We start from the raw sequence: 57,671 nt of genomic DNA, 5'->3' as shown, positions 1-57,671 counted from the left end.
CATGGCGAAGGAGTCCGCATGGTGGAAGTAGGACGCCCCCGGCACTTCGGTGACCGGGACCTTGCCCGCGTTGATCAGGTCCTGGTCGGCCTCATCGCCGTGCGCCTCCGGACCCATCCCCAGCATGCCGTTCTCGGTATGCAGGGTGATGTCCTGTTCGGCGGTCAGGTAGTTCGAGACGGACGTCGGCTGGCCGATGCCGAGGTTGACGAAGGAACCGGGCTGGATGTCCTGCGCGACCAGCCTGGCCAGGTCCTCGCGGCTGAGTTTCTCGCTCACTAGTGTGCCTCTCCTTCTGCGGCCTGCGGCGCAATTTCGACGACGGTGTCCACGTAGATGCCCGGCGTCACGATGACCTCGGGATCCAACTGGCCGGTCTCCACAATGCCGGAGACCTGGACGATGCTTTTCTTGGCGGCGGCGGCCATGATCGGCCCGAAGTTGCGGGCGGTCTTGCGGTAGACCAGGTTGCCCTTCTTGTCCGAGGTCAGCGCCTTGATCAGCGCCACGTCGCCGTAGATCGGAGACTCGAGCACGTAGCCCTTGCCGTCGATCACGCGGGTTTCCTTGCCCTCGGCCAGCATGGTGCCATAGCCGGTGGGCGTGAAGAAGCCGCCGATGCCTGCTCCGGCGGCACGGATGCGCTCGGCGAGGTTGCCCTGCGGCACCAGTTCCAGTTCGATTTCGCCCGCCCGGTAGGCGGTGTCGAAGTGCCAGGAGTCGGACTGGCGCGGGAACGAGCAGATGATCTTCTTGACCCGGCGTTCCTTGATCAGCAGCGCCAGGCCGGCGTCGGCCTGGCCCGCGTTGTTGTTCACCACCGTCAGGTCCGTGGCGCCGCAGTCCATCAGCGCGTCGATCAGTTCCATCGGCTGGCCGGCGTTGCCGAAGCCGCCGATCAGGACCGTGGCGCCGTCTTGGATGCCGGCCACGGCGTCCTGGGCAGTAGCAGCAAATTTTGCCATGCTGGCTTACCTCCTTAGTTCTTGGTTGAGTTGACGTTTTCCAGCACGACGGCGAGGCCCTGGCCCACGCCGATGCAGATCGCGGCCACGCCCCAGCGTTCGCCCGATTCCTGCAGGCGGCGCGCCAGCGTGCCGAGGATGCGGATGCCCGAGGCCCCCAGCGGGTGGCCGATGGCCACGGCGCCGCCCCAGGCGTTCACGATGGCGGGATCGATGTCCCAGTTGTCGATGCAGGCCAGCGACTGCGCGGCAAAGGCTTCATTGAGCTCGACGGCGGAGACATCCGACCAGCTGATGCCCGCCCGGCGGACGGCCTGGTTCGCGGCCTCGACCGGAGCGAAGCCGAAGAACTGCGGCTCCAGGGCGGAGGCGCCGCGGCCGGCAATCCGGGCCAGCGGCTCGGTTCCCAGCAGCCCGGCGGCAGCCTCGCTGCCCAACCAGGCCGCGGACGCGCCGTCGTTCAGCGGCGACGCGTTGCCCGCCGTCACCGTGCCGCCTTCGGGGCCGTCGGCAACGGGCCGGAAGACGGTCTTCAGCCCGGCCAGCACCTCGGCGGTGCTGGTGGGGCGAATGGATTCGTCGCGGGTCAGGTCGGTGCCCGGAACCTGCACCACCATCGAGTCGTATTTGCCTTCGTTCCAGGCCTCGTCGGCCAGGCGGTGCGACGCCGCGGCAAACTCGTCCTGCCGCTCGCGGCTAATCCCGTGGCGCTCGCGCAGCTGCTCGGTGGCCTCGCCGAGGGAAACGGTCCATTCCTGCGGCATCTTCTTGTTCACCAGCCGCCAGCCCAGCGTGGTGGAGGCCAGGGTCATGTTGCCCGCCGGGTAGGGCTTCTCGGTCTTCGGCAGCACCCACGGCGCGCGGCTCATCGACTCGACGCCGCCGATCAGCACCAGGTCGCCTTCGCCGGCGTTGATCTGGCGGGAGCCGATGATCGCGGCATCCAGGCTGGAACCGCACAGCCGGTTGACCGTGGTGCCAGGGATGGAGGTGGGCAGGCCGGCCAGCAGCGTGGCCATCCGCGCGACGTTGCGGTTCTCTTCGCCGGCGCCGTTGGCGTTGCCGAAGATCACCTCGTCGATGCGCTCCGGGTCCAGTCCCGGCGCGCGGGCAACTTCCGCCTTGACCACTTCCGCGGCCAGGTCGTCCGGCCGGACACCGGCCAGCGCTCCGCCGAACTTGCCGAACGGGGTGCGGACGGCGTCATACAAATATGCCTGGTTCATTCAAGGCTCCTTTGTGGCGCACTTCTGGCGTGCGCCGTGGGTTACAGCAAACGGCCCGGTCCAGCGCTGTGGCTGGACCGGACCGCTCCATAGACATGATGGGGATCCGCGCAGGAACCCTCCGCGGCGGCTTCACCGACCCCTAGAACAGGGAGCCGTGGTCATCCGCTAAACCTCGGAAGTGTTCGCTTCACGAACGCATGTACGTTATATGAACTATATCGAGGCGCTGTGATCCTCGTCAAGGCTGGCGAAGACGCCCTTGGCCACCTTGAACGCTACGTTGGCATCGGGCACGCCGCAGTAGATCGCGGACTGCAGCACCACTTCCTTGATCTCGTCCCGGGTCATGCCGTTGGTCAGCGCCGCGCGTACGTGCATGGCGAATTCCTCCCAGTGGCCCTTGGCGATCATGGCGGTGAGCGTGATGGCGCTGCGCGTGGTGCGCGGCAGCCCCTCCCGGGTCCAGATGGTCCCCCACGCGTAGCGCGTGATCAGTTCCTGGAAATCCTGCGTGAACTCATCGATCGAGCTGTTCGCGCGGTCCACGTGCGCGTTGCCCAGGACCTGCCGGCGCACGGCCATGCCGTCGTCGTAGACCTCCTGCTGGGTCTTGGCGGGGTCGAAGGTGCGGTTGTCGCTCACGGCGGGTACTCCTTGGGTAGTGTCAGTCAAGAATCGGGCCGCGCTCAGGCAGCCAGGAAGAAATCGCGCAGCAGCGCCGCGGTGTCTTCGGGCGCCTCGGCTGGCGCCTGGTGGGCGGCGGAATCGACCACTGCGGAGCTGCCCTGGCGCACGCCGTCGGCCACTGCCTTGGCGAACTCGGGCGGGCAGACCTCGTCCACTCCGCCGGCAATGGCGATCACCGGGGTGGTGATTTCGCCGAGCCGTTCGCGGACGTCGAAGCCGGCCAAGGCCTCACAGCAATGCGCGTAGGCGAAGCGGTCCGCGTTCTGCAGGGTGTGCAGCAGCCGGGTGGTGCGTTCGGAATGCTTCTCGATGAAGCCCGGTGCGAACCAGCGCTGCGCCGAGCCGACCACCATGGTGGGCGTGCCTGCATTGCGGACGGTCTCGGCACGCTCCAGCCAGCCGGTCGGCTCGCCGATTTTGGCGCCGGAGCACACCACGCCCAGCCCGGCGAAGCGTTCCGGGTAGTCCAGCCCCAGCTGCAGTGCCAGCTGGCCGGCCATCGAGACGCCGGCGAAGTAAACCTTGGCCTCGGCGTCGATGTCACCGGCCGCGGCGAGCTTGTCCAGCATGGCCACCACGCCCTTCGCGAGTTCGGCCATGGTAAACGGCTCGGTCGAGGCCGGGCTGGCACCGTGGCCGGGCAGATCCACGCCGACCACCTGGAAGTCCGCCAGATGCGGCACGGTGTCGATCCAGAGCGCCTTGGCTCCGGTGCCCAGGCCGGCGCCGGCCAGCAGCACAGGCTTGCCCTTGCCCTCGGACAGCAAGGTGGGGGTGATGTCGGGAACGCTCACGAATTGCTCCATTCTGCATAGTGGGAAGTGATCCGGTCGATCAGTTCGTTGCTCTGGCCGATGTAGCCGGACGGATCCAGCAGCTCGGCCAGCGCCGCGTCGGTCAGCACGTCAGCCGGCACCGCACCGCGCAGCAGCTGTGCCAGCGTGCCCTGGCTGGCCAGCGACTGGTTAACCAGGCTCTGGATCTTGGACTTGCCGGCGCCCGGGGAACCGCCGTCCAGCAGCGGCGCCACGGTGGCCATGATGCGTTCGCTGACCACCAGCTCGCCGGTGATCGCCAGATTGCCGCGCATCCGTTCCGGATGGACCACCAGGCCTTCGGAGAGTTCGGCCAGCTTGGCGGCTGCCCCGCCGGCCAGCCGGAGCAGCTGGCGCATTGCTTGCCACTCCACGTGCCAGGCTCCGTCCGGCCGCTCGTCGATGGCGCCGGCGGCCGCGGCCTGGATCTGGGCCAGATGCCCGGGACCGGCCAGTGCGGCGCTGCGGATCAGCACGGACAGCACCGGATTCTGCTTCTGCGGCATGGCCGAGGAACCGCCGCGGCCTTCGGCGGCCGGCTCGGAGACTTCGCCGAACTCGGGCCGGCTCAGCAGCAGCACGTCGTTGGCGACCTTCCCTGTGGCGGCCAGCACGTCGGCCAGCGCCGCGGCCAGCGCGGTGACCGGCAGCCGGTTGGTTTGCCACGGCGCTACCGGATCGGCCAGTCCCAGCCGTTCGGCGAGACGGGCCGCCAAAGCCAGCGCACCGCCGTCGTTGTTGTTCTGCGCAGCGCTGCCTGCGGCGGTGCCGGCGGCTCCATCACGTGCAGCGGCGGCCGTGGCCGCTGCGTTGGCGGGCCGGTTGGCCAACTCCGTCAGCGCGGCCATGGTGCCGGCCGCACCGCCCCATTGGAGCGGCAGTTCGCTGGCTACCTGCTCCAGCCGGACACCGGCCTGGGCCACGCCGGAGAGCCAGTTGGCGGCCTTGAGCCCGAACGTGGACGGCAGCGAATGCTGGGTCAGCGTCCGGGCCACGGTGATGGTGCCGCGGTGCTCGTCCGCCTGCCGCGCCAGAGCGGCGGCGGCGGACTTCAGATCGGTGACGATGCCGGCCAGCGTGCGGCGCGCCATCAGCATCAAGGCGCTGTCCAGGATGTCCTGGCTGGTGGCACCCTGATGGATCGCCGAAGCGGCGGCCGGGTTGTGCTTCTTGGCCTCCGTGCGCAGGTCGGCTAGCAGCGGGATGACCGGGTTGCCGCCGCCCTGGGTACGCTCGGCCAAGGCCGCGGCGTCGTAGAGATCTGCCCGCGAAGCCTGTTCGACTGCTGGAACGGCGTCCGCCGGCACCCGGCCGGCGCCGGCCAGCACGCGCGTCCATTCGAGTTCCACGTCGAGCATGGCCTGGATGAATTGGTAGTCGCTGGTTAAACGGGATGCTGCTGTCCCGGCCGAAGCCGGAGACAGCAGCCCGAAATCAGCGTGGTCCGCTGGATTCATGGATCCCTAGATTCCCGGGTAGGTCAGGAAGACAGTTTCGCCTTCGCCCTGCAGCCGGATGTCGAAGCGCAGGTCGCCGTTCGACTCGCGTTCGGCGATCAGCGTCTTCCGCCGCTCTTCGGGCAGCGAGGACAGCAGCGGGTCGTTCGCCAGCGCCTCGGTGTCCTCCGGCAGGTAGATCCGGGTGAACAGCCGGTTCAGCAGGCCGCGGGCAAAGACCACCATGGAGATGAACGGGGCCTTGCCCTGCTCGGTGGCGCCCGGGTTCACCGTCGTGAAGGTGTAGTGGCCGACGTTGTCCACGGCTACCCGGCCGAAGCCGGTGAAGGTGTGGTCGTCGCGGACCAGCGAACCGGTCTCCCGGGAGATTTCGCCGTGCTCGTCGGCCTGCCAGATCTCCAGCATGGAGTCGGGGATCGGGCTGCCGTTGCCGTCCGTCACCACGCCGTGCAGCCGGATGGATCCGGTGTGTGCGCGGTGGACCAGCTGGCTGTCCTTTTCATAAGGCAGCGCGAAGCCGTAGAACGGGCCGATGGTCTGGCCCGGGGTAGCTACCAGTTTGGTGGTGGATTCGCTCATCAGTGCTCCTCGCCTTCTTCCATCCAGGTGCGGTTGCTGCCGGAGAGGACGATGTCCCATCGGTAGCCGGTGTTCCATTCGTGGCTGGTCACCGAATGGTCGTAGGTGGCGACCAGGCGGTCGCGCGCGTCCTGGTCGGTGATCGCCTGGTAGATCGGATCCAGCGGGAACAGCGGGTCGCCCGGGAAGTACATCTGGGTGATCATCCGCTGGGTGAAGTCGGTGCCGAACAGCGAGAAGTGGATGTGCGCCGGACGCCAGGCGTTGTGGTGGTTCTTCCACGGGTACGGGGCCGGCTTGATGGTGGTGAACTTGTATTCGCCGTTGGGTCCGGTGATGCAGCGGCCCACGCCGGTGAAGTTGGGGTCGATCGGCGCCGGGTGCTGGTCGCGCTTGTGCACGTAGCGGCCGGCAGCGTTGGCCTGCCAGACTTCCACCAACTGGTTGCGCACCGGGCGCCCGTCGCCGTCCAGCACCCGGCCCTGCACAACAATCCGCTCGCCGAGTGGTTCGCCGTTGTGCTGGATGGTCAGGTCCGACTCGAGGATGTGCACGTCCCGCTCGCCGAACGCGGGGCTCCACAGCTCGATCGTCTCCGGATCCGCGTGGTGCAGGTCCTTGGTGGGATGGCGCAGCAGCGAGGAACGGTAGGGCGCAAAGTCGATGCGCGGCTGCGTTTCCTGGGCTTCTCCGGCTTCCACGCCCTTGCGGTAGGCCTCGTGGATGTCGGTGATTTCCTGGCTAATCGTCTCCTGCGAATCCGCGGTGGCGGCAGGATCCAGCAGGTGGCTGTCGCCAAATGTCTCGGCGTCGAAAGCCTCGTCCTGAGCAGTAGCGTCGCTCATCGAGAACTCCTTTCTGTTTTTCGGGTCTGGCGGTTCAGGGTTGGTGTGCCGCATTGGTTCGCGCGGCAGGCGGGTGGGTTACTTGTGCGGCCAGCCGGTGTAGGACTCGGCCAGGTACTGCTGACCGAAGCGGGACCCGGTCACCGTGGCCAGTTCGCCCAAAGCACGCTTGGTTTCGAACGGCGAGGCGTCCTTACGGGTGTGCAACATGCTGGTCATCCAGTAGGAGAAGTTCTGCGCCTTCCAGACCCGCTGCAAGGCCAGGTCCGAGTAGCCCTCCAGCAGCGCGTCGCTGCCGGTGGCGTAGAACGAATCGATGGCCTCGAACAGCACCTTGACGTCCGCGAAGGCCAGGTTCAGCCCCTTGGCGCCGGTCGGCGGCACGGTGTGTCCGGCGTCGCCGGCCAGGAACATGCGGCCGTGGGACAGCGGCTCGCGGACGAAGGACCGGAAGGCCAGCACGGTCTTGTCGAAAATCGGGCCCTGCTTGAGCTGGAAGCCGTCCGGTCCGTCCACCCGCTTCTGCAGTTCGGCCCAGATCCGGTCGTCGCTCCAGTCGTCCACGTTCTCGGCCGGATCACACTGGAAGTACATCCGCTGGACGGTCTCGCTGCGCTGGGAGATCAGCGCGAAGCCGTGCGGGGAGTTGGCATAGATCAGTTCCGGGGCGCTCTTCGGCGCCTCGGTCAAAATGCCGAACCACGCGAACGGGTACTCGATCTTGTAGTCCTGCTCCCCCTTCACCGCACGGCGGCAGAAACTGCGGGAGCCGTCGGCGCCGACCAGGATGTCGCAGTGCACCTCAAACGCGGTGCCGTCCTTGTCGGTGAAACGGAATTTCGGCGTGGTGGTCTCCAGGTCCAGCACCTCGGTGACCTCGGCCTCGTAGCGCACGTCGCCGCCGTCGCGCTTGCGGGCAGCGGCCAGGTCCACAAAGACCTCGTTCTGCGCATACAGCGTCACCGTGGCGTCCACCAGGTCTTTGAAGTCCAGCGGGTGCGACTCTCCGTTGAAGCGCAGGTCGATGCCCTCATGCTCGTCGCCGTCGGTGAGCACCCGGCCTTCCACGCCGGTGTCGGTGAGCATCTGGACCGAGCCCGCTTCCAGGATGCCGGCGCGGTGCGTGTTGCGGATGGTCTCGTGATCGCGGGATTCCACCACAAGGTTGTCAATCCCCTGCTTGGCCAGCAGGTGGCTGAGCATGAGACCGGCAGGTCCTCCGCCGACAATGCCGACCTTGGTTTTGATGATTTGCGCCTGCGCCATAAGTAAGTCTCCTGAAGCAATGGTGGTCACGTCTTGATCCAGTGTGACCCGGACGACAAGTCGAATGCGCCCGTGTTCTCATTCATTGAGAATTACGACGGCGGTGTCCCGTCTCGGTGCCGGGGTGCCGCTTCGGTCCCGCTCCCGCCCCCGTGCCGCACGACCACTCCAATCCGCGTCATTCATTCAGCCCGCTAGGGCAGCGCCACGCCCATCGCCCGGGAGATGCCACGCGCCGCCGTCATCAGCGCCGGGACCACTGCGTTGAAGTTTTCGAAGCCAAGCGGCACCACAACGCCGAGGGCTGCCACCGGCCAGCCGGCCGGGCCCGTTACCGGGACGGCCACGCCGGTGGTGTCCGCATCGATGCGCCCGTCGAACGCGGCATAACCGCGCTTGCGGATGTCGGCCAAGTGCCGGCGCAAGTCGAAGGAGACCGTGTCCGCCGAGGTGACGGCTTCCGGGTGGCGGGAGAGGTAGGACTCCTGGACATGGTTCGGCGAATTGGCCAGCAGCACCATTCCCATCGAGGTCCGGTGAACCGGCATGCGGCCGGCAATCTGCGCCTGATTGACCACCGAGCCGCGGCTGGACAACCGCTCGATGACCAGGACCTCGTCATCGCGCAGCACCGCCAGCTGGGTGTGCTGGCGGACCACAGACTGGATGTCCTCCATGAACGGCATCGCGGCCTGCCGGAGGTCCACGGCGGGCGAACTCCGGTTGGCCAGTTCCCACAGCCGAAGCCCCAACCGGATCTCCCCGGGTCCATCCTTGGTCAGCAGCCCGTGCCGCGAGAGCTCGTCCACCAACCGGTAGGTGGTTGCCAACGGCACATCCGCGCGGCGGGATAACGTGGCAACGTTCATGGCCGGCTTGTCCGGCTCGAACGCAGACAGGATGCGCACCAGCCGGTCCAGCATCGAGTCTCCGGACGGGGAATTGGCCATGCTCCTAGGTTCTCACGCCGGAAGGGACCGTAAGCAGGCCGGCCGGGCCTGTCGGTTGCCCAGAATCCTGATCCGGTGGAGAGAAACGGGCATAAACGGGCCGCCAATATCCCGTCTTCTCTCCAACGGAATGTATACAGCCCAGCAGTGCGATTTCCGAGCCGGCTCGACGGCAGCCCCAGAGCCGGAGGCCGGACCTGCTATACCGGTCAGGTCGTTCCCGACCGGCCGGAGGCCGGACCGTCGATATCTGACCGGCGCTCCCTGACCGGCGACGCCGTACCCGCCGTGCCGGTCGAACCGTGCCGGACAAACCGTTCCGGACAGGTCGCTCCGGACAGGCCCTGCCCGGCGGTTCTGGCGGCCCGCCGTCGAGTGTGAAGAGCCCACGCAGCTTAAACGACGAACCGCCTCCCGCTGCCCCGGTATCGGGGAGCAGGAGGCGGTTCAGCGCTTCGGCTCGGGCGCGGAGCGCCCAACTCGTTAGCGGTAGTCGTTGCCCAGGTCGTAGTCATCCAGCGGGATGGCATGGAACTCGGGCGTCATCGAACCGTCGCCGCCGGCGTAGTCGAAGTCGCCGAAGGCGCTGGGGCCGGTGAAGAGGTTGGCCTTGGCTTCCTCCGTCGGCTCCACCGACACCTGGGTGTAGCGGTCCAGGCCGGTACCGGCCGGGATCAGCTTACCGATGATGACGTTCTCCTTCAGGCCGAGCAGCGGGTCGGACTTGCCTTCCATAGCCGCCTGCGTCAGAACGCGGGTGGTCTCTTGGAAGGACGCGGCCGACAGCCACGACTCGGTGGCGAGCGATGCCTTGGTAATGCCCATCATCTCGTCACGGCCGTTGGCAGGCTGCTTGCCCTCGGAAACCGCCTTGCGGTTCTCCGCCTGGAAGCGGCTGCGTTCGGCGAGCTCGCCCGGCAGCAAGTCGGTTTCGCCCGACTCGATGACGGTAATGCGGCGCAGCATCTGCCGAACGATGACTTCCACGTGCTTGTCGTGGATGCCAACGCCCTGGCTGCGGTACACGCTCTGGACCTCGTCCACCAGGAACTTCTGGGCCTGGCGCGGGCCGAGGATACGCAGCACCTGCTTCGGGTCCTTCGCACCGGTGACCAGTTGCTGGCCGACCTCCACGTGCTGGCCGTCTTCAACCAGCAGTCGGGCACGGCGCAGTACCGGGTAGGCGATCTCTTCCGAGCCGTCATCGGGGGTGACGATGACGCGCATCTGGCGCTCGCCGTCCTCGATGGACACGCGTCCGGCCACTTCGGCCATCGGCGCGACGCCCTTCGGCGTACGGGCCTCGAAGAGCTCCTGGATACGGGGCAGACCCTGGGTGATGTCTTCCGCGGAGGCAACACCACCGGTGTGGAAGGTACGCATGGTCAGCTGCGTGCCGGGCTCACCGATGGACTGTGCGGCGATGATGCCGACGGCCTCGCCGATGTCCACGGTCTTGCCGGTGGCCAGCGAACGGCCGTAGCAGAACGCACAGGTACCGACGGCGGACTCACAGGTGAGCACGGAGCGCACCTTGATCTCGGTGATGCCGGCGTCGATCAGTTCCTGGATCAGCACATCGCCGACGTCGGAGCCTGCCGCGGCCACCACGGTGCCCTCGGAGTTCACCACATCGGTGGCCAGCGTCCGGGCGTAAGCGGAGTTCTCCACTTCTTCGTGCCGGCGCAGTTCACCGTTGTGGTCGGGCTCGGCGATGACCGTGTTCAGGCCGCGCTCGGTACCGCAATCCAGTTCGCGGACAATCACGTCCTGCGAGACGTCCACCAGACGACGGGTCAGGTAACCCGAGTTGGCGGTACGCAGCGCGGTATCGGCCAGACCCTTACGGGCACCGTGCGTAGCGATGAAGTACTCCAGCACCGACAGGCCCTCACGGTAGGAGGACTTGATCGGGCGGGGGATGATCTCGCCCTTCGGGTTGGCCACCAGACCACGGATACCGGCGATCTGGCGGACCTGCAGCCAGTTACCACGGGCACCGGAGGACACCATGCGGTTGATGGTGTTTTCCTTGGTCAGGTTCTTCCGCATCGCGTCGGCAACCTCGTTGGTTGCCTTGTTCCAGATGTCGATCAGTTCCTGGCGCCGTTCGTCGTCGGCAATCAGGCCCTTGCTGTACTGGGACTCGACGCGTGCTGCCTGGGTCTCGTAGCCCTCCATGATGGAGGCCTTCTCGGCCGGGGCGGCGATGTCGGAGATCGCGACGGTCACACCGGAGCGGGTCGCCCAGTAGAAACCGGCGTCCTTGAGGTTGTCCAGCGTTGCCGCGGTGACGACCTTCGGGTAGCGCTCGGCCAGATCGTTCACGATCGCCGAGAGCTGGCCCTTGTCCGCCACACGCTCAACCCAGGGGTAATCCTCGGGCAGGGTGTTGTTGAAGACGACCTGGCCGAGCGAGGTTTCGATCAGCGCTTCCTGGCCTTCTTCCCAACCTTCCGGTGCCGGCTGGTCCGCGCTCGGCACGAAGCCGGGCACGCGGATCTTGACCACGGAGTTCAGGTGCAGTTCGCCGGCGTCGTGGGCCATGATGGCTTCGGCCGGGCTGCCGAAGACACGGCCTTCGCCTGCTGCCCCTTCGCGCTTGGTGGTCAGGTGGTGCAGACCGATGATCATGTCCTGCGAAGGCAGGGTCACCGGACGGCCGTCCGACGGCTTCAGGATGTTGTTCGAGGAGAGCATCAGGATGCGCGCCTCGGCCTGGGCCTCGGGGCTCAGCGGCAGGTGCACAGCCATCTGGTCGCCGTCGAAGTCGGCGTTGAAAGCGGCACAGACCAGCGGGTGCAGCTGCAGCGCCTTGCCTTCAACCAGCTGCGGCTCGAACGCCTGGATGCCCAGGCGGTGCAGGGTTGGTGCGCGGTTGAGCAGCACCGGGTGTTCGGTGATGATCTCTTCCAGCACGTCCCAGACCTGCGGACGGAAACGCTCGACCATACGCTTGGCGCTCTTGATGTTCTGCGCGTGGTTGAGGTCAACCAGGCGCTTCATCACGAACGGCTTGAAGAGCTCCAGCGCCATCTGCTTGGGCAGGCCACACTGGTGCAGCTTCAGCTGCGGACCGACCACAATCACGGAACGGCCGGAGTAGTCAACGCGCTTACCCAGCAGGTTCTGGCGGAACCGGCCCTGCTTGCCCTTGAGCATGTCGGAGAGCGACTTCAGCGGACGGTTGCCCGGCCCGGTGACCGGACGACCGCGGCGGCCGTTGTCGAACAGCGAGTCCACAGCTTCCTGCAGCATGCGCTTTTCGTTGTTGACGATGATCTCCGGCGCGCCCAGATCCAGCAGGCGCTTCAGGCGGTTGTTGCGGTTGATCACGCGGCGGTACAGGTCGTTCAGGTCGGAGGTCGCGAAGCGGCCACCGTCCAGCTGCACCATCGGGCGAAGCTCCGGCGGGATCACCGGAACGGCGTCCAGCACCATGCCCAGCGGCGAGTTGGTGGTGGTCAGGAAAGCGTTGACCACCTTGAGCCGCTTCAGGGCGCGGGTCTTGCGCTGGCCCTTGCCGTTCTTGATGATGTCGCGCAGGGACTCGGCCTCGGCAGCCATGTCGAAGTTCTCGAGGCGGTTCTTGATCGCCTCGGCACCCATGGCGCCTTCGAAGTACAGGCCGTAGCGGTCGCGCAGTTCGCGGTAAAGGCCTTCGTCACCTTCAAGGTCGGCGACCTTGAGGTTCTTGAAGCGGTCCCACACCATGTCCAGGCGCTCGATCTCGGCGTCGGCGCGCTTGCGCACGTTGGCCATCTGGCGGTCGGCGGAGTCGCGGGCCTTCTTCTTCTCGGCGGCCTTTGCTCCTTCGCCTTCCAGGCGGGCCAGTTCGTCCTCGAGGTCCTTGGCGATGGCCGCGATGTCCGAATCGCGGGTATCGCCCAGCTGCTTCTTCTCCAGGTCGTGTTCGGCCTGCAGGTTCGGCAGTTCCTCATGGCGGCGCTCGTCGTCCACGCTGGTGATCATGTAGGCGGCGAAGTAGATGACCTTTTCCAGGTCCTTCGGCGCCAGGTCGAGCAGGTAGCCCAGACGGGACGGGACACCCTTGAAGTACCAGATGTGCGTGACCGGGGCGGCCAGCTCGATGTGGCCCATCCGCTCGCGGCGGACCTTGGCCCGAGTGACCTCGACGCCACAGCGCTCACAGATGATGCCCTTGAAGCGCACGCGCTTGTACTTACCGCAGTAGCATTCCCAGTCGCGGGACGGGCCGAAGATCTTCTCGCAGAAGAGGCCGTCCTTCTCAGGCTTCAGGGTGCGGTAGTTGATAGTTTCCGGCTTCTTGACCTCGCCGTAGCTCCAGTCGCGGATGTCGTCCGCGGTGGCAAGGCCGATGCGCATGAGGCCGAAGGAGGATTCGCTGGACATATGGTCCCTGTTCTCTCTTGTTCTCTAAATCTGAAAGTCTGTCGGGTTACGGAAAGAGGATGAGCGGCTGGCCGGCCGAAGGGCGCTGGGCACCTTCTGCCGGCCGGCCGGCCCGGCTAGACCTCTTCGACGGAACTCGGCTCGGCCCGCGAAAGGTCGATGCCCAGCTCTTCCGCGGCCCGGAAGACTTCTTCATCCGAGTCACGCATTTCGATCGCGGTGCCGTCGGTGGAGAGAACCTCCACGTTCAGGCAGAGCGACTGCATTTCCTTGATCAACACCTTGAAGGATTCGGGAACGCCCGGCTCCGGGATGTTCTCGCCCTTGACGATCGCCTCGTAGACCTTGACGCGGCCGTGGATGTCGTCGGACTTGATGGTGAGCAGTTCCTGCAGGGTGTACGCGGCGCCGTAGGCCTCCAGGGCCCACACTTCCATTTCACCGAAGCGCTGGCCACCGAACTGCGCCTTACCGCCCAGCGGCTGCTGGGTGATCATCGAGTACGGGCCGGTGGAGCGCGCATGGATCTTGTCGTCCACCAGGTGGTGCAGCTTCAGGATGTACATGTAGCCCACGGACACCGGATCCGGGAACGGCTGGCCGGAGCGGCCGTCGAACAGACGCGCCTTGCCGGACGAACCGATCAGGCGGTCGCCGTCGCGGGTCGGGGTGGTCGAATCCAGCAGCCCGGTGATCTCGAACTCGCTGGCGCCGTCGAACACCGGGGTCGCCACCGTGGTGGGACCGGTCTGGCGCGGCAGGTTCGGCAGGTTCTTGGCCCAGTCCGGATTGCCTTCGATGTTCCAGCCCTGCTTGGCGGCCCAGCCGAGGTGGATCTCCAGAACCTGGCCCACGTTCATGCGGCCGGGAACACCCAGCGGGTTCAGCACAACGTCAACCGGGGTGCCGTCTTCCAGGAACGGCATATCCTCGATCGGCAGGATCTTGGAGATGACGCCCTTGTTGCCGTGGCGGCCGGCGAGCTTGTCGCCGTCGGTGATCTTACGCTTCTGCGCCACGTACACGCGCACCAGCTGGTTTACGCCCGGGGGCAGCTCGTCGTCGTTGTCGCGGTCGAAGATCCGCACGCCGATCACGGTGCCGGACTCGCCGTGCGGAACCTTCAGGGAGGTGTCGCGCACTTCGCGGGACTTCTCACCGAAGATCGCGCGCAGCAGGCGCTCTTCCGGAGTCAGCTCGGTCTCGCCCTTCGGGGTCACGCGACCCACCAGGATGTCGCCGGCGTCGACCTCGGCACCGATATGGATGATGCCGCGCTCGTCCAGCTGCGAGAGCACTTCCTCGGACACGTTCGGGATGTCGCGGGTGATTTCCTCGGCACCGAGCTTGGTGTCGCGGGCATCAACCTCATGCTCCTCGATGTGGATGGAGGTCAGCACGTCGTCGGAGACCACACGCTGCGAGAGGATGATCGCATCCTCGTAGTTGTGGCCTTCCCAGGACATGAACGCCACCAGCAGGTTCTTGCCCAGTGCCAGTTCACCCTGATCGGTGGACGGACCGTCGGCAATGATGCTGCGGGTTTCCAGCCGCTGGCCCTCGGAGACGAGGACGCGCTGGTTGTAAGCGTTGCCCTGGTTGGAGCGGGCGAACTTCATGATCGGGTACCGGGTCTCGGTGCCGTCGTCGTTCAGCGCGGTGACCAGGTCGGCGGAAACCTCGGTGACCACGCCCGGCTTGGCGGCAACCACGGAGTCGCCGGCGTCAACAGCCGCGTAGCGCTCCATGCCGGTGCCCACCAGCGGGGCTTCCGAACGCAGCAGCGGCACAGCCTGGCGCTGCATGTTGGCGCCCATCAGCGCGCGGTTCGCGTCGTCGTGCTCGAGGAACGGAATCAGGGCCGTTGCGACCGACACCATCTGGCGCGGGGAAACGTCCATGTAGTCGACTTCGTCGCCCGGCACCAAAACCGGCTCGCCGCCGCCGCCGCGCTCACGGCAGAGGACCAGGTCCTCTTCGAAGTGCAGGTCCTCGCTGAGCGGCGCGTTCGCCTGGGCGATGACGCACTCGATCTCGTCGTCCGCGGTCAGGTAGTCCACCTGGTCGGTGACCTGCCCGTTGACGACCTTGCGGTACGGCGTCTCGATGAAACCGAACGCGTTGATGCGGCCGTAGGAAGCCAGCGAGCCGATCAGGCCGATGTTCGGACCTTCAGGCGTCTCGATCGGGCACATGCGGCCGTAGTGCGAGGGGTGCACGTCACGGACTTCCATGCCGGCACGGTCACGGGACAGACCGCCCGGGCCCAGTGCGGACAGACGGCGCTTGTGCGTCAGGCCGGCCAGCGGGTTGTTCTGGTCCATGAACTGGGAGAGCTGCGAGGTACCGAAGAACTCCTTGATCGCAGCCACCACGGGGCGGATGTTGATCAGGGTCTGCGGGGTGATGGCCTCCACGTCCTGGGTGGTCATGCGTTCGCGGACCACGCGCTCCATGCGGGAGAGGCCGGTGCGGACCTGGTTCTCGATCAGCTCGCCGACCGCGCGGATGCGGCGGTTGCCGAAGTGGTCGATGTCGTCGACCTCGACGCGGAGGTCGTGGTCGGCGCCGTCGCGCTTGCCCGGGATGGTGGCTTCGCCGGCGTGCAGGGCCACCAGGAACTTGATCATGGCGACGATGTCGTCGTTGTTCAGGACCGAGGCGTCCGGATCGGTCAGCGGCTTGTCGATGCCCAGCTTGCGGTTGATCTTGTAGCGGCCAACCTTGGCCAGATCGTAGCGCTTCGGGTTGAAGTACAGGTTGTCCAGCAGGGACTGGGCGGCCTCGACTGTGGGCGGCTCGCCCGGACGCAGCTTGCGGTAGATGTCCAGGAGGGCTTCCTCCTGGGTCTGGGTGGCGTCCTTCTCCAGCGTGGCGCGGATCGAGTCGTACTCGCCGAAGCTCTCCAGGATCTGGCCCTCGGTCCAGCCCAATGCCTTCAGCAGCACGGTCACGGACTGCTTGCGCTTGCGGTCGAGGCGTACGCCGACCTGGTCGCGCTTGTCGATTTCCAGCTCGAACCAGGCGCCGCGGGACGGGATGATCTTCGCGGTGAAGATGTCCTTGTCGCTGGTCTTGTCGGCGGTCTTCTCGAAGTAGGCGCCCGGCGAGCGGACCAGCTGGGAGACGACGACGCGCTCGGTGCCGTTGATGACGAAGGTGCCCTTGTCGGTCATCAGCGGGAAGTCGCCCATGAACACGGTCTGCTGCTTGATTTCGCCCGTGTTGTTGTTCATGAACTCGGCCTTGACGTACAGCGGCGCGGAGTACGTGGCGTCGCGGTCCTTGCACTCGGCCATGGTGTACTTCGGATCGGCGAACTCCGGCTCGGAGAAGCTCAGGGACATGGTGCCCTGGAAGTCCTCGATCGGGGAGATCTCTTCGAAGATGTCAGAGAGGCCGGAGGTGGTGGCCAGGCCCTGGCGGCCTTCTTCCTGAGCCTTGGCTACGCGCGCCTTCCAGCGTTCGTTGCCGACCAGCCAGTCGAAGCTGTCGGTCTGAAGGGCGAGCAGATTGGGAACGTCAAGAGGTTCGTGAATCTTGGCGAATGAGAGCCGCCGGGTTGCGCCGTCGTTCGACGAGGCGTCCAGCAGGCTGTTAGCGGTATCGGTATTAGAGGTGCTCGAGGCGACCAAGAGGGATCCTTCCACAGACCTTCAGGCTTGTCCTGCGCTTCCGCACTGCCGGCACCCCTGGTGAGGTCCGGACACAACCTGGATCCGCTATATGATCCTTGCCCGCCGCACGATCTGCAGTTAAACACAGATAGGGCGTGGCGAAGCCCACCGCTATATGAAGGCCAAAGGTTTTGAGGGAAGACGCAAATACTAAGTGTACGGGACTGCCTCGCGGATTGTCCAGCACGGAGGCAGGGCCAGTTGCCCGCTCCCCCGTCGTCGGGATCGGAGCGGCACGCGTTGTGCGAAACGCTGTGCGGAGCGTAGTGCTGACCGCAGCATGCCGCGGTGCAAACGCAGTGCGAAAGGCGTCTTCGCGGTTGTCTTCCCCGGGACAACGCCACCAGCATATACCCCGTTGCCAACATTTCCGGGTCTCGGCTTCTGGCGAGTTCCGCGGCACGGGTAATCTGTGAAGCAGATCATACCCATCGCAGCAGCCGCCGGCCGCAGTTTGTCAGCGTGGACGGCGGCGCAGAAAGAGTCAGGTACACCATGGCCCAGAACATCAGCAGTCGCGACGACGTCGTCATCCTGGCCGGCGCGCGCACGCCCAACGGACGGCTGAACGGCCAGCTCGCGGCCTTCAGCGCCGTCGAGCTCGGGGGCAAGGCCATCGCTGCCGCACTGGAGCGCGGCGGCGTGGCCGCAGAACAGGTGGACGCGGTCATCATGGGGCACGTCATCCAGGCCGGCGCCGGCCAGAATCCTGCCCGCCAGGCTTCCATCGCCGCGGGACTGGGCTGGAACGTGCCCACCGTGACGATCAACAAGGTGTGCCTCTCCGGGCTGGCTGCTATTACCGACGCCGCCCGGCTGATCCGCTCCGGCGAGGCGCGCGTGGTGGTGGCCGGCGGGCAGGAGTCCATGACCAATGGCCCGCACCTGCTCCCGGGTTCCCGCCAGGGCTGGACGTACGGCAGCATGACTGCCCTCGACGCCACCGCTCACGACGGCCTCACTGATGCCTTCGATCACGAGTCCATGGGTGTCTCCACCGAGCGGCGGAACAGCGAACTGGGCATCGGCCGCGAAGCGCAGGACGAAGTGGCTGCTGCATCCCACCAGCGGGCCGCGGCCGCTGCGGAGAGCGGCGTCTTCGACGACGAGATCGTTGCGGTCAAAGTGCCACAGCGCAAGGGCGCCGATCTGGTGGTGGACCGCGACGAGGGCGTCCGTCCGCAGACCACGGTGGAGGGCCTGGCGCCATTGCGGCCCGCCTTTGCCAAGGACGGCACCATCACGGCCGGAAACTCGTCCCCGCTGTCCGACGGCGCCGCTGCGGTAGTGGTGACCACCCGAGGTTTCGCCGAGGACCAAGGGCTGGACTGGCTGGCCGTCGTCGGCCGGGCCGGGCAGGTTGCCGGACCGGACACCTCGTTGCAGTCCCAGCCCTCCAACGCCATCTCGCAGGCCCTGCAACGGGCCGGCTGGACCACCGCGGAGTTGGACTTCATCGAAATCAACGAAGCCTTCGGCGCCGTGGCCGTGCAGTCGCTTCAGGATTTGGACTACCCGCTGGAAAAGTGCAATATCCACGGCGGCGCCATTGCCCTGGGCCATCCGATCGGCGCTTCCGGCGCCAGGCTGGCACTGACCGCCGCCCTTGAACTGCACCGGCGCGGGACCGGCAAGGCTGCGGTCTCCCTGTGCGGCGGCGGCGGCCAGGGCGAAGCGCTGCTGCTGTACCGCGACTAGGACCGCGGGCCAAGTTTCGGGCGGGTACGGGGGTTCCGGCCGGGCGGCGAGGGAATACCGGCCGGACGCAGGGACTTGAACCGGACATGAGCAATGAATCCGGTGCCCCTGCCCTGCCTGCCGGCCTGCAACGTTTCCTGGCCGGCGTCGAAGAGCACTCGCTCCAGGTGGAAGTGGCCGAGCGCTCCGGCGCCCGGAGCCTGGCCGAGGCGGCGGAGCTGCTGGGCATCGCCGAAGCTGACATTGTCAAGACCCTGGTGGTCAAGCACAAGGACGGCTCCTTCCTGTTCGCCTTGATCCCCGGGGACCGCCAGATCTCCTGGCCCAAGCTCCGCTCGCTGCTGGGCGTCAACAAACTCTCATTGCCGCACGCCGACGTTGCCTTCGAGGCGACCGGCTACCGGCGCGGCACCATCACCCCGCTGGGCAGCAGCACGGCCTGGCCCGTCTTCGCCGACCAGTCCATCCGCGGCCGGCGGATTTCGCTGGGTGCCGGCGAGCATGGCTACTCCGCCTTTGTCGACGCCGATGCGCTCACCTCAGCGCTTGGCGCCACGGTCGCGGATATCTCCGACCCGGCCTGACACGGCCCCCGGCATCCGCCGTGAGGTGGCCCTGCGGTCGGTGGGCACCGCTACCGGTGGTCACCGCCGTCGGTGCGGGACTACGCTGACCGCGGCACCGCCGTCGTCCTTTCCTTAAACACAAAGCCCCGCCGCCCAATAAGGGCAGCGGGGCTTTGCAGAAGCTGAAGAAGCTTACTTGAGGGTGACGGTAGCGCCGGCAGCCTCGAGAACTTCCTTGGCCTTCTCGGCAGCTTCCTTGGTGGCGCCTTCGAGGACGGCCTTCGGAGCGCTGTCAACCAGGTCCTTGGCTTCCTTGAGGCCCAGGGAGGTCAGGCCGCGGACTTCCTTGATCACTGCGATCTTCTTGTCGCCTGCAGATTCGAGCACGACGTCGAATTCGGTCTGCTCTTCAGCAGCGGCTTCGCCTGCGCCGCCACCGGCGGGGCCTGCAACAGCAACAGCTGCAGCGGTGACCTCGAAGGTCTCCTCGAACAGCTTGACGAACTCGGAGAGCTCGATGATGGTCAGTTCCTTGAAAGCTTCAATGAGCTCTTCGTTGGTGAGCTTCGCCATGGTTTGGCGTCCTTCCTGATAAGTGATGCGGCTGGTGTGTCCGCACCAAGAGTTGGGTTAGTGAAGAGTCTTACTGCTCTTCGGCAGCAGCCTCGGCCGGGGCCTCGGTTGCTTCGGCAGCGGGAGCTTCAGCTTCGGCAGCTTCGGCCGGAGCTTCGGCAGCGGCGCCACCGTTCTCCTCCTGCTTGATGCGCAGCGCATCGAGAGTGCGGGCCAGTGCGGACATCGGAGCCTTGAGGACTCCGGCGACGCGGGCCAGCTGGAACTCGCGGGACTCGAGAGCTGCCAGTGCAGCAACGGCGGTTGCATCCAGGGCCTTGCCCTCGAAGAAGCCGGTCTTGATGACGAGCTGCGGGTTGGACTTTGCGAAATCCGTCAGGGACTTGGCGGCTGCAACGGCGTCACCCTTGATGAAGGCAATAGCAGTGGGTCCGGCAAGCTGGCCTTCGAACGCGTCGATGCCGGCTTCCTTGGCTGCAATGCCAGTCAGGGTGTTCTTTACGACCGAGAACTTGGTGTCCTGGCCCAGAGAAACACGCAGCTCCTTGAGCTGTGCAACGGTAAGCCCGCGGTATTCGGTTAGGACTGCAGCGCTGGATTCCTTGAAATCAGTGGTGATTTCTTCAACGGCTGCCACCTTGTTTGGCGTTGCCATAACCCTCCTTCCGGGGAATAGTGCCGGTGGTTCGGGTCGCGTGCATAAAAAACGCCCCATGCAGATGCACGGGGCTTCGGTCCCTCACCGGCAGGCCGGTTGCGGGGCAACGCTTCGTTCACCTGCGCAGGCCGTCCCGGGCACGGGACTTTCGGTTGAAAACGTGGAGGATTTCAACGACCGACGGTCTTTGGTTCTTCAAGGTTACGGGATGCTGCCGCCGGACTCCAAATCGGCGCCGCGCGCAGGCGAGAGAGCGGCTCGCCTGAATTCCGCTGCATGGTCCTGCTCCATGTTCTGCTCCGCGACCACTGCCGGCAGTTCACACGACGGCGGCCTGCTGCCCTTCGGTGGGCTGCTGTCCCCCGGCGGATGCCGCTGGTTGGGCCTCCGCACCGCCGTCCAGGTCATCCTGGATCTGGCCCACATGGTCCTCCATGGCCTCGCGGGCGCCTTGCTGGTCTCCGCTTTCGACGGCAGCGAGGACCTTGCGGTGCATGGCGAGCGTGCGGCCGCGCACGCTCGCGGCGACAAAGGCCTCGCGCCGCGCGTCGGCCAGCACCCGGCCCATCGGCACGAAGACGGCAGCAAAGAGCGTGTTGCCGGACATCTTGAGAATCAGCGCGTGGAACAAGCGGTCGGCTTCGACGAAGGCCTCCGCATCGCCCGCCGCATCCGCTGACGCCATCGAGTCCAGTTCCCCGCGCAGAAGCTCCAGATCCGCATCGGTGCGGCGAGCCGCGGCCAGCGCCGCGGCCCCCGACTCGACCAAGCGCCGCGCCTCCAGCAATTGCTTCGACGCAACGGAGTTCCCCGTGCTGTGCGCGGCGGCCCGGACGATCGCCTCGACGGAGGTCCACTGGTCCGGCGGAGTGATGAAGGTACCGCGGCCCCGCTGCACGCTGATCACCTTGATGGTCCGCAGCATGGTGAGGGCTTCCCGGACGGTCAACCGGCTGACCTGGTATTCGGCGGCGATGTCCGCTTCAGCCGGCAGCGCGTCTCCCGGTGCCAGACGGCCGGCGACAATGTCCTCCAACAGCTTCTCCGCCACTGTGTCCACCAGTGTCTTGTGTTCCATGCGCCCGCTCCTGTCACTCCCGGCGCGGATGCCGGTGCGCAATGATCTTAACCGTGTGTTGAGGTTACTGAGAGGTAGCATTACGGCCGCGCGCCACAGGCGCTTTGTGACGTCACAGAACGCCGGAATCGGTTCCGGACGGGGCGGCGGTTCCGGGCGCAGTGGCTGCTCCGGGCCATGGCCCAATCCATGCGGAAAGGCCCGTTCGGGCGGGGAGTCAGCTCCCGCGGTTCGCCGAAGTTTCAGCCGGCTCCCGACCCGGCGGGTTCCTCCGCGGGCTTGCGGCGCCCCTTCATGAATGTGGTGGTGTAGGCGAATGCGACCAGCGCCGTGGCGGCCAGCAGCAGGAGTCCGATGGCGTAGCTCTTGTCTTCGGCATTGTAGGTAGCGCCCATGACCAGCGGCGGGAAGTATCCGCCCAGCCCGCCCGCCGCGCTGACGATTCCGGTCACCGACCCGACCCGCTCGGGCGGCGCGCTGATTCCCACCCAGGCGAACACGCCGCCGGTACCTAAGCCGAGTGCGGCAGCCATAGCCAGGAAGGTCAGGCCAGCCGGAATTTCAGCCCCTGGCCGCATATTTACCACAAAGGCGAGGACCACCACGGCGCCCAGCGAGAAGAGCACCACCGGCTTGGGGCCGATCTTGTCCGCAAGGATGCCGCCAACCGGCCTGAGCAGCACTGCGGCCAAGGCGAAGCCCGCGGTCCGGGTGCCGGCCCCGGTGGGATCCATCTCGTACACATCCTTCAGGTAGGTCGGCAGATAATTGCTGAAGGAGACGAACCCGCCGAACACCACGGCGTAGAGGAAGCACATTTCCCAGGTGATCCGTAATTTGGCCGCGGCCTTCAACTTTGGAATTACCGGGTTTCGGTTGGCTTCCCAGCTGGGAGCTTCCTCCATGGTGAACCAGATGACGACGGCTACCGCAACCAGCAGTGCGGCCACCAACAGATGGGTGGGGAAATAGCCGATCCATGCCACCAGCCGTGGCGTGAGGAAAGCGGACAGTGCGGTGCCGCCCATGCCGGCGCCGAAGACGCCGGTGGCAAAACCGCGGCGCGACTTCGGATACCACGGGCTCACGAACGGGATGCCGACGGCAAAGACAGTGCCGGCCACGCCGAGGAAGAAGGCGAAAACCACCAGCAGCGGATAGGACTGGAGGGAGCCGGCCAGCGCCACCAACAGCACGGACGGAACGGTGCTGAGCAGCACCACGGTGAACATGATCCGGCCGCCGAAACGGTCGGTGAGGGACCCGACGACGATCCGGGCCAGCGATCCGACGAAGACCGGCATGGCCACCACGATTGAGGTCTGCGACGTGGTCAGGTCCATCTGCTGGGTATAGGCCGCGCTCAGCGGCGCGATGATGGTCCACGCCCAGAACGCCGTCAGCGAAGCCGCCGTGGCCAGCACCAGGTTCTTGGTTGCGCCCTTGCTCACTGTCTCCACGATGTCCCTTCCGTAGTGCCTGCCGGTGCCGTCGCAACCTTGCCGGATTTACCGCCGGTCCCTGTCCCTGGTGCCGACCGGCTGCCATCCCGGCTGGCGGCCGCGGGCGCCGGGGGCGGTGCGGACGTCGCGGCTGCGGTAGACGATGTACGGCCGGAACAGGTAGTGGAACGGAGCCGTGAAGGCGTGCACCAGCCGGGTGAAAGGCCAGATGGCGAACAACAGCATGCCCACCAGCGTGTGCAGGTGGAAGGAGAACGGAGCAGCTGCCATGGACCCGATGTCCGGCTGGAAGATAAACAGCGAGCGGAACCACGGGGAAACCGTCTCCCGGTAGTTATGCCCGTGTCCGCCCAGGAAGACACTGGCCAGCGTGGTCCAAAGGCCGAACACGATCGCGGCCACCAGCACCACGTACATGGTTTTGTCGTTCTTGGTGGTGGCCATGAAGACCGGACCGGTGGTCCGGCGTCGGACAATCAGCAAGATGATGCCGCCCAGGGTGCAGATGCCGGCTATGCCGCCGACGAACAGCGCGTTGAAGTGGTAGAAGTCCTGGTTCATGCCGACGGCTTCGGTCCAGCTCTTCGGGATGACCAAGCCGAAGAAGTGGCCGGCGATGACGGCCAGGATGCCGAAGTGGAACACCGGCGAAGCGATCCGCAGCAGCTTGGATTCATACAGCTGGGAGGACCGCGTGGTCCAGCCGAACTGGTCGTATTTGTAGCGCCAGATGCTGCCGCCCACCAGAATCGCGACCATAACATAGGGCAGCACGCCCCAGAGCACGATGTCGGTCATTGTTCTCCTCCTGCGAGTGGGAGCAGCCGGGGGTCGTAGGGGTCCAGTCCCACAGTCTCGGCAGGCGGTCCGTAGCCAGCCATTTTCATGATCTGCTGGCGGTCGGCGGGTGATTTGCCCGGCAGGGAGTCGCAGACCGCCTGCAACACGGCGGCGTGCGGAAGGTTGTCGTCCACCAGGGCCAACCGCAGCATTTCCAGGCTGGGCCGGTAGTCGCTCAGCACCTTGCGGCCGACGTCCAGATCCACGGTGGCAGCGAACTCAAGCACCATGGGCAGGTAGTCGGGAAGTTCACCGTGCAGGTCCACCAGCATGCCGCTGTCCCGGTAGACCCGCTTGAAACCGGCCAGGACCTCGCCGCGGCGCCGCGTGTCGCCGTCGGTCCAGTAGGACAGGTGAAGCGCATGCCGGCGGCTGAGATCGAACTCCTGGACGTAGCGGGCCTGCGACTCCTCTAGTGGCATGGTGGTGAGCGCCTGCAGCACGTCGCGGAAAGGGCGGTCCAGCCCGGGAAACTCGGCGACCGCCCGGCGGATCAGTGGAATCCGGCCCATCAGCTCCTGGTCCGGGTAGGACAGGCACCAGGACGCCGCCAGATAGGTGACCCGGTTTCGCCGCGTCATGGCCGGCTCTCCAACGGGTTGCCGCTCGGTCCGGCCTGGTCGCTCGGCCCACCGGCGTCCGGGCCGGGTCCGGCGGCGCCGCCTTCATGGGCGGGCGAATCCGGAGACATCTGCGGGGTGTCCTGCTCGGGGAACATCCCGCGCGGCACGCCGCGGCCGTCCCAGTTGAGCAGATTGACCCGGCCACGCAGTTCCCCGGGTTCGGCATGGCCGGCGGTGGTCTGGCGTTGCTTCAGCGCGTAGAAGTTCTCCACCGCTACCGGCGTAGGCCGTCCGCTGGCTTCACCGAAGGCTTCCGATGCGTACATACCGGGACCGTCTTCGAAATCCAGCGAGCAGCCGATCTCCTCCAAGTTGTGCGCCTGTTCGACGTGCGCTTTGGGAATGACATAGCGCTCGTTGTACTTCGCAATCGCCATCAGCCGGTACATTTCGTACATCCGCTCGCCATTCATGCCCACCGAGCCGGCGATCGACTCTTCCGCGTCGTTGCCCAGGCTGATGCCGCGCATGTAGGCGCGCATGGCCGCCAGCTTGCGCAGCACGCCGGTGACGATCTCCGTGTCGCCGGCGGTGAACAGTTCGGCCAGATACTCGACCGGGACGCGAAGCGCTTCGATGGCCCCGAACAAGTTGTCCGCGTCCTCGGCGTCGTGGCCCTGGTCGCTGAGCAGGTCAACCACCGGCGAGAGCGGCGGCACGTACCAGACCATCGGCATGGTCCGGTATTCCGGGTGCAGCGGCAGCGCCACTTTGTAGACCTTCGCCAGGTGATAGACCGGCGAGCGCCGGGCGGCGTCCAGCCAGTCTTCGGGGATGCCTTCGGCACGGGCGGCGGCGATGACCTCCGGGTCGTTCGGGTCCAGCATCAGGTCCAGCTGGGCCTGGTAGAGATCCCTCTCGTCCGGGACCGACGCTGCCTCGGTGACCGCATCGGCGTCGTACAGGAAAATCCCGAGGTAGCGCAGCCGGCCCACGCAGGTCTCCGAACACACCGTGGGGATGCCTACTTCGATGCGCGGGTAGCAGAACGTGCACTTCTCGGCCTTGCCGGACTTGTGGTTGAAGTACATCTTCTTGTACGGGCAGCCCGTGATGCACTGGCGCCAGCCGCGGCACCGGTCCTGGTCCACCAGCACGATCCCGTCTTCTTCGCGCTTGTAGATGGCCCCGGACGGGCAGGAGGCCATGCAGGAGGGGTTCAGACAGTGCTCGCAGATCCGCGGCAGGTAGAACATGAAAGTCTGTTCGAACTCGAATTTGATCTTGTCTTCGGAGTCCCTGCGGATCTTCTCCACGATCGGGTCCAGGTGGCCTAGCTGCGAAGTACCGCCCAGGTTGTCGTCCCAGTTCGCGGACCATTCGATCTTGGTGTCCTCGCCGGTGATCAGGGACTTGGGCCGGGCCACCGGGAAGTCGTCGCCGAGCGGCGCTTCGGTCAGCGTCTCGTAGTCGTAGGTCCATGGTTCGTAGTAGTCGTTGAGCTCGGGTTGGACGGGACTGGCGAAGATGCCCAGCAGTTTCTTGACCCGGCCGCCGGCCTTGAGCTTCAGGCGGCCGCGGCGGTTCAGCTCCCAGCCGCCGCGCCACCGGTCCTGGTCCTCATAGCGCCGCGGATAACCCTGCCCCGGCCGGGTCTCCACATTGTTGAACCAGACGTATTCGGTGCCGGCGCGGTTGGTCCAGGCTTGTTTGCAGGTGACGGAGCAGGTGTGGCAGCCGATGCACTTGTCCAGGTTCATCACCATACCGACTTGAGCCATGACTTTCATCAGTACCTGACCTCCTGCGAACGCTTGCGAATGGTGCTGACCATGTCCCGCTGGTTTCCGGTGGGGCCCAGGTAGTTGAAGGCGTAGGCCAGTTGGGCGTACCCGCCGATCAAATGCGTGGGCTTGACCAGCAGCCGGGTCACCGAGTTGTGGATGCCGCCGCGCCGGCCGGTGGCTTCGGATTTTGGTACGTCGATAATGCGCTCCTGGGCATGGTGGACGTAGACCACGCCTTCCGGCATCCGGTGGCTGACGATCGCCCGGCAGACAAACATGCCGTTCGCATTCACGCACTCGACCCAGTCGTTGTCCAGCACCCCGATGGACGCGGCGTCCTCCTGGCTGATCCAGCAGACCGGGCCACCGCGGGAGAGCGAGAGCATGAACAGGTTGTCCTGGTATTCGGAATGGATGGACCACTTGTTGTGCGGGGTCAGGTAGCGGACCGTGATCTCCTTAGAGCCGTCCCGGCCAAGCTTCGGCTCGCCGAAAAGCCGGTGCATATCCAGCGGCGGGCGGTAGATGGGCAGCGCCTCGCCGAGGTCGCGCATCCAGTCATGGTCCAGGAAGAAATGCATCCGGCCGGTCAAGGTGTGGAACGGTTTGAGCCGTTCGATGTTGGTGGTGAAGGGTGCGTAGCGCCGACCGCCGGTCTCCGAGCCCGACCACTCGGGCGAGGTGATCACCGGCACCGGTGCAGCCTGGGTGTCGGCGAACGTGATGTGCTTTTCTTCCGACCCCAGGGCCAGGTCCACCAGGTCCCGGCCGGTCTGTTTCTCCAGCTCCCGGAAGCCGTGCACCGCCAGTTCGCCGTTGGTGGTGCCGGAGAAGGTCAGGATCGCCTCGGCGAGCTTGGCGTCCGTCTCGATGGCCGGGCGTCCGTCCGCGGCGCCGCCGAGCATCACGCCATTCTTCTGGGCCAGCCAGTCCAAGGCGTGATCGAGTTTGTACGTGATGTTCTTGACCGTGAAGCCGAGCTGGTCCGCCAGCGGTCCGACGGCGGCAAGCTTGTCTGCGATGGCCGTGTAGTCGCGTTCGACGACGGCGAAGTTCGGCATGGTCTTGCCCGGCACCGGTTCCGTGGTTCCGTCCCGCCAGTCCCGGACCACGCCGCCGGGCTGGGCGATCTGCCCCTTGGTGTCGTGCTGCAGCGGCACGCTGACCAGGTCCTTGCGCACGCCCAGATGCGTTGCGGCCTGGCGTGAGAACTCCTGGGCCAGCAGGTGGAACATCTCGAAGTCCGATTTGGTCTCCCACGGGGGGTCAATGGCCGGCGTGAACGCGTGCACAAAGGGATGCATGTCGGTGGAGGACAAGTCGTGCTTTTCGTACCAGGTGGCGGCCGGGAACACCACGTCGGAGAGCAGCGTGGTGGAGGTCATCCGGAAGTCCGCCGAACACAGCAGATCCAGCTTGCCCTCCGGTGTCTCCTCGTGCCATCTGACCTCCTTCGGGCGGGTCATGCCGGCCTCGGCCTCGTTGCCCAGCACGTTGTGGTGGGTGCCCAGCAGGTTCTTCAGGAAGTATTCGTTGCCCTTGGCCGAGGACCCCATCAGGTTGGAGCGCCAAAGCATCAGCGTCCGTGGCCAGTTCTCCGGCGCATCCACATCTTCGACGGCGGGTGTCAGCGCGCCGTCGGCCAGCCGGGCGGCGACGTACCCGGCGGCGTCGTCCGCCTGGCCCGCGGCGACGGCGGCTTCGGCTTCCTCCGCCACCGCCAGCGGGTTCCGGTCAAACTGCGGATAGAACGGCATCCAACCCAGCCGCGCGGACTGCGAGATGGTGTCCGCGGTGTGCATGCCGGCCAGGTTCCCCTCGGCCAGCGGCGAACTCAACGATCCGGCGGAGTAGCCGTCATTGCGCCACTGGCCGGTGTGCATGTACCAGTAGGAGGTTCCCGTCATCGTCCGCGGCGGGCGGGACCAGTCCAGCGCGTTGGCCAGCGATACCCAGCCGGTGATGGGCCGGGTCTTCTCCTGACCCACGTAGTGTGCCCAGCCTCCGCCGTTGCGGCCCATCGATCCCGTCAGCAGCAGCAGCGAGAGAATCGACCGGTAGGTGGCGTCACCGTGGAACCACTGGCAGATGCCGGCCCCCATGATGATCATCGAGCGGCCCTTGGATTGTTCCCCGTTGCGGGCAAACTCGCGGGCAATCTTGATGCACTTCTTCGCCGGAACCGAGGTGATCGCTTCCTGCCACGCGGGAGTGTAAGGCGTGGATCCGTCGTCGTAATCCCCCGCCCATTCGCCGGGCAGGCCGTCCCGGCCCACTCCATACTGCGCCAGCATCAGGTCATAGACCGTGGTCACGAGCTTGTCCCCCACCTGCCGGACCGGCACGCCGCGGCGCAGCACGGATCCCGACCCGTCCGGGGCCTCAAAGCAGGGCAGCAGAACTTCCCGGGCTTCGGTGCCCGGAGCGTACAGGCTCAGCTGCGGACGGACGCCGGCCAGATCCAGGTTCCATTTGCCCGCATCGGTCTTGTTGTAGCGGAAGCCCATGGAGCCGTTCGGCACTACCGGTTCACCGCTGACCTCATCGAGCAGCACGGTCTTCCACTCGGCGTCCTCGGCCGAGGCTTCCTCCGCCAGGTCGGCCGCGGTGAGGAACTTTCCGGGCACCAGCGACGATCCGTCCGGCGAGGGAGTCAGCGTGATCAGGAACGGCAGGTCGGTGTACTGCTTGACGTAGTCGGTGAAGAACGGGACCTCGCGCTGCACGAAAAACTCCTTCAGCACCACATGTCCCATGGCCATGGCCAGCGCCGCATCGGTGCCGGCCTGCGCAGGCAGCCAGTCATCGGCGAACTTGGTGTTGTCCGCGTAGTCCGGGCTCACGGTGACCACCTTGGTGCCCCGGTAGCGGACCTCCGCCATCCAGTGCGCGTCCGGCGTGCGGGTCACGGGAACGTTGGAGCCCCACATCATCAGGTAGGTGGAATCCCACCAGTCCCCGGATTCGGGCACATCCGTCTGGTCGCCGAAGACCTGCGGGCTGGCCACCGGGAGATCCGCGTACCAGTCGTAGAAACTGGTCATCACCCCGCCGATCAGCTGGATGAAACGGGTGCCGACGCAATGGCTGACCATGGACATGGCCGGGATCGGCGAGAACCCGGCCACCCGGTCCGGGCCGTAGGTCTTGATGGTGTGGATGTGTGCCGCGGCCGCGATTTCCACCGCCTCGGCCCAACTGGTGCGCACCAGCCCGCCCTTGCCGCGGGCCTGCTGGTAGCGGTGCCGGCGCTCGGGGTCGGACTGGATGTCTGCCCAGGCCAGCACGGGGTCCTTCAGCCGCTCCTTGGCTTCCCGGTACATCTGGACCAGCACACCGCGCACGTACGGGTAGCGCACGCGCGTGGGCGAATAGGTGTACCAAGAAAAAGCAGCCCCGCGGGGGCAACCGCGGGGCTCGTATTCGGGACGGTCTGGGCCGACCGATGGGTAGTCGGTCTGCTGCGCCTCCCAGGTGATGATGCCGTCCTTGACATACACCTTCCAAGAGCAGGAGCCGGTGCAGTTCACGCCGTGCGTGGACCTGACCACCTTGTCATGGCTCCAGCGGTCGCGGTAGAAAACGTCGCCCGCGCGGCCGCCTTGGCGGAAGACGGCCCGGCCGTCGTCGGATTCTTCCCAGCGGGTGAAGAATTTGCCCACGGCCAGCATCGCGTCGGATGCGCTGCCGTCTGTACCTGGTTTGATCGGTCCGGCTGCCATGTGGCCCACCCTAGGGAAAGGATGTGACTAAGACCAGCCTTTTCGGTACACCCCGGATAATTCCGCTGGCTTTCGATGGGCCCCTATGGCCGGGAGGCGTGCAGCTTCTTTTGCCAGGCGGCCTCGTAGCCGGCCGGAGTGAAGCCAAGGGCAATGTTGATGTCCAGCATGTTGCTGTTCTCCGCCGCGTTCCAGGTGTACAGCCGGCGGCCCGGCGGCCAGGACTCCGCGAGGCGCTGCAGGTTGCGGGCCTTCATCCACAGGCCCAGCCGGTGGCCGCGGTGGGCCCGCAGCACCAGGGTGTCCTCCTGGTAAACGACCTCGGGTTGCTCCGGAAACCACTCGAGCACGGTATGCCCCACCAGCTCGCCGGTGGGGACGTGCCGGACTGCAACCACCAGGCTTCGACCGTTCATGCGCTGAAGGTTCGCTTCCTTGTGGCGCACCCGGGCCGCGTCCCAGGCCTCCTCCTCGAAGTCGAGCTCTCCGAGCGGAACGTCGGTGCTCATCCGCTGGCGGAGGGCAGCATAGCCATCCAGGTAATCCGGCGGGCAGTTGTCGGCCCATTCCACCAGCCGGTAGCTGCCGCCGGCTGTCGCCGCGGCGGTCGCTAACTGGTCGGCCAGGCCGACGGGGTCGGCGGGTATCGGCATGCGACTGCACCGCTCCACCTGCTCCAACCGGAAGCCGCTGGCCTCGGCGAACCGTACGGCAGGTGACGCCGTGGGCAGCGAACCGATGCCCGTTTCGGCCTGGACCATATCCGGGCCCTCCAGCTCGAAACCGGCAGGGTGCTCGCTCCAGGCCTGCAGCGTGGTCCGCCCCCGGCTGCCGGCGAACGCCTCGGCTTCGGCCAAGAGCCGCCGGCCGATCCCCCGGCGTCGGTACTCCGGGTGGACCGCCACAAATACATAGCCGTTCTGTTCGTTGTCTTGCAGCGACAGTTCCAACACGCCACGGCCCACGTGCCGGTCGCCGTCCTTGGCAGCCCAGAGGTAGGTGACCGTGTAGTCGTTGCCGCGGGAACCCTCCAGCCTAGCCGCCGGGCTGACCCAGAAATCGTTATTCCCCCAAATCAGGCAGGTGACCAGATTGGCCAGCTCCACGGATGCGGTGAAGTCCGCACCGGCTGAACCAACTAGTGTCTCCGGGATCGGCAGCGGCACGATCGTGATCGACGTGGTGGGCATGCCTGCTCCTTCGGCCTCTCGCAAGTGATTGAGTCTTACCAATCACCTTACGGCATGGCCTGTGGCCGACACCAGAGCCGGTGCTCCCGCCGCCGGCCCGGCCTACCCGCACCACACGGCGGGCGGCGCACCCGGAACAGGATGGAAGGGACGGGCGGTCCGGCGTAGGCTGACCAAACACAGGACCGGCCCGGGGCCGGGTGCAGGCCTGCGCCAGAACACCACAGCGGACACAAGGATCGGAGACAGCCATGGCCAGCAACAGCGCCAGCGGCATAGTCGTCGTCGGAGTCGATGGCTCCGACGCTTCCCTCGCGGCCCTGCGTGAGGCCCAACGCCTGGCCGAACCGCTCGGCGCCGACGTTGAAGCCATCGCCGTCTGGGAGTTTCCGCAGATGTACGACGGCTACACGGTCATGGGAATTGACGGGTTCAAAGAGCGGGCCGGGCAGATCCTGCAGGACTCCGTCAACAAGGCTCTGGGCCCGGACAACAACGTCCGGACACGTCTGGTGCGGGGAGCCGCCCGGCAGGCCTTGATCGAGGCCAGCAAAGGTGCCCGGATGCTGGTGGTCGGGCGCCGCGGGCACGGGCGTTTCGGCGGCTTGCTGGTCGGCTCCGTCAGCTCGGCTTGTGTGGCACACGCACATTGCCCGGTCGTGGTCGTACACACTCCGGAAGCCGACAAGACCACCTAAAACTCCGCCGGTGCCAGTAGCTAAACGGCCAATCGCCTCAACGGCCAAATTAAAGGGCAATGGCCGCAGCATGATGCTGCGGCCATTGCCGGCGGACGCCGTTGCCCGGCGCACGTGAAGTCCTGACTAGGCCTCCACGGCCACCTTGGTCACGTTCGGGTCCACGGAGATGCCGGGGCCGAAGGTGGTGGCGACCGTTGCCTTGGAGATGTAGCGGCCCTTGGAAGCGGACGGCTTCAGGCGCAGCACCTCTTCCAGGGCGGCGGCGTAGTTCTCCACCAGCTTGTTGGCGTCGAAGGACACCTTGCCGATGATGAAGTGGAGGTTGGCGTGCTTGTCGACGCGGAAGTCGATCTTGCCGCCCTTGATGTCGTTGACAGCCTTGGCCACGTCCGGGGTCACCGTACCGGTCTTCGGGTTCGGCATCAGGTTACGCGGACCCAGGACCTTGCCCAGGCGGCCGACCTTGCCCATCAGTTCCGGCGTCGCCACGGCGGCGTCGAAGTCGGTCCAGCCGCCCTGGATCTTCTCGATCAGGTCGTCCGAGCCAACGAAGTCGGCGCCGGCGGCGATTGCGGCCTCAGCCTTGTCGCCGGTGGCGAAGACCAGCACGCGGGCGGTCTTGCCGGTGCCGTGCGGCAGGTTGACCGTGCCGCGGACCATCTGGTCGGCCTTACGCGGGTCAACGCTGAGGCGGAAAGCCACCTCGACGGTCGCGTCGAACTTGGAGGGGTTGGTCTCCTTGGCCAGGGTGATTGCCTCGACCGGGGCGTAAAGCTTGTCCGCCTCGATCTTGGCTACAGCTGCCTCATATGCTTTGCTGCGCTTTGCCATCTGCTTTTTCTCCTTGTGCAGTTGTGGTCTGCGGACCGCGCTCGGCCCTGCCACAACGACGGCGGTGTTCCCACCTTTGGCGAGCTATCTCGCCGTCGTTTTTTTGAATTGTCTTGGTGGGGCCGAAACAGGACGTTTGCCTTGGACGACCACCGGTTTGAGGGTGCTTAGCCCTCGACAGTGCTCCATTGTCGAGCAGCTGCGGTGCTTGCTTCCGGCGAGTGCCTCGTTCCTCGGCCCTCACCGTACGCGAGCTCCTCGCTACTCGACCTCGATGCCCATGGAGCGGGCGGTGCCGGCGATGATCTTGGCAGCAGCCTTGATGTCGTTGGCGTTGAGGTCGTCCATCTTGGTGGTGGCGATCTCGTCGACCTGCGCCTGGGTCAGCTTGGCAACCTTGTTGGTGTGCGGGGTAGCCGAACCCTTCTGCACGCCTGCGGCCTTCTTGATCAGCTCGGCTGCCGGCGGGGTCTTGGTGATGAAGGTGAAGGAGCGGTCTTCGTAGACCGTGATTTCAACCGGGATCACGTTTCCGCGCTGGGATTCCGTGGCGGCGTTGTACGCCTTGCAGAATTCCATGATGTTGACACCGTGCTGACCAAGCGCCGGACCGATCGGCGGTGCCGGGTTGGCGGCGCCTGCCTGGATCTGCAGCTTGATGAGGCCGGTGACCTTTTTCTTGGGGGCCATATCGGGTCCTTCTCTCACATTACGTACCGCGGCACAGGAGCGTGCCTGCGGTGGTTGGCCGCCATGGCGTGGCGGCCGCCCGTGCGGATCCGGACAAAGCGGGTCCGTATCCGCACGAAGTCTTGGGTTACTGGATCTTGGTGACCTGGCTGAACGAGAGCGTCACCGGGGTTTCGCGCTCGAAGATGGTCACCAGCACCACCAGCTGCTGGGATTCCGGCTTGATCTCGGAGATCGTCGCCGGCAGGGTCTCGAACGGCCCGTCGTTGACGGTCACCGACTCGCCGACCTCGAAGTTGACGGTGATCGGCGTGCTCGAGGCTGCGGCCTTGCCCGCTGCCTTGCCACCGGCCTCCGGCTTGGCGCCGGTAATGGTGTGCTCCAGCATGGAAGCAACTTCCTTGAGGCTCAGCGGCACGGGGTTGTGGGCGTTGCCCACGAAGCCGGTCACGCCCGGAGTGTGGCGGACCGCGCCCCAGGAGGCGTCGGTCAGGTCCATCCGGACCAGCACGTAGCCGGGGATGCGCACACGCTTGACCAGCTTGCGCGTGGTGTTCTTGATCTCCACGACCTCTTCCATGGGGACCTGGATTTCGTAGATGAAATCCTCCATGTTCAGGGTCTGGATACGGGTCTCCAGGTTGACCTTCACGCGGTTTTCGTAGCCGGCGTAGGAGTGGATGACGTACCAGTCGCCTGGCTGGCGGCGCAGCTTGGCGCGGAAGGCTTCCAGCGCTTCCTCTTCGGTCTGCTCGACCTCTTCCGCGGCCTCATCGGCTGCGGCGGCTTCGGTCATGCCTGCCTCGGCGGCGGCTTCGGCCGCCTCGTCGAGAACCGGGGCGTCTTCGGCGGCCTGGTCAAGCTCGCTGGCCAGATCGGTACCGGCAGTCTCTTCGGCTTCAACGCCGGAAGCCGACACCTCGTCGGTGCCGGTCTCGGTAACCTGCTCGTCTGCTTCCAGCTCCACGTTCTCTTCGGAGTTCTGGGCTTCGAGTTCCTGGTCGGACACTTGGCTTCCTGCTTTCTTCTTCAGCTCACTTGGCTCGCGCCGGCTTTCCGCCGTCGTCGTCGTCCATCCGTACGGCTGCCGCATACACGGGCGTTACTGTTCGGGTATGCCGTCTCCGAAGACGAAGAACGCGGCCTGGCCGAAAACCAGATCCAGCAGCGTAACGAGCAGCATCATGATGGCCACGAAAGCGATCACCACCAGCGTGTAGTTCACCAGTTCCCTGCGGGTCGGCGTGACGACCTTTTTGAGTTCTGCGATGGTCTGGCGGACAAACAAAATGATCCGGGCGAAGAAACCGCGCTTGTCGGTCTTTCGTCCGGTGGGGCGTCCCTTGGGACTATTGGCAGCCGTATCGGTCAACCTGGCCTCACTCATTCTGTCCGGTGTCCGGCCCCGGTCGGCCTCGGCCGGCCTGAACCACTGCTTCGTGCTGGGATGCTGAACTGCTGCAGTCTTATCTGCGACGGTTCTGCGCAGGGCAGACAGGACTCGAACCTGCAACCTGCGGTTTTGGAGACCGCTGCGCTACCAATTGCGCCACTACCCTATGGAGCCGAATAGCGCCTGACGCTCCCGCCGGGCGGGCATGGAACATCATGGCGTTTTCAACACCGGAGATCTAGTTTACGCCAGCGATGCGCCGACGTCGAACCGGACCCCGTTTTGCCACCTCGATGAGGCGACTGATCCATTATGCAACATTTCAGCCTGCCCATTGACCACCGGCGGCTCGCCGGCCGCCGCGCCGGGCGTGCAGCCGGCCGCGGCGCCTCCTCGGACAGGACATGGCCGACGGCCTGCACCTAGACTATGGAACAGTCCTACACGCTACTGAAGACGGGAATCCCATGCCTGCCAACGCCCGCGTCTCCCGGCGCATCGCGTCCATCGCCGAATCCGCCACCCTCGCCGTCGATGCCAAGGCCAAGGCGCTGAAGGCTGCCGGACGACCGGTGATCGGTTTCGGCGCGGGCGAACCGGATTTCCCCACTCCGGAGTACATCGTCGAGGCCGCCATCGAAGCCGCGCGGCAGCCGCGTTTCCACCGCTACTCCCCCGCCGGCGGGCTGCCGGAACTGAAGCAGGCCATCGCGGAGAAGACGCTGCGTGACTCCGGCTTCCAGGTGGATCCGTCCCAGGTACTGGTGACCAACGGCGGCAAGCAGGCCGTCTACGAATCGTTCGCCACCTTGCTGGATCCGGGCGACGAGGTCCTGGTCCCCACCCCGTTCTGGACCACGTACCCGGAGGCCATCCGGCTGGCAGGCGGCGTCCCGGTGGAGGTTTTCGCCGGACCGGAGCAGGGCTACCTGGTGACGATCGACCAACTTGAGGCCGTCCTGACCGACAACACCAAGGTGCTGCTGTTCGTCTCCCCGTCCAACCCGACCGGCGCGGTCTACTCGCCGGAGCAGGTGGCCGAGATCGGCCGCTGGGCCGCCGCCAAGGGCTTGTGGGTGATCACCGACGAGATCTACGAACACCTCACCTACGACGGGATGCCGTTCACGTCCATCGCTACCGCGGCGCCGGAGCTGGGCGACAAGGTGGTCATCCTCAACGGCGTCGCCAAGACCTACGCGATGACCGGCTGGCGCGTGGGCTGGATGATCGGTCCGAACGACGTGGTCAAGGCCGCCACCAACATGCAGTCGCACGCCACCTCCAACGTGGCCAACGTGTCCCAGATGGCCGCGCTGGCTGCAGTCTCCGGGCCGCTGACCGCGGTGGACGAAATGAAGGTCGCCTTCGACCGGCGCCGCAAGGCCATGGTGGACGCCCTGAACGCCATCGACGGCGTGGAATGCCCGACGCCGAAGGGGGCGTTCTACGCCTACGCCGACGTCCGCGGCTTGCTGGGCAAGGAATTCCCGACGGCGGACGGCACCATCCGTCCGGCGACCTCCGCCGAGCTGGCCGCCCTGATCCTCGATCAGGTCGAGGTGGCCGTCGTCCCCGGTGAGGCTTTTGGACCGTCCGGCTTCGTGCGGCTGTCTTACGCCCTCGGCGACGACGACCTGGCTACCGGTGTCGGCCGCCTGCAGGAGTTCCTAGGCAAAGCCAAGTAAGCCGGCTCGAGGCCCCGGGCCTTCGGGCCCGGGGCCTCGAGCTGCGATGCTTCGCTAGCCCGCCCGAGCGGCTGCCACAGCATTGCCGGCGAAGTACCGGTCAACATGCCGCAAGACGGACTCTGGATCATCGAGAATATCCCGGGCAGGCAGTACTGGCAGGTCCCGGCCGAGGAATGTCAGCTCGTTCCAGCGGCGCCGGTCCTCGATGACGGACGCCTCGTCGGAGTGATGGGCCTTGCCGTCGATTTCCAGCAGCAAGCGGTCCTCGACTTCCAGATCGATCCTGCCCACCCCTTCGATCCGTCGCTGACAGACCACCTTGTAACCCGACGAACGCAGCGCCTGGCGAGCGAGCGTTTCAGGCGCTGACATGGATGCAGGATTGATGGCAGCAATGACCTCGTCGGCCCGCTTGCTCCCCCGTCCACGGCTGAGCCGAAACACCTCCTCCACCGTCAAAGCCTTGAACGACGGCAGACTCCACGACGACCAGCGCTTCTCTGAGTGGGAGGCAATTCAGGACCTGCCGGAGGCAGACGTCCATCGGAACGACTGTGCCGTGTGAATCACGCGTTCGATACACCCTTGCCAAAGCGCGGCCTGGCAACGCTGCGCGGAGCACTCACAGGGAGGCCGCGGTGAGGCCGATGCACCCACAAGCCGTGCAACGCCCCCGCACTGAAACACCCGACGGAGGCACCCATCGCCTTGGCTTGTGCATATTCAGCGACAACATCTGGAACAGCGTAAAGACCAAATCTGATCCGATGAATGGTCCCCGCGTGAACGGCTTCCTTCATACATCGGGCCCTGACACCTGAGTCCCGCAGCCGACACCAACGTGCAATTCTGCCTTGCTGGCGCAGAGCCATCACCGAGTCCATGACACTAGCCTGCTGAGCGTTCCGGCGCCCCGGTGGCTAAAGGATCCGGCGGTCGACGGCCCAGCGGGTCAACTCGTGCCGGGAGGAGAGCTGCAGCTTACGCAGCACGGACGAGACGTGGGTTTCGACCGTCTTGATGGAGATGAACAGCTCCTTGGCCACTTCCTTGTACTGGTAGCCGCGGGCGATCAGCCGCATGACCTCCAGCTCACGGGCGGAGAGCTTGTCCAGTTCGTCGTCGACGTTGGCAACTGCTGCCGTGCCGAAGGCGTCCAGCACGAACCCGGCCAGTCGCGGCGAGAAGGCGGCGTCGCCGCCGGCCACGCGCTGAACGGCGTCGGAAATTTCCGCCCCGGATACGGTCTTGGTGACATAGCCGCGGGCGCCGGCCCGGATGACAGTGACCACGTCTTCGGCGGAGTCGGAAACGCTCAGGGCCAGGAACTTGGTCTCGCCCAGCAAGGCTGCGCAGCCGGCAACTACCTCGGCACCGCCGCCGCCCCGGCCGCCGGGCAGGTGCACGTCCAGCAGCACCACGGAGGGCCGCTGCTCATGGATGGCCGCAATCGCCTGCTCCACGGTCGCCGCCTCGGCGACCACCTCGATCCGCTCGTCCAGATCGGCCTTCAAGCCGGAGCGGAAGATGGCGTGGTCGTCCACAACGACCACGCGGATAGGTTCGGTCACGATGCGGTTCCTTCCTGAGGGTGTTCCAAGCTGAGGTGGACTTCGGTGCCGCTGCCGGTATTGCGGATCCGGGCCTGCCCGCCGTGGCGTTCCATCCGGCCGATCAGCGATTCGCGCACGCCCATCCGGTCCGGCGGCACAGACGCCAGTTCGAACCCGGGACCGCGGTCGCGGACGAAGACTTCGCTGCGACCGGGTGTGCACTCAACATAGACCGAGATGCCACCCCCTGCATGTTTAGCCGCGTTCTGCACCGCTTCCCGGGTGGCATGCACCAGCACCTCGTGCCGGTCGGTCATCTCCGCATCACCAACGGCCACCACATCCACCGGGTGCCCGTACGCGTCTTCGATCTCCGCGGCCACCGCCTTCACCCGGTCCACCAAGTTGCCTTCTTCCTGCCGCTTGTCCCGGTACAGCCACTCCCGCAGTTCGCGTTCCTGCGCGCGGGCCAGTCGGGTGACGTCCTGTTCCGACCCCGCGCGGTTCTGGATCAGCGCGAGCGTCTGCAGCACCGAATCATGCAGGTGCGCGGCGATTTCGGCGCGTTCGGTCTCGCGGATGCGGCCGGAGCGCTCGGTCTCCAGATCGCGCCAATACTTCAGCACCCACGGTGCCAAGACCAGCAGGACGCCGGCCAGGACGGCCAGGGAGGCAAACAAGGTGGGCCACATCGCCTCCCACGTGATCGACCCGGAGACCATGGTGACGATGCCGGCCACTACCAGCACAAGCCCGGCCAGCAACCGCACGGCGCCCTGCGCACCGGTGGCACCGGCGCGGTCCATCAGTCCGCTGCGCCGGGAATCGTCCAACTGCATCCAGGCGATCGCTGCGCCGGCCGCAATGGCGAGGACGGGCAGCCAGGTGCCCCACGGAAGGTTGATGCCGGCGATCTGTGCGACGACGGCACCGCCCGCCAGCACCAGGGCCGCGCCGATCAGGATTTCCTTGCCGCCGCGCTGCAGCAGTCGGCGTGTGCCGGTGCCTGCGGCGATCGGTGCAGGGGTCCCGGGCTGAGGGAGCGGCTGGTTGACGGGACGGCGGACTGGCGGGGCAGCCGGGCCGTTGCCGTCCGGGTTGGCCGGTGCGCCGAAGCCCCGGGCGAAGTTCTCCGCGATGTCGCGTGGGTTGAAGGCGCGCTCGGCGGCCAGGGCTTCATCGGCGGCGGTCGGCACCAGCAGCCAGAGCCAGATGTACAGCAGCACCCCGGCGCCGCCGGCGAGCGCCAGAGCCACCATGCCCACCCGGACGATTCCGACCGAGACGTTCAGATGCCGGGCCAGGCCCGCGCACACGCCCGCAATGATGCGGTCCTCGGTCGACCGGATGAGTGGTTCTCGCATGGGTTAATCCAAGCATGCGCCGCAGCCCCCGACCTACCATCAGGCGCGAATTCAGGGGAACCCCGGCCGGGCGGTCAGGGAAGGGTCAGGGTGGCACCCCATAGAGGAAGGTGCGGCCAGTTGGAATGATCTAACTATGACCTCACACGCACCGACCCCGTCCGAGAATGACGGCACTGACAATGACGGCACTGACCGCACCGACGAACCGGACCAGCAGCCGGCCGTTCCCGAACCCGCTTCCGGGCCCGCCCCGGCATCCGCATCCGGCGAGCCTGAGATCGTCGAAGCAACTGCCGCAGAACCGGCGACTGTGGAAGCAGACGCTGCCGAGCCCGACTCCGAGCCCGACTCTGCGCCGGCTGCGGCTACCCACGCCGACGACGCTGCACGCTACGACGAGGCTGAGCCCGTCGAGGCAGCACAGCCCGACGACGCTTCCCGCGCCGACCGTGGAACCAATCCCACCGAGCCCCTTGCCTCGGCAACCTACCCGACCACGCCGATCGGATCCGGCTTCTCCGGTGGACCGGCAGGATCGGGCCACACCGGCGGACCAGGGTTTGACGGCGGCAACGGCGGCTTTCCGCCGCCTCCGCCGTCGGGCGCTTCCGGAGCTTTCCCTCCCCCGCCGCCCGGAACGCCGGTGCCGCCGCCGAGCAACCCGTTTTTCAGCTGGTTTCGCAACCTCGGCATCACCCGCGGGCAGGACCGCTGGATCGGCGGCGTTGCCTCCGGCATCGGGCACCGGATCGGGCTGGACCCGATCCTGGTCCGCGGGCTGTTCATCCTGCTGGCCGTCTTCGGTGGCCTCGGCGGGCTGCTCTACGGCATTGCCTGGGCGCTGCTGCCCGAGCCGGACGGCCGTATCCATGCCGAAGAAGCAGGCCGCAGCAGCTGGACTGCCGGCATGACCGGCGCAGTGATCTTAACCGTTTTGGGGGTGTTCAGCCGGCCCTTCGGCTGGTTCTCCAACGATTGGGGCTGGGGCTTCGGCGGTTTCGTCTGGGCGGCCATCTGGATAGGCGCCGTGGCGTTCTTTGTCTACTGGCTCGCCACGCGCAACAAGGACGGTGCTCCCGCCGGAACACCGCAGCACGGCGCCGCGGGCTTCCCGACCGCACCCACTGCCTCCGGGCCCGGCACCGCCGCGTTTACCAACTCCGCCGACCCGGCCTCCACCGATCCGGCCCCGGGCAGTCACTCCGGCCTGAGCCACTCCCCCGGCTCCGGCTACAACACAACCTCCAGCTACGGTTCGACGTCGGCTGCCGGGACCGGATTCGGCCACGGCACCCCCGGCAGTTTCCAGGGGACACCGCGTCCGATGTATCCGCAGCCGCGACCGTACCCGCAGCCCGCACCGGTTCCGGCCAAGATTGGCCCCCGCGGCCCCTCGGGCGCAGCCATCGCACTGACCCTGGGCGCCGCCATGCTGGCCGCCGGCGCAGTGCTGGGACTGAACGCACTGGAATTCGTTGAGCTGGGCCTGAACGTAGTACCTGTCGCGATTGCCTCCGCGCTGATCGTGATCGGCATCGGCGTCGTCGTTACGGGCGCCCTGGGCCGCACCTCCGGAATCCTCGGATTCCTGGCCGCCGTAGGACTCGTGCTGTCGCTGGTCTTTTCCGCCGGAATGCAGTGGACCGCAAACAACTTTGCCATTGCCTCCAACCGCACCTGGACCTCCGCCTCCGCCCCGGCGGAGGGCGACGGCTACAGCGTGGTGGCCGGCAACGGGACCGTGGACCTGCGCAGCGTGTCCGGTTCCCGCGTCGGCGGCCCCGCCGTCGTCCCGGTCAACGCCGTCGCCGCGTCCGTCACCGTCATCATTCCCGACGACGTGCCGGTCAAGGTTGAAACACAGATGGCACTGGGCAACGTCGAATACGCCACCCCCGAGGACAGCGGGCGGCAGTCCGGCGTCTGGCAGCCGGGAACCTACATCATCAACGACGACGGCGGCGCGCCGGAGATCGTCCTCTCCATCAGGGGCGTGGTCAGCAGCGTCGATATCCTGACCGTTAGCGAACTGGAGCAGACCCGATGAGTACTGAACTTAGTCACGACAATGATCGCCGGCCCCGCGTGGGCACCATCATCTGGGGACTGATCGCCGTGGTCGTCGGCCTGCTGGTGGTCGCCGGAACGTGGTGGAACATCAGCTTCAACTGGGCCTATGTCTTGATCGCCCTGCTGATCGGTTCTGGCATCGCCCTGGTGGTCGCCGGGGTGCTGAGCGCCACCCGCAACCGCGGCCGGTAGCCCAGGGCGACCCGCGATATCGCCGGGCCGCCGGTTCCGGCTTCCGGCTTCCGGCTTCCGGGCAGCATTTGGACCCAGACAGCCGAACCCCCAGTGACAACAACTCCCGAACACGAAAGCATGGTTCAATGGAAACTTTTTACCGAGCACTCCGCTCCAGCCCTGTCCGCCGCGGTCCCGACCGCTGGGTAGCCGGCATCTGCGGTGGCATTGCGGCAAAGTTCGGCTGGGACGTGACGTGGGTGCGAATCGCCACCCTGCTGATCTTCCTGTTCCCCGGCATCGGCATCGGCACCTACTTGGTGCTGTGGCTCCTGCTGCCGAAATACGATGGCAGCATCGCGCTGGAGAACCTGCTCCGCAAGTTCTGATCCGCGCTGCCAGCGACAGCCACGTACCGGAGCCTCCGCAGAAGCAGGGGCTCCGGTACGTTATGCCGCCGGGAACAGACGGCTTGTACTGAGGACTCCGACACCCGGCTGGCCGACGCCGGCGACGCCCCGCCCATCGGCCCGCCGGCATCCTGCCGACCGACCCCGCCGGCAGCCAACCGACTCACCCCGGCGACGCCCCGCCGTCGTCCTTGTGACTGTGGCAGGGTTCCTACGTACAATCGAGGCGGGCTCAATGGGGTGCTCGCACTGACCGGCCAGGCACCGAGAAGGAGTACCCATGAGGATTGGCATCATGACCAGCGGCGGGGATTGCCCCGGCCTGAACGCGGTGATCCGCGGCATCGTGCTCAAAGGCATCACCGTGCACGGGCACGAGTTCGTGGGCTTCCGCGACGGGTGGCGGGGCGTGGTCGAGGGCGACATCATGGAATTGCCGCGGCACCAGGTGCGGGGTATTTCCAAGCAGGGCGGCACCATCCTGGGCACCTCCCGCACGAACCCGTACGAGGGCCCGAACGGCGGCCCGGATAACATCCAGCGGACTTTGGACAAGCTCGGCATCGACGCGGTCATCGTGATCGGTGGCGAGGGCACCCTGGCCGGAGCACACCGGCTCACCCTGGCCGGCCTGAAGATCGTGGGCGTGCCCAAGACCATCGACAACGATCTGGAAGCCACCGACTACACCTTCGGTTTCGACACCGCCGTGCAGATCGCCACCGAGGCCATCGACCGGTTGCGCACCACCGGCGAATCGCACCACCGCTGTATGATCGCCGAGGTCATGGGCCGGAACGTCGGCTGGATCGCGCTGCACGCGGGTATGGCCTCCGGCGCACATGCCATCTTGATCCCGGAGCAGCGCGTCACTATGGACCAGGTCTCCGAGTGGGTGCTGCACGCGCAGAAACGCGGCCGCGCGCCCTTGGTGGTGGTGGCAGAAGGCTGGGTTCCGGACGGCGAGCTGGGCCCGCACGCCGAGCGCGGGCTGGACCGGTTCGGCCGGCCTCGGTTGGGCGGCATCGGCGAACGGCTGGCGCCGGAACTGGAGGCGCGAACCGGCATCGAAACCCGGGCCACCACGCTGGGACACATCCAGCGCGGCGGAGTTCCCTCCGGCTACGACCGCGTGCTGGCCACCCGGCTGGGAATGGCGGTAGTGGATTCGGTCGTGGAGGAACGCTGGGGCACCATGGTGGCGCTGCAGGGCACGGACATCGCGCATGTTGGATTCGAGTCCGCTTTGAACAATTTAAAAACGGTCCCGCAGCACCGATACGACGAGGCAAGGGTTCTCTTCGGCTGAGCCTTCAGTAATCTGGCCGGTATGCGATTGGACGCAGGAACCTCCGACATTGTGCTGCTGGCGTGGGCGCGGTTGCTGGGATTTGCCGACAATGCCTTCGCCTCCGGTGGAGGCCGGCTGACCAAGATCAACAACGACGCCGGTGCGCTCACCTTCGTGCGCCTGTTCGATAGATCCGCGCTGGTCGGGCCGGAATGGGCGGTGGAGGCGGCAGCCCAGTACCCGGACGACGAATTGGCGGAGCACCAGACGCTGATGCAGGTGAGCCGGGAGCGCGGCGGCCACGGACTGGGCAGAGCGGTGCTGTCCTACGCCGACGATCTGCCCGTGGTGCAGCCCGAACGGGAGGTTACCGTTTCCACCGCGGGCAGCGACGTCGCCCGTCTGGAGGGTATGTGCCCGCCGGATGACATCCATGAAGTGGGGCTGGCCGGCATGGACAAGTCCTTTGTGCTGCTTGACGGCAGCACGCCGATGGCCGGCGCCGGCTACAAGGAGTGGCAGCAGATCCTGGCCAACGTGGGGGTGCTTACCGCACCCAGCTACCGGCGCCGCGGTGCCGGTGCGCTGATCGCGGCCATCGCCGGCCACGAGGCGCTCTCCTCCGGGCTCATCCCGCAGTGGCGCTCACACGAATCCAACGAGGCCTCGCGGGCGCTGGCCGCGAGCCTGGGTTTCTGGGACGCCGGGACCCAGACGTCGGTGATCCTGCCGAAGGACTAGGCGGCCGAGGGACCAGCCCTGCCGAAACTACCGGCCGAAACTACAGGGGGAGCTTCCTGCCCAAACTACAGGGGGAGCTTCCTGCCCAAACTTCAGGGGGAGCTTCCTGCCCAAACTTCCGCGCGAACGTCTCAGCGCGGCGCGCGCAGGAACCCGGTCTGCCGGCCGACCACCTGGCCGGCGTCGGTGGTGACAATGACTTCCTGGGCGGCGTCATAGCTCTCGTCGCCGTCCACCACCGTCAGCTGGGCCTGCGGATCGGCCGAGCGCTTGACCACGGCCAGGGCGATCGGACCCATTTCGTAGTGCTGCGCCGCGGAGGTAATGGCTCCCACGCGCTTGTCGCCGAGCAGCACGTCGCTGCCCGGGGCAGGCAGCGTGTGCTGCGAGCCGTCCAGCTGCAGGAACACCAGCCGGCGCGGCGGATGGCCCAGGTTGTGCACGCGGGCGATGGTTTCCTGGCCCTTGTAGCAACCTTTGGCCAAGTGCACGGCGGTACGGAGCAGGTCCAGCTCGTGCGGAATGGTCTTCTCGTCCGTCTCCGCGCCGAACCGCGGGCGCCAGGCCGCGATCCGCAGCGCCTCGGCCGCCCAGACGCCTGCCAGCTGCAGACCGGAGACGGTGGATTCGAGTTCGGCGGCCGGCAGCAGATATTCGTACCATGTCCGTTCCAGGCCTGGATGCTGCGGTTCCTCGATCCCGGTGTAGGCATAGCCGCCGGCGCCGATCTGCGGCCACGGGTCCCGCCAGACGGTCCTGCCATCGAACGCGGGCACCGGCTTGACCGAACCGACCACGGACCAATCCGCGGAAACATCCGCGATGTTCACCCGCAGCATGAACTTCATCGATTCCAGCCATGCGGCCAGCGGCGCTGCCTCGAAGGATTCGACGATCAGCCAGGTGCGTTCGCCGTCGTCCACAATCCGGGCGTCGTACTCGATCCGGCCCTGCACCGTCAGCAGCAGCGCCTCGCTGGATTGGCCGGGCTGCAGGTTCAGCAGCAGCTGCGACGAAAGGGTATTGAGCCAGCTCAGCCGGTCTTCACCGGCCACCGTCACCACGCCGCGGTGGGACAGGTCCACCACTGCTTCACCGCGGGCCAGCGCACGCTGTTCACGCAGCGGATCGGAGTAGTGGGCGGCAACGCCGGCGTCGGACCCGGAGGCTTCGACGGCGCCGGGCTGCAGAAGCAGTGGGCTGCGGTAGGTCATATTGGGGTCAACTCCTGACGGCGGTGCCGAATTCCCGGGGAGGCCGCCCCGCGGGCGCGCCGGTCCTACACCCGCAGGCCCGGCGGGCCGTCCCGGCTGGTTTACGGGCGCTTGGTGAGGATTGCCGAGGCGTGCGGGGCCAGATCCTTGCCCTTGGCTGCGGCCACGTCCCAGCGCCAGTACAGGTCATTGTTGACCAGGCCGAAAATCCGGGTGGCCGCACTGTAATCCTTGGACTGTGACCCGCGCATCACCATGTCGGTGCTCAGCTGCACCCGCGGGCCCTTGATCTGGCCGTAGTAGAGCTCCGAGATACCGCCGGGGTGAACGATGGTGGCAGTGATGTCGAACCCGCCGTCGGCGTTGCGCAACTCTTCGACCTCGTCCGCCGACTTCAACGCCGGCACAATGTCCGCCGGGACCAGGCCCGGACCGACGTCGGCGTCGTTCAGTTTACGGTCGAGAGCCCAGAAGCCGGTTTCCACCGTCAACGGCCGCAACCGATTGCCGTCCTCGTCGGTGAGCCAGCTTTCGGCGGTGTACTGCAGGTAGGGCAAGCCGTTCTGCGTGAACGTGACCTTCTGGACGAAGTGCTCGTCCTCATCCTCGCCCGCACCCAGCCGGCCAGCACCTTCCCAGCTGCCGAGCAGCCATGACAGCGGCACCAGCTCCGGGGTCAGTTCCGTGGGGAGTTCAATCGGCATGATGAAGAGAGGGGCCGCTTACTTCTGGCCCTTGAACAGGCGGACAACCACCAGCGAGGCGACGGCCGCGATGGACAGGCCGGCGAGGACCAGCAGGGAAAGGAAGGCGATTTCAAGACCGAGATACGACATGGCTCCATAGTAACGGCCCGAACGGAAGGATGCCTGCTTGCTACGTAACCACCCGCTGTGACCTCGATCAACAACCGGGCGAGCATCCCGGCGCCGGGCACGGCACCCTCCCGCGCCTCGCTTGGGCCAACGCAGGAACCGGGTCAGCACAGCAGCCGGATCAGCGCAACAGCCGGGTCAGCACAGCAGCCGGATCAGCGCAACAGCATCCGTTCCAGGAAGTAGACCATCGAGCCGGAGGCCATGACCGGTGCCGCGCCCGCAGCGAGCATGGCCGGCAGCCGGGTGGGGCCGCCGCCGGCCAGGATCAGCCGCCGGAAGCAGACCAGGATGATGCCGACGACGGCTCCCACGACCGCGGCGGGGAACATCGGCACGTTGGAGAACAGCGGGGCGGCCAGCGTCCCGGCCAACGTGGCCAGCACCACGCCCAGCGGCGCCACAATGCGGTCCGGCCAGGGCAGCAGGCAGGCGGCGATGGCCACCAGCATGCTGATGCCCGTCACCAGCATCATGCCCGTGTTGGCGGTATTGGCCGAGAGCCGTTCGGCCGCCACCCAGCCGGCGCCCAGCGAGGTCAGCACCAGGCCGGCGCTGGCGCCGAAGGTGGACTCGAGCCGGTGCGGCTGCCCGGTGCCGCGGAGCAACTGGATCAGGAACACGGCCATCACGCCGAGCGCGATCACCACCGCCATCCACAGCAGCGGCATGCCGGCGGGCGCCACGCCGGCGAGCACCGCCGTCGCAATTCCCGCCAGGGAGATGACCACGGCCAGGGTCTTTTTGGCCGGCACCTCCAGCAGTACCGGCCATCCGACGCCGACCACCACAGCGGCAACGCACACCACGGCAGTCAGCGCGGGAAGGGACAGGTAGGAGGCACCGACGACGGCGCACAGTACGGCGGCCGCGGCTACGGCGACGATCCACGTTTTCACGCTAGTCATACTGCCCTATGACGCAGGGCCGGTGCGAGAAGCCGCGGCGGCGCAGGCTGCGGGCGTTATACTTGTGCCACCGTCCGGCAGGATCCGCCTGCATAGTGAGGACCTTCCGGGCCCAGCCCGATGATGTGCGCCGCAAACCCCTTGGAGGAACCATGCCGCACATTCTGCTGTTGACCAACAGCCCCGGCTCGTCGATTGGCGTGCTGCCGGCCCTTGAACTGCTGAACCATAAGGTCCACATCCTGCCGGCCGAACCCACGGCGCTGCTGGAAACCGACCCGGCCGACGTGGTCATGGTCGATGCCCGCAAGGATCTGGTCGGTGCGCGCTCGCTCACCCAACTGCTGAAGGCCACCGGGCTGAGCGCACCGCTGGTGCTGGTCCTGACCGAGGGCGGCATGGCCGCCGTTAGCGCCAACTGGCTGGCCGATGACGTGGTCCTGGATACCGCCGGCCCGGCCGAGGTGGAGGCGCGGCTGCGGCTGGTGATCGCCCGGGCGCATGCCGGCGATGCGGAAACCAGCACGGAGATCCACGCCTCCGGGGTGGTGATCGACGAGGCCAGCTACACGGCGCGCGTGGGCGGGCAGCCGCTGAACCTGACCTACAAGGAATTCGAACTGCTCAAGTACCTGGCCCAGCATCCCGGCCGGGTCTTCACCCGAGACCAGCTGCTGCACGAAGTCTGGGGCTACGACTACTACGGCGGAACCCGCACGGTGGACGTGCACGTGCGGCGGCTGCGGGCCAAGATGGGCTCCGACCACGAACAATTGATCGGCACCGTCCGCAACGTCGGCTACCGCTTCACCTTGGTCCGCGCCTCCGAAGAGGAACCCGCCGACGTCACCGGCTGACCGGGCCTCCGCGGACCCGCAATGCACGCGTCGGGCCTAATTGGCGGCGGTTCCGTCGGGCGGCGGGCTGCCCCACCCCGCCGTCGTTGCCTGCTCGGATAGTCTGTGCTCATGACTGCATCGGATTCCGACCTGTGGCCCGTGCTGACCATCAAGGGCGCCCCTGACACCGAGACCCTCGCGGACATCAAGGCGCTCGCCGCCGCCGCCGAAGAATCCGACGGAAACCCGCCGCTCTCCGAGCAGACCTGGGTAAACCTGCGCTCCGGAGACTCCGCGGACCTGCTGGTGCTGGCCACCTACGCCGGCGAAGAGCGCTCCGATCCCGCCACCGCGAGCGCGCTGGCCGGCGTCGCCGTCGTCAGCCTGGCCACTGCCGCCGGCGCCGACAGCGTGCTGGAGCTGGTGGTGCACCCGTCCTACCGCGGCGAAGGTGTGGGCCTGCGGCTGGCCGAAGCCGTGCAGCAGCACGCCGAACTGCCCGAGCTGAAGGCCTGGTCGCACGGCGGCCACGAGGCAGCGGGACGGCTGGCCGCCCGCTTCGGCTTCGCGCCCGTGCGCGAACTCTGGCGGATGCGGCTGACCCACCCCGCGGGGATGCCCGACGCCGAACTGCCGGCCGACGTCGTCATCCGCACCTTCGTGCCCGGCCAGGACGAAGAAGCATGGCTGGCCGCGAACGCCGCCGCCTTTGCCGACCATCCTGAACAAGGCGCCATGACCCTGTCCGATTTGCGGGCCCGCATGGCCGAGGACTGGTTCGACCCGGCAGGGTTCCTGCTCGCCGAGCGCCGGGTCGGCGGCGGGCTGCTCGGTTTCCACTGGACCAAAATCCATCCGCGGGCCGGCAGCCACCCGTCCATCGGCGAAGTCTACGTGGTCGGAGTGACGCCGCAGGCGCAGGGCACCGGGCTGGGCAAGGCCCTGACCATTGCCGGCATCAAGCACCTGCAGGACGCCGGCGAACACGCGATCATGCTCTACGTAGACGCGGACAACGAGCCCGCCGTGGGGCTGTACCGCAAGCTCGGCTTTACCCGCTGGGATGCGGACGTGATGTATGCAGTCCAGGCTCAGGCTGACCGGCAAGAGTCGGTAACCTTATAGCTAACCGGCGCCTCGTTGAGAGGACAGTCCCGGCCCGCCGACAGCAGGAGAGAGCATGGTCACCGAACCTGAAGCCGCAGCCATTCCGCGCTTAGGGTCCTCCGAGATGGTTCCTGCCCGCGCCACCCAGGACCGCATCGACATTCCGGAATTCGCCCCCTCGCTGGCACCCGACGGGGACTTCACCCTGGAACGGTTCCTGGACCGTGAGATCAGCTGGCTGGATTTCAACGCGCGGGTCCTGGAGCTGGCCGAGGACGAGGACCTCTACCTGCTGGAACGGCTGAACTTCCTGTCCATCTTCGCCTCCAACCTGGACGAGTTCTTCATGGTCCGGGTGGCCGGCCTGAAGCGCCGGATCGCCACCGGACTGGCCGTGCCGTCCGCCGCCGGCCTCTCGCCCAGCGAGCAACTGGAACAGATCAAGGTCGCCGCGCACAAGCTGCAGCACCGCCATGCCCGGATCTTCGCCGAGCAGATCCGTCCGGCCTTGGCGTATGAGCACATCCACATTGTGCGCTGGGACGAGCTGGACGAGGCGGCCCGCACCGAGCTGTCCGTGATGTTCCGGGAGCGGGTCTTCCCGATCCTGACCCCGCTGGCGGTGGACCCGGCCCACCCCTTCCCCTACATCTCCGGGCTCTCGCTGAACCTGGCCGTGATTGTGCGCAACCCGGTGAGCGAGAAGGAACTCTTCGCCCGGCTCAAGGTCCCCGACCAGCTCTCCAGGCTGATCTCCGTGGACGGCCCCCGGGCCGGCTCGGTCCCCGGCCGCACCGCGCGGTTCATCCCGCTGGAAGACGTCATCGCCCAGCACCTGGACCTGCTCTTCCAGGGCATGGAGGTGCTGGAACACCACACCTTCCGGGTCACCCGCAACGAGGACCTGGAAGTCGAAGAGGACGACGCCGAGAACCTGCTGCAGGCGCTGGAAAAGGAACTGCTGCGCCGCCGCTTCGGCCCGCCCGTCCGGCTTGAAGTGGCCACGGACATCAACCCGAGCGTGCGCGAACTGCTGGTGCGCGAACTCGGCGTCGAGGAGTCCGAAGTGTACGCGCTCCCCGCGCCGCTGGACCTCCGCGGCCTGGAAGCCATCTACCGGATCGACCGGCCGGATATGAAGTACCCCAAGCAGTTGGCGCACACCAGCCGCTTCCTGAACGAGAGCGAAACGTCCAAGGCCGCGAATGTGTTCGCTGCCATGCGCCGGCGCGACATCTTGCTGCACCATCCCTACGACTCGTTCTCCACCTCGGTGCAGGCCTTCCTGGAGCAGGCCGCGGCAGACCCGAAGGTACAGGCGATCAAGCAGACGCTGTACCGGACCTCGGGCGATTCTCCGATCGTGGATGCGCTGATCGACGCCGCCGAAGCGGGCAAACAGGTGCTGGCCCTGGTGGAGATCAAGGCCCGGTTCGACGAGCAGGCCAACATCGACTGGGCCCGGAAGCTGGAGCAAGCCGGCGTCCACGTGGTCTACGGCATCGTGGGCCTGAAGACGCACTGCAAGCTCTCACTGGTGGTGCGCCAGGAAGGCGACGGCCTGCGCCGCTACTGCCACATCGGCACCGGCAACTACCACCCGCGCACGGCCCGCTACTACGAGGATCTGGGTCTGCTGACGGCCAATTACCAGGTCGGCGAGGACCTCTCCAAGCTGTTCAACCAGCTCTCCGGCTACGCCCCGAAGTCCACCTTCAAGCGTCTGCTGGTGGCACCGCGCTCGGTGCGTTCGGGCCTGATCGACCGGATCGAAAAGGAAATCGCCAACAGCAAGGCCGGGCTGGCCGCCCGCGTGGTGATCAAGGTGAACTCCATGGTGGACGAGGCCATCATCGACTCGCTCTACCGCGCCTCGCAGGCCGGCGTAAAGGTGGACGTCATCGTCCGCGGCATTTGCGCCGTCCGCCCGGGAGTGCCGGGGCTCAGCGAGAACATCCGCGTCCGCTCCATCCTGGGCCGGTTCCTGGAGCACTCCCGTGTGTTCGGCTTCGCCAACGGCGGCGACCCGGTGGTCTACATCGGCTCCGCCGACATGATGCACCGCAACCTGGACCGGCGCGTTGAGGCCCTGGTGCAGTTGAACTCGCGCGAGGACATCAACGACCTGCTGGCCGTCTTGGACCGGTACATGGACCCGGGCACCGCCAGCTGGCACCTGGACAGCGACGGCGCCTGGACCAGGCATCACAAGGACGACGACGGCAACCCGCTCTCGGATATCCAGTCCTGGCTGCTCGCCTCCCGGTCCCGCCAGCGCACCCTCAGCCGCCGCTGATGACGCAGAACAAAACCGACGACGCCGGTGCTCCCCCGGGCGTCAAAGTCACCGCTGCTGGGGCCCTGTGCTGGCGCGTCCGCCAGGGCCGCCTCGAGGTACTGCTGATCCATCGGCCGCGTTACGACGACTGGTCCTGGCCTAAGGGCAAGCTGGACAGCGGCGAAACCACGCCCGAGTGTGCCGTGCGCGAGGTCGACGAGGAAATAGGCGTGCAGATCCGGCTGGGCATTCCGCTGCCCACCATCTACTACAAGGTGAATCCCGGGCTCAAGCAGGTGCTGTACTGGGCCGCCAAACTGGACAAACAAGAACCGGTTCCGGACGGCAACGAGGTGGACCGCGTGCTCTGGTGCCCGCCGGCCAAGGCCCGCGAACTGCTGACCAACCCTTCCGATGTCGAACCGCTGGATGCCTTGGAGGCCGCGCACCGGCGGGACGAACTCGATACCTATCCGTTCGTCGTCGTCCGCCATGCCAAGGCAAAACCGCGGTCCGCGTGGTCCCAGGCCGAGGGCGAGCGCCCGCTGGTGGCCACCGGGCGGCGGCAGGCGCTGGCGGTCTGCCGGATGCTCTCCGCGTGGAAACCCAAGCGGATTGTCTCCAGCCCGTGGCTGCGCTGCGTGCAGACCGTCACCCCGTACGCCATGCACACGCAGACCAAACTGCGGACCGTGGACGCCATCACCGAACACAACAACGAGCGCAACCCGAAGAAGGCCCGGGCCGCGCTGTTCCAGATGCTGGAGAAGGGCAAGCCCACCGCCGTCTGCACCCACCGGCCCGTGCTGCCCAACCTGTTCAAGGTGCTGGCAGCCCGGATGGACCCCCTGCTCGCCGCGAAACTGCCCACCGAGGACCCCTACCTGCGGCCCGGGGCCGTGCTGGTCTGCCACATCTCCAAGAAGAAGCACGGCAAAATCGTGGCGATGGAGATCCTCGACGCTTACGACGACTGACGGCTGACGACTGACCGGCTACCGGCGACGGCCCAACAAGCCCTCGCCGGGCCGTGGCCCCGGAGCCCACACTCTTGACCCCTGCCGTTATGTATCAAATACTTGATCCATTGATACAGGGCGAGGGGGCTCGTGGATTTACTGACCAGCACCATCACCGGCCTGCTGTTCGGTGCCGCCATCATTTACGTCGTGCTGCGGATCATCGCCGGCAGGGTGGGAAATAGTGCAGCCACCCTCGCGGCGCCCGGTTCAGTCGTGAACTCCGGCCCATCGGATGTGGCCGGGCGGGATGCAGCCCGGATGCATGCGTTCTGGACGGCCCTCATCGCGTTCTTCGCCAGCGGGCTGTCCGCGGCCTCCAAGGTCGGCGACGTTCCGGCCGCCTACTACGCCGGACATACACCAGCGCCTTCTTGGCTGGCGGACCTGCTGACCGTTCTGGTGCCGCTGGTCAGCTTGGCCGGAATCTACATCATCGGCCAATACACCTGGCCCAAGCCCCGCGGCAGGGTCCGCCGCGCCGACGTCACCATCCGCCGCCTCCGCGACTACCTCCCGACGGCGCTGCTCTCGGTCATGACCGGGGCGGCGGTGCTGGCCGTGGCCGCGGCGACGTCCGTCTGGGAGCTTCCGGGCATCGAGGGTTTCAGCGGCACCCAGTCCTTCGACGGTGTTGAAGTCACCGGGGAACACAACGGCCGCCAGCCCGGCAGCTACTTCGCCCCGATCCTGCTGATCGGCATCCTGACGCTCGCGGCCGGCGTTGCCACGGCGACGGCGATCATCGTACGACGGCGCTCCGTGGACTCACTCAACCGCGAGGACAACGACGTCCTGCGGCGCATCCTGATCAACCGCCTGTTCCGCACGGCCACCTTGCTCTTCGCCGCGCTCGGCACCATGGCAGTCAACTTCGCCAACCAGCAGGTGCCCACCTTCATCCTCGACGGACCGATACCGGACACCGGATGGGAACCCGCACAGCAGCTGGCAGGCTGGCTCACCATCACCCTGATGATCGCCATGGCCCTGTGGCGACCTCCGCTGCTGGCCCCCGACGGCAGTCCGGGCCGTCCGGTCATCTACCGCGGCAGCTATGCCGCGGGGCAGGAGATCACGGAGTCCATGCATACTGCCGCGATGGTCTTCACCGCACTCGCGCTGGTTGCTGTGGGCGGGTGGGCCAGTTTCGCTGTACAGTCGGCCACCGGCCCCGACAACGGGAACCCCGTGTTCCCTGCTTCGTCCCAACTCTTGCTGCCGCTGGCGTTTGCCGTTCCGGTGGCCGTGTTTTCGGCCGTTGTTGCAACGGGAGAGGTTCGGCTTTGGCGCGGCCACACCAGATCGTCCGACGCTTCCGGCTCGCTCGGACATGCCCGGCCGATGCCCGCGGCCCAGCTGGTCCCGCGCCCGCTCCTGGCCGCCGTTGCAGGCGGCGCGGTGCTGCTGGGCGCCGCCATCGGCTTCAATGCTGCCGCACCGGGCCGGCAGCCCGACCTGCTGGCAGCCTTCACCGTGGCCGGTGCTTTCCTGCTGTTGCTCTGCGCAGCCGCCATCCTGTTGGTGCACCGCCGCCCCCGGCTGTTCGAGGCAACCCCGGAGGCCGACAACCTGCTCCGCCGCGCTTCCGGCTTCCGCGTTGCGCGGATGACCGCCGCCGGTCTTTTCGCCCTGACCGCCCAACTGCTCAACGCACATCCCGCTGGCTGGGGCTGGTTCCTGGACGACACCGTCGCCTGGAACGTGTACCGGCTTTCCCCTAGTGCGCATACGGCGCTCCGCATCACCACGGCAGTGCTCTATCTGGCCGCCATCGTGCTGGCGCTACTCCCCGGAGCAGCGCGACCGCGCCGCTCGGTGGCCGGCCATATCGGCCACCCCGTGACGCGCCACTCCGACCACACCGTCAGCGGCCCTTCCGGCCCCGGCCCGGACCATGACCAGTCCGCGGTCCGCAAAGACCGCACGCCATGAGCACCCAAATCAGGGTTGACCTAGCGGCGCCGACTCCCCCGTATGAACAAATCCGCAGCCAGGTCGCGTCGCTGATTGCGGTCGGCACCCTGGCGGCCGGACAACGTCTGCCCCCGGTGCGCAGCCTGGCGGCAGACTTGGGAGTTGCCGCGGGGACCGTGGCCCGGGCGTACAAAGAGCTTGAGGCCGCGGGCCTGCTGGTCAGCCGCCGGCGCCACGGCACCACAGTGGCCGATGCGGCAGCCGCCACGCACCAAACCGCAGCCGGCTCCGCCGAGGTGGGCATCGCCGTCGTACAGTTGGTGCGCGCGGCCCGGGACGCGGGACTGGACGATGAAACGGTCCTGAACCTGGTCCGAGGCCAACTGCGGCGCCCGCTCGGGAACGCGCCGGACGGGCTGTGAGCCTGCGCTCCGCCGGCAGTTGCCACGGCACCCCTCAACTACACTGGACGCTGTGAACGCGATTCCCACCCCGTATGAAGACCTGCTGCGCGACGTCATGGCCAACGGCACGGCCAAATCGGACCGCACCGGCACCGGAACCCGCAGCGTCTTCGGCCGCCAGATCCGCTACGACCTGGCCCAGGGCTTCCCGCTGATCACCACCAAACGCGTGCATTTCAAGTCCGTGGCGCTGGAGCTGTTGTGGTTCCTGCGCGGCGACTCGAACGCGAAGTGGCTGCAGGAACGCGGCGTCAAGATCTGGAATGAATGGGCCGATGCCGACGGCGAGCTCGGTCCGGTCTACGGGGTCCAGTGGCGCTCCTGGCCCACGCCCGACGGCGGGCACATCGACCAGATCGCCAACCTGGTGGAAGAGTTGAAGAACAATCCGGACTCGCGCCGGCACATCGTCTCGGCGTGGAACGTGGCGGAGATCAAGAACATGGCGCTACCGCCGTGCCACGCGTTCTTCCAGTTCTATGTGGCGGACGGCAAGCTCTCCTGCCAGCTGTACCAGCGCAGCGCGGACATGTTCCTGGGCGTGCCGTTCAACATCGCCTCCTACGCACTGCTCACCCTGATGCTGGCGCAGCAGGTGGGTCTGGAGCCGGGCGAATTCATCTGGACCGGCGGCGACGTTCACGTCTACGACGACCACGTGGAGCAAGTCCGCGAGCAGCTTTCGCGCGATCCCTACCCATACCCCACGCTCAACATCCTGCGGAAGCCGGAGAGCATTTTCGACTACTCGCTGGAGGACTTCGAAGTGGCCAACTACCAGCACCATCCGGCCATCAAGGCCCCGGTGGCCGTATGAGCGCCGACTACAACGCAGGCCCCGCCGACGGCGCACCTAGCGCCAGCTCCGCAGGCCCCGCCGGCGGCCCGGGCCCCTACCCGGATAGCGTCGCCGAGTCCGTGACTGCCGCCGCGGCCGCCACCGAGGGCGGGCAGCCGCTGTCGGCACCGGTGGTCGGCATGATCTGGGCCCAGACCACCAACGGCGTGATCGGCCGCGACGGCGGCATGCCCTGGCATCTGCCCGAAGACCTGGCGCACTTCAAACGGACCACGCTCAACCATCCCGTGATCATGGGCCGCAAGACCTGGGAGTCCTTCCCGGACAAGTACCGGCCGCTGCCCGGGCGCACCAACATTGTGATCAGCCGCAGGCCGGAGATGCGCGACCAGTTGGTGGCCGCGGGCGCTGTGGTCGTCGAATCCGTGGAGGACGCGATGGCCGAGGCCGCAGCCAGTCCCGGCGGCGACGAAATCTGGATCCTTGGCGGCGGCGAGATTTTCAACCTGACCACCCAGCATTCCAATGCGGCCTCGGTCACCGTCATCGACATGGAGACCGACGGCGACACCTACGCCCCGCAACTGGGCCCGGATTGGAAGCTCGACGGCGTCTCCCCCGCCGAGGGCTGGAGCACCGCCGCCAACGGCACCCGCTACCGCATCTCGCTCTGGGTCCGCGGGGAGGACAGCCGGGCGCAGTAGCCCGGGCCTGGACCTACTTCAGTCACCGTCACGGGAGCTTTAAGCGCGGCTGCCAGATGCACCGACGCCGGGCGACGGCACCGGGCGGCGGCACCGGGCGGCGGCACCGGGCGACGGCACCCTAGCCGAGCACCGTCGTCGTACGCCTACCCCTGGATGAGCCCGCAGAGGCACGTAACTCACGGCAGCCAAATTGACCCTGCCCGTAAACTAGATGGCATGACTTCACCCGCAGCCACTTCCTCTGTCCAGTCCGTCGGCCTGATCGGTTGGCGCGGCATGGTCGGTTCCGTCCTGATGCAGCGCATGCAGGATGAAGGCGACTTCGACCTGATCAACCCGGTCTTTTTCTCCACGTCGAACGCCGGCGGCGACGCCCCGGCCCTCGCCGGTGCCGCCGCGGGCGACGCAGGCAAACTGCAGGACGCGTACGACGTCGAGACGCTCGCCAAGCTGCCGATCATCGTCACCGCGCAGGGCGGGGACTACACCTCCGAGGTCTACCCCAAGTTGCGCGATGCCGGCTGGGACGGCCTCTGGATCGACGCCGCGTCCACGCTGCGGATGCAGGACAGCTCCATCATCGTGCTGGACCCGGTGAACCGGGACGTAATCGACGCTGGTCTGGCACGCGGCGTCAAGGAATTCATCGGCGGCAACTGCACCGTGTCCTGCATGCTGATGGGCCTGGGCGGGCTGTTCAAGAACGGTCTGGTCGAGTGGGGAACCTCCATGACCTACCAGGCAGCCTCCGGCGGGGGTGCCCGGCACATGCGCGAACTGCTGAACCAGTTCGGTTCGCTCAACACCGCAGTTTCCGCCGAGCTGGCGGATCCCGCCTCTGCCATCCTGGAAATCGACCGCAAGGTCCTGGCCCAGCAGCGCAATCCCGAGCTGGATTCCTCCCAGTTCGGCGTGCCGCTGGCCGGTTCCGTAATCCCGTGGATCGACAAGGACCTGGGCAACGGACAGTCCAAGGAAGAGTGGAAAGCGCCGGCCGAGACGAACAAGATCCTGGGGCTCAGCGATGACCAGCGCATCCCGTTCGACGGTCTGTGCGTGCGCATCGGCGCCATGCGGTCCCACTCGCAGGCGCTGACCTTGAAACTCACCGAAGACCTTCCGGTGGCCGAAATCGAGCGGATCATCGACGCCGACAACGAGTGGTCCCGCGTGGTTCCGAACACCAAGGAAGCCACCATGGAGCACCTCACCCCCGTGGCAGCCAGCGGCACGCTGGAGATCCCGGTGGGCCGGATCCGCAAGCTGGAAATGGGCCCCGAGTACATCAGCGCCTTCACCGTCGGAGACCAGCTCCTGTGGGGCGCTGCCGAGCCGCTGCGCCGCATGCTGCGCATCGCCACCGGCAACCTCTAGGACTGCCAGCCCCGTAAGGCAGCCGGCGTTGCTGGTGGTCTGACGCTCATGGAGCCCGTCCCTTCGGGGGGCGGGCTCCTGCCGTTGAATCCGCCGCCCGCCGTGCACTCTTTCCCACGAGCGACGGCGCTCCACCGTTAGCGCCGCCTGCTCCTCCCGTCGCCCCTTGCCTCAACCCTCGGCTGCGGCCGTGCCTAATCCCTCTCTTGTCCTCCACCAGCTGCTCCCCCGTGTCCGCAACCCGTCCCGTCCTCCACCGGCCTCCCCCGTGTCCCG

General features: G+C 66.7%; 50 protein-coding genes and 1 tRNA gene (1 of these 51 cut by a window edge). 19 read left to right on the top strand and 32 right to left on the bottom strand.

Annotated elements, in window-relative coordinates; translation table 11 throughout:
* The 12 genes from AB0N75_RS01810 to rpoB form a co-directional block, all read right to left on the bottom strand.
* Positions 1–279 carry the beginning of a 3-oxoacid CoA-transferase subunit B gene (locus AB0N75_RS01810; protein ID WP_364644235.1) on the bottom strand. It extends 366 nt beyond the left edge of the window, so the window shows 279 of its 645 coding nt (coding positions 1–279); its start codon is at positions 277–279; its stop codon lies off the left edge, out of view.
* Positions 279–965 (bottom strand): 3-oxoacid CoA-transferase subunit A, encoded by a 687-nt coding sequence (locus AB0N75_RS01805; protein WP_364644232.1) that lies wholly within the window; start codon positions 963–965, stop codon positions 279–281. The genes AB0N75_RS01810 and AB0N75_RS01805 overlap by 1 nt, the downstream gene beginning before the upstream one ends.
* A 14-nt stretch (positions 966–979) precedes the next feature.
* Positions 980–2,191 carry a thiolase family protein gene (locus tag AB0N75_RS01800; protein WP_364644229.1) on the bottom strand — a complete coding sequence of 404 codons (1,212 nt, stop codon included), beginning with the start codon at positions 2,189–2,191 and terminating at the stop codon, positions 980–982.
* 216 nt (positions 2,192–2,407) lie between these two features.
* Positions 2,408–2,836 carry a 4-carboxymuconolactone decarboxylase gene (gene pcaC / locus AB0N75_RS01795; RefSeq protein ID WP_277883599.1) on the bottom strand — a complete coding sequence of 143 codons (429 nt, stop codon included), beginning with the start codon at positions 2,834–2,836 and terminating at the stop codon, positions 2,408–2,410.
* A 44-nt stretch (positions 2,837–2,880) separates the two neighbouring features.
* Complete coding sequence (locus AB0N75_RS01790; protein ID WP_364644226.1) at positions 2,881–3,675, bottom strand: alpha/beta fold hydrolase; 795 nt, start codon at positions 3,673–3,675, stop codon at positions 2,881–2,883.
* A complete protein-coding gene (locus AB0N75_RS01785; protein WP_364644223.1) occupies positions 3,672–5,153 on the bottom strand; it encodes a lyase family protein in 1,482 nt (493 codons plus the stop codon). Before AB0N75_RS01785 ends, AB0N75_RS01790 begins: the two co-directional genes overlap by 4 nt.
* Positions 5,154–5,159: 6 nt before the next feature.
* Positions 5,160–5,732 (bottom strand): protocatechuate 3,4-dioxygenase subunit alpha, encoded by a 573-nt coding sequence (pcaG, locus tag AB0N75_RS01780; protein ID WP_364644220.1) that lies wholly within the window; start codon positions 5,730–5,732, stop codon positions 5,160–5,162.
* Positions 5,732–6,577 carry a protocatechuate 3,4-dioxygenase subunit beta gene (gene pcaH / locus AB0N75_RS01775; protein WP_364644217.1) on the bottom strand — a complete coding sequence of 282 codons (846 nt, stop codon included), beginning with the start codon at positions 6,575–6,577 and terminating at the stop codon, positions 5,732–5,734. Before pcaH ends, pcaG begins: the two co-directional genes overlap by 1 nt.
* A 78-nt stretch (positions 6,578–6,655) precedes the next feature.
* The gene (locus AB0N75_RS01770; RefSeq protein ID WP_364644214.1) at positions 6,656–7,843 is read right to left on the bottom strand and encodes a 4-hydroxybenzoate 3-monooxygenase; all 1,188 of its coding nucleotides are present in this window, start codon (positions 7,841–7,843) and stop codon (positions 6,656–6,658) included.
* 194 nt (positions 7,844–8,037) lie between these two features.
* Positions 8,038–8,793: an IclR family transcriptional regulator gene (locus AB0N75_RS01765; RefSeq protein WP_364644211.1), complete on the bottom strand. Its 756-nt coding sequence runs from the start codon at positions 8,791–8,793 to the stop codon at positions 8,038–8,040.
* 483 nt (positions 8,794–9,276) lie between these two features.
* Positions 9,277–13,167, bottom strand: coding sequence for a DNA-directed RNA polymerase subunit beta' (locus AB0N75_RS01760; RefSeq protein ID WP_364644208.1), 3,891 nt, complete (start codon positions 13,165–13,167; stop codon positions 9,277–9,279).
* Positions 13,168–13,283: 116 nt separating this feature from the next.
* Positions 13,284–16,802 carry a DNA-directed RNA polymerase subunit beta gene (rpoB, locus tag AB0N75_RS01755; protein ID WP_364644205.1) on the bottom strand — a complete coding sequence of 1,173 codons (3,519 nt, stop codon included), beginning with the start codon at positions 16,800–16,802 and terminating at the stop codon, positions 13,284–13,286.
* Positions 16,803–17,339: 537 nt separating this feature from the next.
* On the opposite strand from rpoB, the gene AB0N75_RS01750 reads away from it, so the two are divergent.
* Positions 17,340–18,542, top strand: coding sequence for an acetyl-CoA C-acetyltransferase (locus AB0N75_RS01750; protein WP_364644203.1), 1,203 nt, complete (start codon positions 17,340–17,342; stop codon positions 18,540–18,542).
* Positions 18,543–18,628: 86 nt separating this feature from the next.
* Entirely contained in the window at positions 18,629–19,126 is a 498-nt protein-coding gene (locus tag AB0N75_RS01745) for a YbaK/EbsC family protein (protein ID WP_364644200.1), read from the top strand.
* A 174-nt stretch (positions 19,127–19,300) separates the two neighbouring features.
* Here the strand turns inward: AB0N75_RS01745 and rplL are convergent, their stop codons facing one another.
* From rplL to AB0N75_RS01700, 9 genes are all read right to left on the bottom strand, one after another.
* Entirely contained in the window at positions 19,301–19,681 is a 381-nt protein-coding gene (gene rplL / locus AB0N75_RS01740) for a 50S ribosomal protein L7/L12 (RefSeq protein WP_364644197.1), read from the bottom strand.
* Between the two features lie 70 nt (positions 19,682–19,751).
* Entirely contained in the window at positions 19,752–20,336 is a 585-nt protein-coding gene (gene rplJ / locus AB0N75_RS01735; protein WP_364644194.1) for a 50S ribosomal protein L10, read from the bottom strand.
* Positions 20,337–20,658: 322 nt separating this feature from the next.
* Positions 20,659–21,417, bottom strand: a complete 759-nt coding sequence (locus AB0N75_RS01730; protein WP_364644191.1) for a FadR/GntR family transcriptional regulator — start codon at positions 21,415–21,417, stop codon at positions 20,659–20,661.
* Positions 21,418–21,659: 242 nt separating this feature from the next.
* Positions 21,660–22,877 carry an MFS transporter gene (locus AB0N75_RS01725; protein ID WP_364644188.1) on the bottom strand — a complete coding sequence of 406 codons (1,218 nt, stop codon included), beginning with the start codon at positions 22,875–22,877 and terminating at the stop codon, positions 21,660–21,662.
* Positions 22,878–22,925: 48 nt separating this feature from the next.
* The gene (narI, locus tag AB0N75_RS01720; RefSeq protein ID WP_364644185.1) at positions 22,926–23,678 is read right to left on the bottom strand and encodes a respiratory nitrate reductase subunit gamma; all 753 of its coding nucleotides are present in this window, start codon (positions 23,676–23,678) and stop codon (positions 22,926–22,928) included.
* The gene (gene narJ / locus AB0N75_RS01715; RefSeq protein ID WP_364644182.1) at positions 23,675–24,301 is read right to left on the bottom strand and encodes a nitrate reductase molybdenum cofactor assembly chaperone; all 627 of its coding nucleotides are present in this window, start codon (positions 24,299–24,301) and stop codon (positions 23,675–23,677) included. Before narJ ends, narI begins: the two co-directional genes overlap by 4 nt.
* The gene (gene narH, locus AB0N75_RS01710) at positions 24,298–26,073 is read right to left on the bottom strand and encodes a nitrate reductase subunit beta (RefSeq protein ID WP_364644179.1); all 1,776 of its coding nucleotides are present in this window, start codon (positions 26,071–26,073) and stop codon (positions 24,298–24,300) included. The genes narJ and narH overlap by 4 nt, the downstream gene beginning before the upstream one ends.
* The gene (locus AB0N75_RS01705; protein ID WP_364644176.1) at positions 26,073–29,792 is read right to left on the bottom strand and encodes a nitrate reductase subunit alpha; all 3,720 of its coding nucleotides are present in this window, start codon (positions 29,790–29,792) and stop codon (positions 26,073–26,075) included. Before AB0N75_RS01705 ends, narH begins: the two co-directional genes overlap by 1 nt.
* 83 nt (positions 29,793–29,875) lie before the next feature.
* A complete protein-coding gene (locus tag AB0N75_RS01700) occupies positions 29,876–30,982 on the bottom strand; it encodes a GNAT family N-acetyltransferase (protein ID WP_364644173.1) in 1,107 nt (368 codons plus the stop codon).
* 251 nt (positions 30,983–31,233) lie between these two features.
* Between AB0N75_RS01700 and AB0N75_RS01695 the strand changes: the two genes are divergently transcribed.
* The gene (locus tag AB0N75_RS01695) at positions 31,234–31,680 is read left to right on the top strand and encodes a universal stress protein (RefSeq protein ID WP_364644170.1); all 447 of its coding nucleotides are present in this window, start codon (positions 31,234–31,236) and stop codon (positions 31,678–31,680) included.
* 126 nt (positions 31,681–31,806) lie between these two features.
* On the opposite strand, the gene rplA is transcribed toward AB0N75_RS01695, so the two are convergent.
* The 5 genes from rplA to AB0N75_RS01670 form a co-directional block, all read right to left on the bottom strand.
* Positions 31,807–32,514 carry a 50S ribosomal protein L1 gene (gene rplA, locus AB0N75_RS01690; protein WP_127511029.1) on the bottom strand — a complete coding sequence of 236 codons (708 nt, stop codon included), beginning with the start codon at positions 32,512–32,514 and terminating at the stop codon, positions 31,807–31,809.
* A 261-nt stretch (positions 32,515–32,775) separates the two neighbouring features.
* Positions 32,776–33,204, bottom strand: a complete 429-nt coding sequence (gene rplK, locus AB0N75_RS01685) for a 50S ribosomal protein L11 (protein ID WP_127511028.1) — start codon at positions 33,202–33,204, stop codon at positions 32,776–32,778.
* 127 nt (positions 33,205–33,331) lie between these two features.
* A complete protein-coding gene (nusG, locus tag AB0N75_RS01680; protein ID WP_364644167.1) occupies positions 33,332–34,213 on the bottom strand; it encodes a transcription termination/antitermination protein NusG in 882 nt (293 codons plus the stop codon).
* 93 nt (positions 34,214–34,306) lie between these two features.
* Positions 34,307–34,591: a preprotein translocase subunit SecE gene (secE, locus tag AB0N75_RS01675; RefSeq protein WP_364644164.1), complete on the bottom strand. Its 285-nt coding sequence runs from the start codon at positions 34,589–34,591 to the stop codon at positions 34,307–34,309.
* A gap of 99 nt (positions 34,592–34,690) precedes the next feature.
* Positions 34,691–34,763, bottom strand: a tRNA-Trp gene (locus AB0N75_RS01670).
* Between the two features lie 301 nt (positions 34,764–35,064).
* Between AB0N75_RS01670 and AB0N75_RS01665 the strand changes: the two genes are divergently transcribed.
* Positions 35,065–36,285, top strand: coding sequence for a pyridoxal phosphate-dependent aminotransferase (locus tag AB0N75_RS01665; protein ID WP_364644161.1), 1,221 nt, complete (start codon positions 35,065–35,067; stop codon positions 36,283–36,285).
* A gap of 54 nt (positions 36,286–36,339) precedes the next feature.
* Here AB0N75_RS01665 and AB0N75_RS01660 read toward each other — a convergent pair whose 3' ends face one another.
* Positions 36,340–36,660: a hypothetical protein gene (locus tag AB0N75_RS01660; RefSeq protein ID WP_364644158.1), complete on the bottom strand. Its 321-nt coding sequence runs from the start codon at positions 36,658–36,660 to the stop codon at positions 36,340–36,342.
* Between AB0N75_RS01660 and AB0N75_RS01655 the strand changes: the two genes are divergently transcribed.
* Positions 36,659–36,853: a hypothetical protein gene (locus AB0N75_RS01655; protein WP_364644155.1), complete on the top strand. Its 195-nt coding sequence runs from the start codon at positions 36,659–36,661 to the stop codon at positions 36,851–36,853. The genes AB0N75_RS01660 and AB0N75_RS01655 overlap by 2 nt on opposite strands.
* A gap of 355 nt (positions 36,854–37,208) precedes the next feature.
* On the opposite strand, the gene AB0N75_RS01650 is transcribed toward AB0N75_RS01655, so the two are convergent.
* The gene (locus AB0N75_RS01650; RefSeq protein ID WP_364644152.1) at positions 37,209–37,859 is read right to left on the bottom strand and encodes a response regulator transcription factor; all 651 of its coding nucleotides are present in this window, start codon (positions 37,857–37,859) and stop codon (positions 37,209–37,211) included.
* Entirely contained in the window at positions 37,856–39,205 is a 1,350-nt protein-coding gene (locus AB0N75_RS01645; protein ID WP_364644149.1) for a PspC domain-containing protein, read from the bottom strand. The genes AB0N75_RS01650 and AB0N75_RS01645 overlap by 4 nt, the downstream gene beginning before the upstream one ends.
* 136 nt (positions 39,206–39,341) lie before the next feature.
* Between AB0N75_RS01645 and AB0N75_RS01640 the strand changes: the two genes are divergently transcribed.
* The 5 genes from AB0N75_RS01640 (at position 39,342) to AB0N75_RS01620 (ending at position 43,894) form a co-directional block, all read left to right on the top strand.
* Positions 39,342–41,255, top strand: coding sequence for a PspC domain-containing protein (locus AB0N75_RS01640; RefSeq protein WP_364644146.1), 1,914 nt, complete (start codon positions 39,342–39,344; stop codon positions 41,253–41,255).
* A complete protein-coding gene (locus AB0N75_RS01635; protein ID WP_364644143.1) occupies positions 41,252–41,470 on the top strand; it encodes a hypothetical protein in 219 nt (72 codons plus the stop codon). Before AB0N75_RS01640 ends, AB0N75_RS01635 begins: the two co-directional genes overlap by 4 nt.
* 128 nt (positions 41,471–41,598) lie before the next feature.
* Positions 41,599–41,841 (top strand): PspC domain-containing protein, encoded by a 243-nt coding sequence (locus tag AB0N75_RS01630; protein WP_241914663.1) that lies wholly within the window; start codon positions 41,599–41,601, stop codon positions 41,839–41,841.
* 301 nt (positions 41,842–42,142) lie between these two features.
* A complete protein-coding gene (locus AB0N75_RS01625; RefSeq protein ID WP_364644140.1) occupies positions 42,143–43,171 on the top strand; it encodes a 6-phosphofructokinase in 1,029 nt (342 codons plus the stop codon).
* Between the two features lie 21 nt (positions 43,172–43,192).
* Entirely contained in the window at positions 43,193–43,894 is a 702-nt protein-coding gene (locus tag AB0N75_RS01620) for a GNAT family N-acetyltransferase (RefSeq protein ID WP_364644137.1), read from the top strand.
* A gap of 131 nt (positions 43,895–44,025) precedes the next feature.
* Here the strand turns inward: AB0N75_RS01620 and AB0N75_RS01615 are convergent, their stop codons facing one another.
* From AB0N75_RS01615 to AB0N75_RS01605, 3 genes are all read right to left on the bottom strand, one after another.
* Positions 44,026–45,108 (bottom strand): glycine cleavage T C-terminal barrel domain-containing protein, encoded by a 1,083-nt coding sequence (locus AB0N75_RS01615; protein ID WP_364644134.1) that lies wholly within the window; start codon positions 45,106–45,108, stop codon positions 44,026–44,028.
* A 101-nt stretch (positions 45,109–45,209) separates the two neighbouring features.
* Positions 45,210–45,812 (bottom strand): FABP family protein, encoded by a 603-nt coding sequence (locus AB0N75_RS01610; protein WP_364644131.1) that lies wholly within the window; start codon positions 45,810–45,812, stop codon positions 45,210–45,212.
* 326 nt (positions 45,813–46,138) lie between these two features.
* A complete protein-coding gene (locus tag AB0N75_RS01605) occupies positions 46,139–46,882 on the bottom strand; it encodes a hypothetical protein (protein WP_364644128.1) in 744 nt (247 codons plus the stop codon).
* Between the two features lie 161 nt (positions 46,883–47,043).
* Here AB0N75_RS01605 and AB0N75_RS01600 point away from each other — a divergent pair, with 161 nt between their 5' ends.
* The 9 genes from AB0N75_RS01600 to asd all read left to right on the top strand — a co-directional run bounded on the left by AB0N75_RS01600 (position 47,044) and on the right by asd (position 57,395).
* The gene (locus AB0N75_RS01600) at positions 47,044–47,748 is read left to right on the top strand and encodes a response regulator transcription factor (protein ID WP_364644125.1); all 705 of its coding nucleotides are present in this window, start codon (positions 47,044–47,046) and stop codon (positions 47,746–47,748) included.
* A gap of 111 nt (positions 47,749–47,859) precedes the next feature.
* Entirely contained in the window at positions 47,860–48,855 is a 996-nt protein-coding gene (mshD, locus tag AB0N75_RS01595) for a mycothiol synthase (RefSeq protein ID WP_364644122.1), read from the top strand.
* 55 nt (positions 48,856–48,910) lie between these two features.
* Entirely contained in the window at positions 48,911–51,133 is a 2,223-nt protein-coding gene (locus tag AB0N75_RS01590; RefSeq protein WP_364644119.1) for an RNA degradosome polyphosphate kinase, read from the top strand.
* A complete protein-coding gene (locus AB0N75_RS01585) occupies positions 51,133–52,092 on the top strand; it encodes an NUDIX hydrolase (protein WP_364644116.1) in 960 nt (319 codons plus the stop codon). The genes AB0N75_RS01590 and AB0N75_RS01585 overlap by 1 nt, the downstream gene beginning before the upstream one ends.
* A 132-nt stretch (positions 52,093–52,224) precedes the next feature.
* A complete protein-coding gene (locus AB0N75_RS01580) occupies positions 52,225–54,069 on the top strand; it encodes a hypothetical protein (RefSeq protein ID WP_364644113.1) in 1,845 nt (614 codons plus the stop codon).
* Entirely contained in the window at positions 54,066–54,473 is a 408-nt protein-coding gene (locus tag AB0N75_RS01575) for a GntR family transcriptional regulator (protein WP_364644110.1), read from the top strand. The genes AB0N75_RS01580 and AB0N75_RS01575 overlap by 4 nt, the downstream gene beginning before the upstream one ends.
* A gap of 97 nt (positions 54,474–54,570) precedes the next feature.
* Complete coding sequence (locus AB0N75_RS01570; RefSeq protein ID WP_364644810.1) at positions 54,571–55,332, top strand: thymidylate synthase; 762 nt, start codon at positions 54,571–54,573, stop codon at positions 55,330–55,332.
* Positions 55,329–56,018 (top strand): dihydrofolate reductase, encoded by a 690-nt coding sequence (locus AB0N75_RS01565; protein ID WP_364644107.1) that lies wholly within the window; start codon positions 55,329–55,331, stop codon positions 56,016–56,018. The genes AB0N75_RS01570 and AB0N75_RS01565 overlap by 4 nt, the downstream gene beginning before the upstream one ends.
* A 219-nt stretch (positions 56,019–56,237) precedes the next feature.
* Positions 56,238–57,395: an aspartate-semialdehyde dehydrogenase gene (asd, locus tag AB0N75_RS01560; protein WP_364644105.1), complete on the top strand. Its 1,158-nt coding sequence runs from the start codon at positions 56,238–56,240 to the stop codon at positions 57,393–57,395.
* The last annotated feature ends 276 nt before the right edge of the window (positions 57,396–57,671 follow it).

This window comes from Arthrobacter sp. NPDC089319, assembly GCF_040684925.1.
In the GTDB taxonomy this organism is placed as follows: Bacteria; Actinomycetota; Actinomycetes; order Actinomycetales; family Micrococcaceae; genus Crystallibacter.
Note: the sequence above shows the minus strand (reverse complement) of the source record. Positions and strands in the feature narration are given on the sequence as shown.

Bases quoted from the DNA above. Each gene is read 5' to 3' on its own strand.
- AB0N75_RS01805 (WP_364644232.1), bottom strand. From the start codon at position 965: ATGGCAAAATTTGCTGCTACTGCCCAGGACGCCGTGGCCGGCATCCAA.
- AB0N75_RS01800 (WP_364644229.1), bottom strand. From the start codon at position 2,191: ATGAACCAGGCATATTTGTATGACGCCGTCCGCACCCCGTTCGGCAAG.
- AB0N75_RS01785 (WP_364644223.1), bottom strand. From the start codon at position 5,153: ATGAATCCAGCGGACCACGCTGATTTCGGGCTGCTGTCTCCGGCTTCG.
- pcaG (WP_364644220.1), bottom strand. From the start codon at position 5,732: ATGAGCGAATCCACCACCAAACTGGTAGCTACCCCGGGCCAGACCATC.
- pcaH (WP_364644217.1), bottom strand. From the start codon at position 6,577: ATGAGCGACGCTACTGCTCAGGACGAGGCTTTCGACGCCGAGACATTT.
- AB0N75_RS01770 (WP_364644214.1), bottom strand. From the start codon at position 7,843: ATGGCGCAGGCGCAAATCATCAAAACCAAGGTCGGCATTGTCGGCGGA.
- AB0N75_RS01765 (WP_364644211.1), bottom strand. From the start codon at position 8,793: ATGGCCAATTCCCCGTCCGGAGACTCGATGCTGGACCGGCTGGTGCGC.
- AB0N75_RS01760 (WP_364644208.1), bottom strand. From the start codon at position 13,167: ATGTCCAGCGAATCCTCCTTCGGCCTCATGCGCATCGGCCTTGCCACC.
- AB0N75_RS01750 (WP_364644203.1), top strand. From the start codon at position 17,340: ATGGCCCAGAACATCAGCAGTCGCGACGACGTCGTCATCCTGGCCGGC.
- AB0N75_RS01745 (WP_364644200.1), top strand. From the start codon at position 18,629: ATGAGCAATGAATCCGGTGCCCCTGCCCTGCCTGCCGGCCTGCAACGT.
- rplL (WP_364644197.1), bottom strand. From the start codon at position 19,681: ATGGCGAAGCTCACCAACGAAGAGCTCATTGAAGCTTTCAAGGAACTG.
- rplJ (WP_364644194.1), bottom strand. From the start codon at position 20,336: ATGGCAACGCCAAACAAGGTGGCAGCCGTTGAAGAAATCACCACTGAT.
- AB0N75_RS01730 (WP_364644191.1), bottom strand. From the start codon at position 21,417: ATGGAACACAAGACACTGGTGGACACAGTGGCGGAGAAGCTGTTGGAG.
- narI (WP_364644185.1), bottom strand. From the start codon at position 23,678: ATGACCGACATCGTGCTCTGGGGCGTGCTGCCCTATGTTATGGTCGCG.
- narJ (WP_364644182.1), bottom strand. From the start codon at position 24,301: ATGACGCGGCGAAACCGGGTCACCTATCTGGCGGCGTCCTGGTGCCTG.
- narH (WP_364644179.1), bottom strand. From the start codon at position 26,073: ATGAAAGTCATGGCTCAAGTCGGTATGGTGATGAACCTGGACAAGTGC.
- AB0N75_RS01705 (WP_364644176.1), bottom strand. From the start codon at position 29,792: ATGGCAGCCGGACCGATCAAACCAGGTACAGACGGCAGCGCATCCGAC.
- AB0N75_RS01700 (WP_364644173.1), bottom strand. From the start codon at position 30,982: ATGCCCACCACGTCGATCACGATCGTGCCGCTGCCGATCCCGGAGACA.
- AB0N75_RS01695 (WP_364644170.1), top strand. From the start codon at position 31,234: ATGGCCAGCAACAGCGCCAGCGGCATAGTCGTCGTCGGAGTCGATGGC.
- rplA (WP_127511029.1), bottom strand. From the start codon at position 32,514: ATGGCAAAGCGCAGCAAAGCATATGAGGCAGCTGTAGCCAAGATCGAG.
- rplK (WP_127511028.1), bottom strand. From the start codon at position 33,204: ATGGCCCCCAAGAAAAAGGTCACCGGCCTCATCAAGCTGCAGATCCAG.
- secE (WP_364644164.1), bottom strand. From the start codon at position 34,591: ATGAGTGAGGCCAGGTTGACCGATACGGCTGCCAATAGTCCCAAGGGA.
- AB0N75_RS01665 (WP_364644161.1), top strand. From the start codon at position 35,065: ATGCCTGCCAACGCCCGCGTCTCCCGGCGCATCGCGTCCATCGCCGAA.
- AB0N75_RS01655 (WP_364644155.1), top strand. From the start codon at position 36,659: ATGGATGCAGGATTGATGGCAGCAATGACCTCGTCGGCCCGCTTGCTC.
- AB0N75_RS01660 (WP_364644158.1), bottom strand. From the start codon at position 36,660: ATGTCAGCGCCTGAAACGCTCGCTCGCCAGGCGCTGCGTTCGTCGGGT.
- AB0N75_RS01645 (WP_364644149.1), bottom strand. From the start codon at position 39,205: ATGCGAGAACCACTCATCCGGTCGACCGAGGACCGCATCATTGCGGGC.
- AB0N75_RS01640 (WP_364644146.1), top strand. From the start codon at position 39,342: ATGACCTCACACGCACCGACCCCGTCCGAGAATGACGGCACTGACAAT.
- AB0N75_RS01635 (WP_364644143.1), top strand. From the start codon at position 41,252: ATGAGTACTGAACTTAGTCACGACAATGATCGCCGGCCCCGCGTGGGC.
- AB0N75_RS01630 (WP_241914663.1), top strand. From the start codon at position 41,599: ATGGAAACTTTTTACCGAGCACTCCGCTCCAGCCCTGTCCGCCGCGGT.
- AB0N75_RS01625 (WP_364644140.1), top strand. From the start codon at position 42,143: ATGAGGATTGGCATCATGACCAGCGGCGGGGATTGCCCCGGCCTGAAC.
- AB0N75_RS01620 (WP_364644137.1), top strand. From the start codon at position 43,193: ATGCGATTGGACGCAGGAACCTCCGACATTGTGCTGCTGGCGTGGGCG.
- AB0N75_RS01615 (WP_364644134.1), bottom strand. From the start codon at position 45,108: ATGACCTACCGCAGCCCACTGCTTCTGCAGCCCGGCGCCGTCGAAGCC.
- AB0N75_RS01610 (WP_364644131.1), bottom strand. From the start codon at position 45,812: ATGCCGATTGAACTCCCCACGGAACTGACCCCGGAGCTGGTGCCGCTG.
- AB0N75_RS01600 (WP_364644125.1), top strand. From the start codon at position 47,044: ATGCCGCACATTCTGCTGTTGACCAACAGCCCCGGCTCGTCGATTGGC.
- mshD (WP_364644122.1), top strand. From the start codon at position 47,860: ATGACTGCATCGGATTCCGACCTGTGGCCCGTGCTGACCATCAAGGGC.
- AB0N75_RS01590 (WP_364644119.1), top strand. From the start codon at position 48,911: ATGGTCACCGAACCTGAAGCCGCAGCCATTCCGCGCTTAGGGTCCTCC.
- AB0N75_RS01585 (WP_364644116.1), top strand. From the start codon at position 51,133: ATGACGCAGAACAAAACCGACGACGCCGGTGCTCCCCCGGGCGTCAAA.
- AB0N75_RS01575 (WP_364644110.1), top strand. From the start codon at position 54,066: ATGAGCACCCAAATCAGGGTTGACCTAGCGGCGCCGACTCCCCCGTAT.
- AB0N75_RS01570 (WP_364644810.1), top strand. From the start codon at position 54,571: ATGGCCAACGGCACGGCCAAATCGGACCGCACCGGCACCGGAACCCGC.
- AB0N75_RS01565 (WP_364644107.1), top strand. From the start codon at position 55,329: ATGAGCGCCGACTACAACGCAGGCCCCGCCGACGGCGCACCTAGCGCC.
- asd (WP_364644105.1), top strand. From the start codon at position 56,238: ATGACTTCACCCGCAGCCACTTCCTCTGTCCAGTCCGTCGGCCTGATC.